Below are 47561 nucleotides of genomic sequence, written 5' to 3'. Positions count from 1 at the left end.
GGGGGGGGGGGTGGGGGGGGGCCGGCGCTGGGGCCCCGCCACCGGGTGTCAGCAGGTAGCGACGTGGCTCCACGGACCCCACGGGTCGGTGGTCGAGGGTGCCGTACCCGTGATGTAGTACCGAGCGGTGAACTCTGCGCCGTTGTAGCTGACGCGCTCGCCGCCGCGGTAGATGGTCGTGGCGTCCCAGGCAGGGGCCGCACAGGTTCCCGTGCCGGTGCCGTTTCCATCGCCGTTGCCGGTGCCATCGCCGTTGCCGGTGCTGACCTCGTCGACCACCGTCGCGCCGCGCAGGTGGTCGTACGTCGTGGAGTAGTCCACGCCATCGATCGTCACGATCACGTTGGAGAACTGCGCGACAGGCAGCGTCCACTTGAGGTTGTTGACGATCTCGCCGCCGTTCGCGGGGATGCCACCTGTGGGCACCGTGAACTGAGCGGTGTGGAAGTCTCCGTCGAGTCCGCCGATGTTGTCACCGGTGTGCCCCTTGGAGATGGTGGTGGTGCCGAACCCGCTCCAGTCGCTCATCTCACCGGTGTCAGTGGTGGCGTACTGGAAGGAGATCTTCGAGCCGGCGGGGATGTCCACCGTGCCGTTGTTGGTGAAGACCACCTTGGGTGCGATCGGGTAGTTGTTGTCGCCCAAGGCGAACTCGGTGTAGTCGATCGCGATGTCCAGCGCCTGCGTGGGCATCACGCGGTCGGCGTTGGCCTTGGTGGCGCCGTAAGGCGTGGCCGTCGAGAGGGTCTCGTGCATGATGCCCACGAGGGTGTCGCCCATCTCGTACTGGCCCTTCGACGTGTTGTAGTCGAAGTCGCCTGCGAACTCCCAGATCATCATTCCGCCGAGTCCGGTGTCGGCCACATAGTCGGCCTTGGCCTGGATGGCCTCGGTCGAGTCACCCGACAGGAACGTCCTGGTCTGGGCGTTCCACCACCACTCGTTCTTGGTGACGGTGTCGAAGTAGCGCACGTAGTCACCCTCGAGGGTGTCGGTCACGCCGTAGGAGGCGACGTAGTCACCGGTCACGCCGTTCTCCAGGTTCAGCGCGTGCCAGATGGGGTTCACGCCCGCCGGGATGGCAAGGCCGCTGGGGTCGGTGTCGTACCAGAGGTTGTCGAGGCCTTCAGCACCGTAGCCGCACTTGTTGTTGGTGCCTGCGGGGCAGTTGAAGCCGGCCGGGGCCTTGGCCGTACCGCCCATGCCGTTCTCACCGCCGTTGACGCTCTGGAATCCGCGAGTGTAGAACGGCACACCGAGGTTCACGCGTCCACCCTGCATGGCGCCACGCCAGTAGGCGGACGACCAGTCACCGTTGAGGTAGCCGATGCCCTTGTAGGCGCCGTACACGCCCGCAGCGGACAGCTCGGGGTCCTTGCCGTCGTCGAACAGTGCGCCGTTACCGCCGACGTACTCGTTCCACGCACCGTGGAGGTCGTAGGTCATCATGTTGACGTAGTCGAGGTACTGGGTGACCTGGTTGACTTCCATGCCACGCAGCAGCCAGCCGGACGAGGGCACCGCGGCGGTGAGCATGTAGTACTCGCCGTCCTCAGCGCCGGCCGCGTCGAGCTTCTCGCGCAGCGTCTTCATGAGGTCCACGTAGCCGTCGAACAGCTTGCCCCTGCGGGCGTCCGAGAACGAGAAGTCGTCCGGGTTGCCCGCCTGGCCGTTGGAGGTGGGGTATTCGTAGTCGATGTCGATGCCGTCGAACCCGTACTCGCGGACAAAGTCCACGACCGAGTCAGCGAAGGTGTCGATGCGCGCCTGCGAGTCAGTGAGCGTGTAGAAGCCACCGTTGGCCACGCGGTCACCGTTGGCGTCGAAGTAACCGCCGGTCTCTGCCCAGCCACCCACGGCAGGGATCACCTTGACGCCGGGGTTGGCCTTCTTGTACTTGGACAGCAGGTTGAAGTAGCCGTCGTAGGGCAGGGTCGGGTCCATCTCGGCTCCCGCGACGCCAGGCCACGTCATGTCAGTGGCGGCGTTTCCGGCGACATCAGCGTTGACGGAGACCTTCCAGTCGTCGTCGATGTGCGCGAACGCGTAGTTGATGTGCGAGATCTGGTCCCACGGGATGTCGTTGGCGAGGTAGGACGGCTGACCGTTCTTGCCGGTACGCCATGACGTGAAGTAGCCGATGATGCGGCGGTCGAGGTCGTTGGGCAGAATCTCGCGGCCGTCGGTGTCGTACACGTCGCAGTAGGGCGTGTTGACACCGGGGGTCTGCGCCATGCCGTCCGGACGACACACCTCGTCTGGGTTGGCGTCGGGGTCGGGTGTCGGCTCCGTGGTGGGCTCGGTCGTCGGCTCGGTGGTGGGCTCCGTGGTGGGCTCGGTCGTCGGCTCGGTCTTGGGCTCGGTCGTCGGGTCCGTGGTCGGCTCGGTCGTGGGCTCGGTCGTCGGTTCCGTGGTCGGTTCCGTCGTGGGCTCGGTCGTCGGCTCGGGGGTGGGGTCGATGGAACCGCACGCGCCCTGGGACTCCCAGGCGTTCCACGGTGAGGCGCCGGGGACATCCCAGCTACCAGGCCACCACTTGGACTTCCAGTTCTGGCCGTCGCGCGAAACGACACTTCCCGCGCGGTAGTCGCCAGTCGATTCCCAGGCGGGCGCGCAGTCGGCAGCGGCCGCCCCGGTGGCCGTCGCGGTGACCGCGACGGCTGCGAGCATGGTGCCCATCAAGGCGGTCGCCGCGCTCGCGGCTACCCCCTTGCGTGCACGAAGGTTGAGAGTTGCCATCAGGGGGTTTCCTCGCGTTCCGCCTACACAGCAATGTGCAGGCCATCAAGGGGGACAGTGACGTCCACTCACGCTACGGAGATGCCCGCCTGGGCGACATTGGGGTTCACCACATTGTTAACTTTCCTGACAAACCCCTACGTACGTAGATACCCGTACGTAGTGCGGCGGGCTAGGACCGATGCGCGAACATCACCAGTTCGACGCGTGAGCGCAGGCCCAACTTGCGGTAAACCCGGCCCAGGTGGACCTCGACAGTCCGGATCGACATGTAGAGCTCTCGGGCCACCTCGCGGTTGGACAGTCCCTGGACGACGAGGGATGCCACCTCCCGCTCGCGGGCGGTGAGAGGCTCGTCCCATCCAAGGGCCCTCAACTGCTCCGTGCTCAGGTCTGTCTCAGACAACACGGCGGAAAGCTGGGCAGAGTCTGCCTCATGCTCGGCGGGCACGCTCGTGGCATCCTCCCGGTCGTGAAGCGCACCGGACGCGGCTTGTCCAACCGAGGTGTTGACCGCGTCGGCCTCGGCACGTACCGCCGTCGTCCACGACGTCGCACCAGCCTGCTCAAAGAGGTCGACGGCCGCGAGGTAGTGGGTATCTGCTCGTTCGCGCTCACCGTGCCGCGCGAGCGCACGCGCAATACTCAGTTCGGTACGGGCTTGTTCGTAGGGGGACTCGTGGGCGAGGGCGGCCTCGTTGGCGGCCACCACGCGGTCCCACAACTCGTCAGCATTCGTGACGGCAAGCGCGGCGCGGGCGCGCGCGAGCACTCGCGCCGCGGGGGTCATCACGCCACCCCGTTCCTTGACCTTCTCAGCCGCGTTTGCAGCGTCGCGCTCGCGTCCGGCCATCGCCCAGGCTTCTGCGGCGTCGAGTCCCGGCACGCCGAGGGCCGCTGCCGTGTCGGTAGCCTCTCGCTCGGCGACCAGTTCGAGCACGGCGGCGGCGTGGACAAACTCGCCGGCGAGAGCGGCCGCGAGCGCGCGATCGACCAACTTGCCTTGGCGCACGGGCGCGAGGGAGCGACACACTGAGGTGGTCTCGAGCGCCTCGAACGTGGGAGAGACCTCGCCGTTGCACAGCAGGTCAAGCCTGCGTCCCAAGGTGATGCCGAGCCCCGCCAGCACGTAGCCCACTGGAAGCACCCCGCAGGCCAGATGCAAGGTCGCACGCGCCCGCACCAAATCCCCCGCGCGGAACTCCACGAGTGCCTGCACCACGCGAAGGTGGGCTTCCACGAGGGGGGTCGCTGCACGCTCCGGCCCGTCGAACCAGGACCGGGTCGACCTCATGGGTGCCAGGTCGGCGGCAGTCGACGCAAGCAGGCGCGCAGCCGTCGCACACTGGTCACGCGCCATCAGGTCCACGCCCCGCGCGATGGCGATCAGCGTCTCATCGTCGGCGTGGCTCGGGTGCATGGGCAACTCGTCACCGCTGCCCGTGCCTGAGGAGCACAGGGCGAGCCAGGTGCGGGCGAGCGCGGGTACGCCTTCACACCCCGCGCCCTGCGACACTCTCGCGGCAAGGTCTGCCATGCGACGCGCGTCGCTGGGTGCACCTCGCTCGATATGCAGGCACGCAGCAGCGGCGAGGCCGCGTGCGACATCACGACGCATGGCTCTGGAACCGCGAGGAGGAGCCGCCTCGTGGAGCGCGTCCGCGACCGTCCTCTCAATGAGCTCGTCCGGGATGCGGCCGTCGACCATGGTCTGCGTCATCGTCACGGCCAGCAACGTGCGCGCCCGTGCGGCGAGATCACCGCCTCTGGCGACGTGCGGAAGCCAGTGGGCAGCATCGTCCATGTGCCCGGCGAGCATCGCGGCGACGCCTGCAGCCTCGATTGCGGCGAGTCTCGCGGGACCGGATGCGTGTCCCACGGCTTCCCGGGCCACGGCATACGCCCACTCACAGTCGCCATGACGCAGGTGTCGAACCGACAGCGCCAGCAGCGGCTCGACCACGGTGGGGTCACCCTCGAGCGAGTGAAGCGCACGGTGCCACGTTGCGAGGTCATCGTCCCCGGCAGCCGCGTGTGCGCGTTGAATCGCCACGTGCGCGGCAGTGCGCTGCGTCAACGATGCCTCCGCGTGCACCAGGGTGCGCAGGCGCTGGTCGACAAAGCGGAATCGTCCAGCTGTCAAGACCAGATGGGCCGCGATCGGTTCGCTCGTGAGCCGGGCGATCCCGACCTCGCAGGCGTCAGCCAGAATCTCGACACGGTCGACCACCATCGCAGAAGCGATGAGCAGAATCCGAAGGTCCTCGCTGGTGAGGGCCGCGACGGCTGGCGCGAGCACCGCCGCAGTCGCGCTTCCGAGCGGCAGAGGATCCGGAAGTACGGCCCCACCCGAGAGGTGCTCAGCGGTGAGCAGGCGCGCCGTCTGGATCATGCAAGCGGGGTTGCCTGCCAGGCGGTCAACGAGGCGCTCGGCGACGTGCGGCGCGACGGGGCCGCACCCCGCCTTGGCGAGAACTACGAGCGCATCGTCCCGGCGCATCGGCTCCAATTCTCGGACGTCCACGCCGTACGGGAGCCGCAGGTCATCGAGAGCCCCCGATGCCGAGGCGATGAGGGCCACCCCTCCTTCCCCGGTGGCCAAGTCGAGCAGGAAGTCAGCCACGCCAGGCTCGAGCGCATCAATGTCGTCGGCCACCACGGCGAGCGTGCGTCCAGCGAGCGCCCCGATCAACTGCGCCTCGAGGTCGTCGTGGCCGCCGGTGGGCGCCTGGCGCGGTGCGGCTCCAAGAGACTCGAGGAGCGCCAAGACCAACGATGCGGGGGTGCGCTCATGGCCCGGGCGGGCCGGCGCGACCCTGACGAGCACCGACGTGCGGTCACGCCTGAGTCGCAACGACTCTGCGACCGCATCGAGCAGGCTGCTCGAGCCCATGCCCGGCTCTCCGTGCCACACGATCGCACCGTGGCCGGAGCGCACGCGGTGCAGGGCCCTAGCAATCTCTTCTTCGCGAGCACGATGACGGACCAGCGCGTCGACGTCGGGGACGCTGGCGGCACTCACTGACACGCGTGATTGCGCCGTCGCCGCCATCGGGACCCCTTCCATCCACCCTGCTAAACCCGCATGAGACCAAAGAGTAGCAATGCGGACATTGCTACCGATTCACGGTCGTTTGGGGCGCTGCCACGCCCCTCACGGGGGGCACGCTCAGGAGGGGGGGTCCGCTCCTTTGCGTACGTGCCGTGCACGCTACGCCCTCGGATCGATTCGATCCCAATCCCGAGAGAGAACCGTTGCCGACACGTGACTGCGGCGTGACCCTAGCCCTGTCCAGATGCCGTTGACAGGCGTTCGCCACCCGCGCACCCCAAGCGGTAAGGGCACGAAAACAGTCGCTCAGAATCCACATGAGACCGAAGAGCCCACATGACGAGGGCGACAGCAGCGATGCCGTCCCCCTCGTCATGTGCGTGTCTTGAAGTGTGCCGTCCACGCACGATGCGGCGGGAACCGATGCGCAAGGAGGGGGAGGCATCGGCTCACCGCCGCACAGCTGTGCCGCTCAGATGGGGACGGGAGCGGGAGGATCCGTGATGGCCGGCGGCTCCGCGATGGAGGCCGCGACGGTCTCGGCCGGCCGTTCGCCCAGTTTGACGACCACCACACCGGCGACGACGAGCAGTGCGCCGCCCACCTGGATGGGCAGCGGGACCTGGCCCAGCAGGATCCACGCGAAGATGGTCGCCGCGAGCACCTCGCTCAGGGCGACGAAGGAGCCCAGTCGGGCGCCAAGGCGGCGAGTCGCGGCGATACCGGCCACATAGGCCGTCGCAGCAGAGATGACACCCAGCACCAGGGCCACGGCCCACCAGGGCGCCGTGAACGACACGAAGTGAACGGTCGCGGCGGTCCAGGCGATCGGCAGCACACCGGTCAGGGCCGCACCACCCAGCACGACGAGCGCGACCAGGAGTCCGCCCGAGGCAAGCGCGATCGGGGGCAGCCCGTTCGACTCGTCACTGCCAATAACGAAATACACCGAGGCGCCCACCATGGCCGCGAGAGCCCAGGCCACACCCACGACGTTGATGCTGCCGCCACCGCCGAGCACATCGAGCAGCAAGGCCAGTCCAGCGGCAGCAATGAATGCGCCCGCCACGGTCAGCCGCGTGGGGCGGTTCCCGTGGCGTAGCCACATCCATAGAACGACGGCTACCGGGGCCAGGTACTCGATGAGCAGTGCGATGGACACATCGAGATACCCGACCGCGAAGAAGTAGCACAGTTGCGCACCTGCAACCGCGAAAACTCCGTAGGCAACCACGACTCCCCAGCCTTTGCGCAGCAGGTGCCATCGACCCCGCATCGCGAGGACTCCAGGCACCGTCAACACGAGCGCAGCAATCGCCACGCGCGCGAGAGTGGCGGCACCGGGAGTCCAGCCAGCATCGAGCAGCCCACGACCGAGCGAGCCCGACACTCCAAAGGAAGCCGCAGAGAGCGCAGCGAACGCCAAACCCGACGTCAGACGGCTCTCCGGGACACGACGCGTAACCCTCGCGTCATGAGTCAATACGGCCATGACTCATGACAGTAGAGGTCATTTGGTAATGTGTCAAAATGGTTTTCGCACATGACACGGTCGAGGCGCTTGAGGCCGCCGCGTTCCTGGCGAACTCGGAGCTGGACCCCGACACGCTCACCACTTTTGACGACCTGGTGAACTTCTTCGACACCTTTAGGTACTCGGGTCCACGCCCCCTCGCCCGGGACCTGCGCGAGGTGCGCGAGATTCGCAGCCGCCTCAGGGGCTTGTTCAAGGCCACCCGCAACGATGCGGTGCCACTGGTCAACGAGATCCTTGCCGAGAAGCAGGCACTTCCCCAGGTGGTCCGCCACGACGAGCGCGACTGGCACATCCACGCCGCAAGCGACGATCGCCCCTACGCCGAGCGCATCCTGGTCGAGACCGCCATGGCGATCATCGACGTGATCCGCGCCGACGAGTTCCAGCGATTCGGGCGCTGCGAGATGGAGGACTGCGCGGGCGTGGTGATCGACCTGTCCCGCAACCGCTCGCGCAAGTACTGCTCGGTCACGTGCACCAACCGCGCCTCTCAGGCGGCGTTCCGCGCGCGCCAGGCCGAGGCCGAGGAGCTTGAGACGGCGTGAGAGACGAGATCCTGCACCTTGCCTTCCGCGACCAGTGGGCCGATGCGCTCGCCGGCAAGCCGTACGACGTGTCCGGCCGCGGCATGACAGTCACGGACGAGGGCTTTGTCCACTGCTCCACCGCACCCCAACTCGCGGGCGTGCTCGCGCGCCACTACGAGGGAGTCGACCGCGCCGACCTCACCGTCCTCGTCCTGTCCGTGGCCCTGATCGAGGCCGACGGCGTCGAGGTGCGCTTCGAGAACACGTCGGGCGGCACCGAGCTGTTCCCCCACGTCTATGCCCCATTGCGGCCGGCCTGGGCGATCCGTACGGAAGACGCGCCGGGCGCGTAGAGCCGCTCGCGCATCGGCCCTGCAGAAAAACTCGCAACGAGCGGTGGGACTTTTGTCCTAGAGGCGCTATCCTGGTGTGGGACCTAGGTCCCACCCACGCAAGCGCGTGCGGCCGCCGGGGCTCATCACCCCGGATCATGCAACGGCGGCCGCACCGCAGGCCGGCCTCTCGCCCATGGCGATCGAGGCCACTCCTTCCCGCCGAGCGCGATACAGTGCCGCCGTGATCATCCTGCTGAGCAGCCTGCTCCTCGTGAATGCCGTGTACAACGCCGTGGTGTGGCCGCGGTTCCTCAAGCGCGTATCCGTCGACCCGCGCGCCACCGACGCTGACGGCAAGCGCACGCGCTTCTACACGGTGCACCTGGCGCTGGTCACCGTCGCGCTCGTGCTCGCCGGGGCCTCTGCCATCGCAGGCATCGCGGGCCTCGTCACCGGCTAAGCGCCGCTCACATCCACTTCTTGGCCTTGAAGATCACGTACAGGGCCACGGAGAAGGCGAGCATTGTCGCGTCCGCAAGCGGGTAGCCCCCGTCTGCACGGCCGATGCGTTTGCGGCCGGGTAGAGCACGAGCGCCATCCGCTCTGGCTCGTGTTGTCCGTCGCTTGCCCTGCGTGGGTTCGTGCTCGCCCGATGGCCACCGTGGCTCCTTGTCGATACTGGTCGTTGCCTGGGTACCGACGCATGCCGGGCGCCCGGCATGCCCGCGCGCTAGCGTGGGTGACGTCAACGACGAGGGGAGTGCCCATGTCCGGTAGCGGATGGTCCGAAGTCGAAAAGGCCGCGATGAAGGAGCGCGCGGAGGAGCTGCGTGCCGAGAAGGGCGGCAAGAAGAAGGCTGACGCACTCGCGGACTTGCTCAGCAAGATCGCTCAGATGCCCGACGAGGAGCGCGTGATAGCCGAGCGGCTGCATTCGCTCGTCATGGACGCCGCCCCCGAGCTGGAGCCCCGCACCTGGTACGGGATGCCCGCGTGGACGCTCGACGGGAAGGTCCTGTGCTTTTTCCAGGCGGGATCCAAGTACGAGTCTCGCTACTGCACTTTTGGATTCCAGGACGTCGCGGCGCTTGATGACGGGGCCATGTGGCCCGCCTCGTTTGCCCTCGTGTCGCTCGGACCGGAGCAGGAAAAGGTCGTCAGCGCGCTCGTCAGGCGTGCCGTGGGACGGGGCTAGCGGGAGGTCAGCGTGACGGGCCGTCGGCGTTCACGGCGGCCACAATCTGCTCGGCCGACGCGTCGAGAAACTGCGTTGCCTGCCGTCGCACCCGGCGCTTGCCCTGGGGCGGCTCCTCGACGAACTCGACAACGGCGGCCTGACCGGGCTTGACTGCCAGTTCACGCGCGGTGGTCCAGGCACGAGGGAACTCCGTCGCCTCACGCTGGATTCCCCTCACGCCCGGCAGCGGCATCGCAGGGAAAACCACCGCGCCCGGGGTAATGGTGACGGCGAGGTCCGGGGTGTCGGGCACAGTTCTGTAGCGCCGCACCCCCACGGCGACCAGACCGCCCGCGATGGCGACGGGCGCCGCCACCAGGAGCGCCACCTGCCACCCGGGCACCGCCGCCGACATGCCGGACTGCCTGCCAGCCACCCACATCACGAACGGCAGCGAGAACATTGCCCCCAACACCACGCCAAGAATGATGGTGAAACGGGCGCTCGTGCGCACCAACGCCGGAACTGTCGAGGAGAATCGCGTCTTTCCCTCGTCGGTAAACCGCACGACCAACGTGGGGGTCAGCATATTCTGGCCTTCACTTTGGTCCTGCTGTGATGACATTCTTAGGCGAGCCGCTCGAAGACCATGGTCGCCTGAATACGGTCGCCGCCACCAAATCCTTGGGAGCCCGACGATGAGGTCGTGATGGTGTGCAGGCGGTACCCGAGCGCGGCCTGACGATTGATCACGCCCTCGAGCTCGACAAGGTTGTTGGAGCCAGAGCCCCACATCTTTTCCTTGAGCACGACCTGGAGCACGACGTAGGCAGAGCCTGCCGCGCCGGGTCGCGGCTGCGCGCCAGCGTTGGCATCGGCCTGCGCCCGGCTCACCATGCCAGCGATCCCACCGCCCTCAGGCGCCTTGTCCCGAAAGGAGTCGGTCCAGGTCTGACCATCCCACCACCGCTCGCGGCCGGATCCGTCGTCGTACCAACCTGGCTCGGCGTTCGCCATAGTTCCCCCTCGCTCTGTGGCCGGAATGCCCGGCGCGCACATGCTATCGCTGCGCGGACGCGGAGGCCAGGAAGCGCCTCACCTCACCTCTGGTGCGGAGCCGATGGACCTGGAGGTGCGAGAAGCGCGGCTCTCGCATGGCTGTCTCATAGCACCCCGCCGCTCGAGGGCACGCGCCACCGTGGACTTGCCGGATCCGGCCAGGCCGCACATCAGGACGAGTCGAGGCATGGCGCCCACGCTAGAGGATGGGGCCGTGACGTCGTCGGTGCGTCGACACCTACCGAGGTCCGTACGATGCTGGACGTGCCCTCGATCCCAGCCCCCGCATCGGCCTGATGCCTCCCCGTTCGCCGCTGCCACAGCGACACGGCCTCGACGCCGCGTGGTTGCGCACGCCCCGCACCGATGCGCCCGGTGCCCGCGAATGGCCCACGATGCGCGACTTCCTCATGGAGCGTCTGCCCGCGCGGGCGCAGGTGGATCGGATGCTGGGGGCCGGGGAGTTTGTTGACGACCGCGGTCACCCGTGGCGGGGCGACGAGGCCTATCGTCCTCACGCCTTCGTGTGGTTTCACCGCCCGCTACTTCCCGAGCCCCCGGTCCCCTTTCCGCTCGAGGTGCTGGAGCATAGCGACCGTCTGGTCGTGGCCGACAAGCCGCACTTCATGGCGACCACCCCGCGCGGCGCACACGTGCAGGAGACGGCGCTGGTGAAGTTGCGCGTGTCCCTGGGGCTGCCGGAGCTGACCCCCGCGCATCGGCTCGACCGCTTGACCGCAGGCGTGCTCGTCTTCACTACCCGGCGCGAGCATCGGGGTGCGTACGCGCTCGTATTCCAGGACCGGGGAGCGAGCAAGGTCTACGAGGCGATCGCGCCGTTCGAGCCCAACATGGAGCTTCCTCGGCGAGTGGTGAACCGGATCGAGAAACACCGCGGGAGCCTTCAGGCGCAGATCGTTCCGGGCGAGCCGAATGCCGAAACGCTCGTGGAGGTCGCGGAGGTTCATGGCCCGTGGGCGCGCTACCGTCTCACCCCACTGACCGGCAAGACGCATCAGTTGCGGCTACACATGGCGTCGCTGGGCCTGCCTTTGGTGGGCGACCCGCTCTACCCGACAATGCTCGACGTCGCGCCGGACGACTTCAGTGCGCCGTTGCGGCTCGTCGCGAAGGAACTGCGCTTCACCGACCCTGTCGACGGGACTGCGCGGGAGTATGTCAGCGGCCGAGCGCTGGAGTGGCCTACGGCGCCGTCCGTGCGGCAGTAGCGTCGCCGGCCGGCGGCCTACGCCTTCTTGACGACCGACGACTTCAACTGCATCCGGCCAAATCCCGGAACCGTCGCGTCGATGTCGTGCCCATTGACCGGCTCGGCCAGGAGACGGATACCTTTGACCTTCGTGCCGGCCTTCAGCGACGAGCCGCCCCCGCCGGAGACTTTGAGGTCCTTGACGATCGTGACCGCGTCACCGTCTTCAAGCACGTTACCCACGGCGTCCCGCACGAGCGTGTCACCCACCGCAGTGGCTTCCTGGGCCTCAGCCGACCACTCGTGGCCACACATGGGGCACACGAAGAGTGCGCCCTGCACATAGGCGTACTCCTCCGCGCACTCGGGGCATGCAGGAACAGTCTCAGACATGGAAACAGACCTCTCCCACGTTCCGCGCCTAGGAACGTGTCATATCGCGCACTTGACCACCAAGGTCAATTGTCATCCACACGGAATCGCCGTGATCGGGATCGAGGTCCCGCCGGCCACTGTCGGTGAAGCCCAACTTCGACAACACCCGGAACGAAGGGGCGTTCCACTCCCGGACGGAGGCCCAGACGCGGGTCCGCCCAGCCTCCCGAGCAGCGCCAAGGACGGCCCTGGCCGACTCCGTCGCAAAGCCCTGCCCCTGCCAGACGCGACTGACCTCGAAGACGAGCTCAGGCTCATGTGAGTTCACAGCACTCGCCCTCAGACCGCAGTAGCCGATGAGGCCCGGCACGCCCCGGCGTTCGATCGCCCACTTCAACAAGCCCGTCCGGTCAGCCTCGGCCAACTCGGACGCGATCAAGTCGTTGAACTCCATGACGGTCGGGCGCCCGTCCGCGTCGATCCGACGCCATGCCGGAACTCGCGGGTCACGCTCCAGCCACAAGTCTCGCAGGGCCGCGCTATCCGCCAACCCCATGCGGCGTAGCCGCAGGCGGTCGGTGACCGCGCCCTGCGACATCGACCGATACACGCGCACCAGTATCGCGCGACACCTTCAGTTTGCAGTGGGGCGGTCTCGTCGCGTCGTGGGGTCACCTGCGGCGCCGGTCAAGCGCCCTCGCTAGACGTTGAGACGGAACTCCACCACGTTCCGTAGCGGAGTCACCTCTGCGGGCTCGATGCTCAGGCGACCTGCAGCGGGGTGATCGCCGCGACCTGATCGCGCAGAGCGCGACGCTCGAGGCGCAACTCGTAATGCGACTGCAAGTTCATCCAGAACTCCGCGCTGGTCCCAAAGTAAGCGCTCAGCCGCACCGCGGTGTCCGCAGTGATGCCACGCTTGCCGTGCACAATCTCGTTGATGCGCCGAGGCGGCACACCGATGGCGACAGCCAGCTTGTTCTGGGTGATCCCGAATCCCTCGATGAAGTCCTCCATGAGGACCTCGCCCGGATGGATGGGCGCGATCAGATCATCATCAGTGGTTGTCGACGAGTTCGACATCATCCGCACCTCCGTCCTTCCATCGAAAGCAGATTCTCCATTGGTCGTTGACGCGGATGCTGTGCAGACCCGCGCGATCGCCCTTGAGAAGTTCGAGATGGTTCCCTGGCGGGATCCGAAGGTCCTCCACCTCGGCTGCAGCATGAAGCGCCTCAAGCTTGCGGAGCGCGGCACGCTGGATCCGACGATCGACGCCCTTCACGAACTGCTCGGCCCAGATCCGCTCAGCGTTCTTGCTGCCGAACGACCTGATCACCACACCAGGGTATAACGCGGCACGTCAATAACGCTAGACGTTAAATCTAAACTCCACCACGTCACCGTCGTGCATGACGTAGTCCTTGCCCTCCATGCGGACCTTGCCAGCCGCCTTGGCATCGGCCATCGAGCCGAACTCCATGAGGTCAGCGAACGAGACGACCTCGGCCTTGATGAAGCCTCGCTCAAAGTCGGTGTGGATCACGCCCGCGGCTTGCGGTGCGGTCCACCCCTTGCGGATGGTCCACGCGCGAGCCTCCTTGGGCCCGGCCGTCAAGTAGGTCTGTAGCCCAAGGGTGTCGAAGCCGATCCGGGCGAGCTGGTCCAGGCCGGACTCGGTCTGGCCGGTGGACTCGAGCATCTCGCGGGCCTCGGCGTCGTCGAGCTCGATCAGCTCGGACTCGAACTTCGCGTCGAGGAAGATCGCCTTCGCGGGAGCGACCAGCGCGGACAGCTGCGCCTTGCGGTCCTCATCCATGAGCCCGGCGTCGTCCGTGTTGAACACGTAGATGAAGGGCTTGGTCGTCAGCAGGTTGAGCTCACGCAGCTGCTCCATGTCGATGCCAGCAGCAGCGGCGCCCGCGAACAGCGTCTGGCCGGCCTCGAGCACCTCCTTGGCCTGCGTGACGGCGGCGAGCTGCTCGGCCGAGCCCTTCTTAGCCCTGACCTCTTTCTCCAGCCGCGGCAGCACCTTGTCAAGGGTTTGCAGGTCAGCAAGGATCAGCTCGGTCGAGATGGTCTCGAGGTCGCCTGCCTCGTCCGTCGAGCCGTCTACACGGGTCACGTCGGCGTCCTCGAAGGCACGAGTGACCTGGCAGATCGCGTCGGCCTCACGGATGTTCGCAAGGAACGCGTTGCCCAGGCCCTCACCCTCGGAGGCACCCTTCACGATGCCCGCGATGTCGACGAACGACACGGTCGCGGGAACCTCGCGCTCCGACTTGAAGACCTGCGCAAGCTGGCCGAGCCGCGCGTCCGGGAGCGGGACCACTCCCACGTTGGGCTCGATCGTCGCGAACGGGTAGTTCGCGGCGAGCACCTCGGCGCGGGTGAGGGCGTTGAAGAGGGTGGACTTGCCCACGTTGGGCAGGCCGACGATTCCGATAGTAAGTGCCACGGGCGACAAGTCTAGTTGCCCCGGTACTCAGCCCGCGCATCGGCCGGTCCTAGGCCGCCCCACTGACACTTCCGAACATCTCCGCCGCGACACGCTGGCGTTCGGTGCCTCACAGCTCCACGTTCCGGGGAGTCGTCGCTGTGAATGTTCGAAACTGTCCGGGGGGGGGGGAGGGGGAGGGAGGCAGGGAGGCAAAGCGCCAGGGCCGATGCGCGAGAACCCTCGCGCGCTCGCGCCACCGCCCGTACGCTGGCGCCATGAGTGGACTCGAAGAGGCGTTCAACCCGGGCGCGCTGCAGGCGATCAGGCAGATGGCCGCAGAGAAGATCCTTCCCGCGCCCTCCCCCGTCGCGGGCGACAAGCCCCTCACCGACGCCGACGGCGCGGAGGTGTGGATCCCGCCGATCGAGTCGGGGCACGACCTGCCCGACCCGCCTCGCCGCGGCGCCTAGCCCCACATACGACAGCGGGCCGATGCGCGAACTGCTTCGCGCATCGGCCCGGCTACTCGATGAGTCGAGTTACTTGGCGTCGTGCTCGATGTGGAGGCCGTGCTCGACCTCACCCACCTGCTCGAGGAAGCGGTGGCGCGCCTCGCGGCGCTCACGCTGCTCGTCGGGGTGAGGCACCGGCGCCGCCATGAGCAGACGCTTGGTGTACTCCTCCTGCGGGTTCTGGAGCACCTGCTCCCGGTCACCCTGCTCGACAACGCGGCCGTCCTTGAGGACCACCACCCGGTCGGCGAGCATGTCGATGACCGCAAGGTCGTGCGACACGAACAGGCAGCCAAAGTCGTAGCGCTCCTGCAGGGCGGTGAACATCTCGAGCACCGAGGCCTGCACCGACACGTCGAGTGCCGAAGTGGGCTCGTCGGCCACCAAGAGCTCAGGGTCGAGCGTCAAGGCACGCGCGATCGACACGCGCTGACGCTGACCGCCGGACAGCTCGTGCGGGTAGCGGTTGGCCACCGATCGGGGCAGCTCCACGGCATCGAGAAGTTCGGCCATCTTGGCGCGACGTGAGGCCTTGTCACCGATCTTGTGCACCTCGAGAGGCTCGATGATGCAGTCACCGATGGGCCAGCGCGGGTTGAGCGAGCTGGCCGGGTCCTGGAACACCACACCAATGCGCTTACGCAGCGCCTTGAGCGGTGCACGACACATCTTGGTGATGTCCTCGCCAAGGATGGCGACCTCTCCTGATGCGGCCGGGATCAGGCCGAGCGCGGTGCGGGCGATGGTCGACTTGCCCGAACCGGACTCACCCACCAGACCCACGATCTCGCCCTTGGACACCGACAGCGACACCTTGTCCACGGCACGGAAGGGAACCTTGCCCGCCACCTTGAACTCGACGACCAGGTCCGTGACCTCAAGAGCCTTGGGGCCCTCGGTCTGGACCACGGGAGGCGTCGCGCCACGCGCACCCAGGTGAGGCACCGCCGCCAACAGGCGCTTGGTGTACTCGTGCTGGGGCTGCGTGAGGACCTCGTGTACCGAGCCGGCCTCGACCAGGTCGCCCTGGTACATGACCGCCACCCGGTCCGCCATGTCCGCCACCACACCCATGTTGTGAGTGATGAGCAGAATGCCGGTGTTGAGCTCGTCCTTGAGGGAGCGCAGCAGGTCCAGAATCTCCGCCTGCACCGTCACGTCGAGCGCGGTCGTGGGCTCGTCGGCGATGATGATCTTGGGGTCACAGGAGATCGCCATTGCGATGATGATGCGCTGGCGCTGGCCGCCGGAGAACTCGTGCGGGTACTGGTACAGGCGCCGCTCGGGGTCAGGGATGCCGACCATGCGCAACAGCTCGATCGCGCGCTTGTCCGCTTCCTTGCCGTACGCCTTGCCGTGAAGCTCGAGAGCCTCGACCATCTGCGTACGGATGGTCAGCACGGGGTTCAGCGCCGTCATGGGCTCCTGGAAGACCATGGCGACGTCGTCGCCACGCATCTTGCGCAGAGCCTTGAGCGAGAGCTCCTGCACCTTGTGGCCGGCGACGGTGATGTCTCCGGACACGGTGGCGTTTCCGGGAAGCAGACCCAACGCCGACGTCGAGGACACCGACTTGCCGGAACCGGACTCACCCACGAGGGCAAGAACCTCACCGGGGTTGACCTCGATCGAGATGCCCTTGACCGCGTGGACCGAGCCGAACTCCGTGGAGAACTTCACGTCCAGGTTGTCGAACGACAGGACAGGACCGCCCTGCGGCTGCGACGGCTCCGAGATGACTTCAGTGCTCGTCATGGTCAGCCCTCCTTACCCTGGCGCGGGTCGAACGCATCGCGCAGCCCGTCGCCGATGAAGTTGACGCTCAGCGCGATCGCCAGGATGAACAGACCCGGGAACCAGAAGAGCCACGGTCGCGAGGTGAACGCGGTCTGGTATTGGCTGATCAGCGATCCGAGCGACACATCCGGCGCCTGAACACCAAAGCCGAGGTAGCTCAGCGAGGTCTCCAGCAGGATGGCCGATGCGATGGCGAACGTGGTGGCCACGATGATCACGCCGACGGTGTTCGGCAGGATGTGGCGGAAGATGATCCGCCAGTTGCCCGTTCCGACAGCGCGCGAGGCCGACACGAACTCACGCTCGCGCAGCGACAGCACCTCTCCACGCACCAGACGTGCCAGCGAGGTCCACGTGACTAGGGCGAGCACCAGGGCGAGGACGAAGATGCCCGAGTCGCCAGCGATACTTCCCAGCACGGCCGCCATGACCAGCAGCGGGATGATGATGAACAGGTCCGTCATGCGCATCAGGACCGACTCGGCCCAGCCACGGAAGTAGCCGGCAACCGCGCCGATGATGGTGCCGATGATGGTCGAACCAATACCGACCACGAACGCGATGATCAGCGAGATCTGCGTGCCTCGCATCACGAGTGCGAAGTAGTCGCGGCCCGTCTGGTCCTGACCGAACGGGTGCTCTCCCAGGTGGAAGAAGCCGATGGTCGGGCGTCCGCCATCGATCACGGCACCCGTGGCGGTGAAGGACTTGTCCCACCAGCCGGGGAGGGGGCCGATGCCGATCGACGTGAATGCGAGCACCGCAATGCCCAGTAGGACGATGAAGCCTGCGATAGCGCCCTTGTGGCGGAAGAACCGGCGACGAACGAGCTGGCCCTGGCTGTACGACTTGTCGTACATGCTGGGGTCGTGAAGCTCGATGCCAGCGTGAGGCAGGGGCTCGGGTGCGCCTTGAACGGCGTCCGGACGGTTGTCACTCATCGCTCTACCTCCTGATCCGCGGGTCGAGGGACGCATACACAAGGTCTGCGATCAGGTTCATGATGACGGCGGCCGTTCCTGTGACCAGGAAGAACGCCATCACGGGGTTGGGATCCACGTGGTCGAGTCCAGACTTGAACATCGCGCCCATGCCCTTCCAACCGAACACGTTCTCCGTGATGACCGCACCGGAGATCAATGCGGCGAAGTCCAGAGCGACGATGGTCGTGATCGGAATCATGGCGTTGCGGAACGCGTGCTTGGTGATGACGGTGCGCTCCGACAGGCCCTTCGAGCGCGCAGTGCGCACGTAGTCCTGGTTGAGCGTCTCGAGCATCGACGAGCGCGTGTAACGCGAGTAGGTCGCAATCGAGATAAGAGTCAGCAGGATGCTGGGCAGCAGCAACTGCGAGCCCCAGTCCAGCGTGGTCTCCCAGAAGTCGCCGCCAAAGTTGGGCGTCGAGGCACCGATGGTGGAGATGGGGCGGGGCTTGATCTCGAGGAATCCGGCCCACGCGTACACAAGGCGGTCGACGAAGGTCAGTCCAGCCGTGAAGACCGCCGTGATCGCGGACAGTGCCATGGCCTGGCCACGCGAGTAGCCGCCCCAGAAGTAGCCGGACACGAGTCCGACGACGACGGCGGACAGCAGCAGGCCGAGCATCGCGAGCCAGTTGGGGTTCTCGAAGAAGCCCTGGATCACGAAGTAGACGACCGACCCGACACCCACGGTGGTGAGGGTTGAGTACAGCACCCGCTTGTTGCCGATTCCGGCAAAGATGGCGGTGAGGCCCACGGCGAAGGCGAGGGCCACGATGATCACGATGACCGGGCCAAGGGCGGGGCTGCGCCACCATCCGACGTAGGTGAAGTACAGCAGCGCGGAGACGACGAACACGGCGGTGATTCCACCGGTGAGCAGACGGCGCTTGACGTTGCCGCCGAGCACGCCCTGAAGCACGAAGCCCAGGACAAGGCCTATCACCACCGCCACTGTCACAGTGATGTGTGGATCGGCTATCCAGTCGTTGTAGCGGATGGCGCCGTACTCCTTGAGGAGCACTGCCGCCCAGAACACCGGAAGCGAGAAGAACAGGAACGACAGGAACGTCACCGCGTAGTCGAAGCCTGAGTACTGGCGGATCGCGGTGAGGATACCGATGAAGATACCGATCACGATCGCGGCGAACGTGGCGATCGTCACCAGGCGGAGCGTGGCGCCCGCGGCCTGGCCGAGAAGTGCGAGCACGTCGGTGCCGTCACGGTCTGTTCCCAGATCACACTGTCCGTAGAAACAGCCGGCGGCTCCCCTGAGCCACGTGAAGTAGCGCTGATACCACGGTAGGTCGAGGCCCATGGTCCGGGTGCGGGCCTGCATCAACTGATCGCGGTTGTTGGCGGTGGACTCACGAAGGTCCTCTAGCGGGTCGCCGGAGTTGATCGTGAGGACGTACATCAGGAACGAGCCGACGAGCAGAACCCCGAAGGATATCGCCAGTCTCCTGAAGATGTAGCGGGTCATAAATGGACTTCCTCTTGGACAGTGACGCAACAGTTTCTCACGTCGCTCCCCCTACGACGCATCGTCACTGTCACTACGCATGAAGCCGGTGGGGTGAGGCGTGCTGCCCCACCCCACCGGCGAGTGCTCACTTAAGGCTTAGCCTTAGCGAACCCACTTCTCAGCGTTCCACAGGATGGCACTCTGGGTCGGGTTCGGGGTGACGTTCTGAATCGTCGAGTCCCAAGCCGCGACACCGGGGTGTGCGAACAGCGGGATACCGAAGAGGTCCTCCCACAGCAGGCTCTCAATGATGATCGTCTGCTCGGTCTGCACGGCCGGGTCCAGGGTCGAGGTCAGGGTGTCCCAAGCAGCGTCAACCTCAGGGTTGTTGTACTTGGTGACGTTCTGAGCGCCGTCCGAGGCGTAGATGTTCTGGCCCGAGGTGATCTGGCCGGAGCCGGACCACGCGTAGAGCGCGACATCGAAGTTGCCCGAACCGAGGTCAGCGGTGAAGAACTCCGAGGAGCCCTGGTCCACGATCTCGAAGCCAGCCTGGTCGCACGAGTCCTTGATGAGGGCCACGATGTCGGAACGGCGCGGGTTGGGCGCGTTGTATCCGATGCGAACCTTGACGGGGGTGTCCACGCCAGCTTCAGCGATCTTTGCGGCAGAGGCCTCAACGTCGGCAACGTCGTAGCGGCCGTCGTAGGCAGCGGAGACGATGTCCTCGTAGTCAGACTCGAACGGGAAGACCTCACGGGCGTTCATGATGCCCGCGTCGGGGTTGATCGGGGCGATCAGGTTGTCAACGATCAGCTGACGGGGCACGCACAGCGCGAACGCCTCACGCAGCTCCTGGCTGTCGGCGAGCGAAGCACCCTCACCGAAGTTGATGTCCAGGTGCTCCCAGATCAGGGTGTCGTAGGTGCCAACGGTGACCGAGTCGCCAATGGCGTTCAGCTGGTCGAGGGTGTCGACCGTTGCCTGCGGCTCGATGACGTTGAGGTCACCGTTCTGCAGCGCCTGCACGTGCGTGTCAGCAGCGGCGAAGCGGAAGGTCAGGTTGGCGGTGGCGGGAGCCGGGCCCCAGTAGGCCTCGTTGGGGACGAGGGTCAGCGACTGACCGGCTTCCCACGAACCGTAGGTGTAGGGGCCAGACGACAGCGCGACCGTCGGGTCGGGCAGCTCGCCGGGGGTGGAGGACAGCCATCCGGTGTTCCAGAATTCGGCGACGGGGCGCAGGGCCTCGATGTCGCCGCCCTGGATGGCGGCGGTCAGCTCGTCAAGGGTGATGCCGGCCTGCTCCGCGGCGACGTGCGCGGGGAAGTCAAGAACCGTGGTCAGCATGTAGTCCGGGTAGGGAGCGGAGTACTCGACCGTGAAGGTCTTGCCGCCGGCCTCGCCCTGCGGGCCAGCCGCAACGCGCTCGCCGTAGTCGAGGCCACCCACGTGGTTGAACAGCGGGATGGGCAGGCCATCCGCGTCCTCACCGTCGGAGAAGTGCTGCGCGGCCCAGCTGAGCAGCGCGTCCTCGTAGGTGATGGGGGTGCCGTCAGACCAGACTGCGGCGTCGTTGATCGTGTACTGCACGACCATCGGGTCGTCCGAGATGAGCTCAACGTTTCCGAAGTTCTCATCGATCTGGATCGCACCGGTCGAGTCGAAGTACGTGAACGAGCTACGCACGCGGTCGTTGATGACCGAGTTGTAGGTCGAGTAGGTGTCGGGCGTCAGGTTGTTGTAGCCCGCCCACTCGTCCTCACCAACCGACACGAAGATGGTGTCGTCAGCGGAGCCGGTAGGGGTCGTGGTGGCCTCGTCCGTGGGGCTGGTCGTGGGGTCGTCACTTCCAGCGTCGGACGTGCAGGCAGCCAGGGCGAGGGTTGCTGCGGCGAAAAGCGCCACTCCCCTGCCCACGGTCCCAATCTTCATGGTTCTTTCCTCCTTGCGCCCGCGATAGCGGGCTCGCAATCGCACCAGCCCGGGGTTTCGGGCCGATAACGGGTGTGCCGGCAGGTGCGCCAGGCAACTCGCTCAGGATATGGGCGCTCATGTTTCGGCTGTGTAACCGAGCGAGGGGGTACGCAACGTTTGTGTCCGAATCGTGACCCTGCGCACCCTAAAAGTGACCTACGTCACATCTCCAACGTGAGATTTGTGCCTTTCGGGGCCTCCCGTGGACCATCTGGATCCGCCTGGCGAGCGTGCGTGTCAGAGGGACGCGACAGCATAGGGGCATGGTCGAAACTCTTGTCGCAGTGGCATGCGTGCTGGTGGGCCTCACCGTGGGCTATGTCCTCGGGTCGAGGTCCGGTGGTGGCGCTTCGCTCGCCCACGCCAATTCGCAGATTCTCTCGCTCGAGCAACGCCTCGCGCGAGAGGCGACCGCAGCGGCCGATGCGCAGGCTCACTTGCGTAGCGAACACCAGCGATACGTGGAGCAGGTCAGGGGGGATCAGGATCGCTTGCTCGCTCAGTTCAAGGCACTCAGTGCCGATGCACTGGCCGCCAACCAGGAGACGTTCCTACGGGTGGCCGGCGAGCGGCTTGCGCGTGCCCAGCAGTCAGGGCAGGAGGACCTCGCCCGGCGCGAGGAAGCCGTACGACTCATGGTGGAGCCTGTCGCCAAAGCACTGGAGCAGGTGCAGCGTCAGACCTCGGAGGCCGACCGCCTGCGCGCGGTGGGCCAGGCGCAGATGTCGGAGCAGGTGCGCCAGATGGTCGAGGCCTCGGGGCGCCTTGACCGCAAAACCACCGACTTCATCAACACCCTGCGGCGCTCAGACGTGCGCGGCAACTGGGGTGAGGTGCAACTGCGCAGGGTCGTCGAACTCGCAGGAATGGTGCAGCACGTCGACTTCGAGGAACAGGACAGCGTCACCGACAGCGAGGGGCGCAACCTGCGGCCCGACATGACCGTGCGGCTCGCCGGGGGCCGCACCATCGTCGTGGACTCGAAGGTCGCCCTGGCAGCACTCCTCGAGGCTTTCGAGACCGAGGACGAGGCGGTGCGCGCCGAACGTTTGAACGCACACGCGCGGCAGGTGAAGAAGCACGTCGACGACCTTGCGGGCAAGCGGTACTGGGAGCAGTTCGCCTCGGCGCCCGAGTTTGTCGTGATGTTCGTGCCGTCAGAGGCGTTCTACCAGTCCGCGCTCGAGCAGGACCCCGCGCTGCAGGAGTACGCCTTCGCCAAACGAGTGGTGATCGCCACCCCGACCACGCTGGTGGCAATGCTGCGCACGGTCGCGCATGCGTGGAAGGAAGACGCGCTCGCGAAGAACGCCCACGAGGTGCTGACCACGGGCAAGGAGCTGTACGACCGCCTGTCGACCATGGGCGAACACCTCGCCAAGGTCGGCAAGGCGATCGACAACGCAGGCAAGGCCTACAACCAGACCGTCGCGTCCCTCGAGTCGCGAGTGCTCGTCAGCGCGCGTCGGTTCGGCGCCATGCAGCACATTGAACGCGAGATCGACCCTTCACATCAGGTCGAGACGGACGTGCGCCGCATTGCTGCTCCCGAGCTAGAGCCCGCCGCGGACGCCAGTGCCTTCCAGGACGCGGACGCCAGCGACAACTGACACTGACGTCCTCACAGGACGCTCAGACAGGGGAAGGTCAGGCACGCAGGGCGCGCTCGGCCTCCTTGGCCTTCATGTCGGCCCTGATCTCACGCGGCAGCGAGAACATCAGGTCCTCGGTCGCCGTGCGCACCTCTTCTACCGTCGCAAATCCTCGCTCAGCGAGGTCGGCGAGCACGTCCTTGACGAGGATCTCCGGCACCGACGCGCCCGAGGTCAGTCCCACGGTCTGGACTCCCTCGAACCACTCGTCCTGAATTTCGCGGGCGCGGTCAATGCGGTACGAGGTCCGGGCGCCCGCCTGAAGCGCCACCTCCACCAGTCGCACCGAGTTCGAGGAGTTCGCGGAGCCCACGACGATCACCAGGTCGCACTCGGGGGCGAGCTTCTTGACGGCCACCTGACGGTTCTGGGTGGCGTAGCAAATGTCGTCGCTCGGCGGGTCCTGGAGGTTGGGGAACCGGTCACGCAAGCGGCGGACCGTCTCCATGGTCTCGTCCACGGACAGGGTGGTCTGCGACAGCCACACCACGTTGTCGGGGTCGCGCACGACCACGTGGTCAGCCTCCTCGGGCGAGTTCACCACGATGGTGTGCTCGGGAGCCTCTCCTGCCGTGCCCTCGACTTCCTCGTGACCGTCGTGGCCGATGAGCAAGATGGTCTGCTCTGCCTTAGCGAAGCGCACCGCTTCCTTGTGAACCTTGGTCACCAGCGGGCAGGTCGCGTCGATCGTGGTGAGGCTGCGCGCATCGGCGCTGGCGCGCACCGCGGGCGAGACGCCGTGTGCGGAGAACACCACGCGGGCGCCTTCGGGAACCTCATCGGTCTCGTTGACAAAGATCGCACCGCGCTCGGACAGGGTCTCGACCACATACTTGTTGTGGACGATCTCCTTGCGAACGTAAATGGGGGCGCCGTGCAGCTCAAGCGCCTTCTCGACGGCGATCACGGCGCGGTCAACACCGGCGCAGTAACCACGGGGCGCAGCGAGCAGCACACGCTTGGAGAGGGAGTCGGGCATGATGTCCATCCTACGTGGCACGCTAGGTGGCGTGACCGACGCCCCGTCCCCTTCCGCCGCCGGCGAACCGCTGCCCGACAAGGCCTCGGAGACCTCTGCTGAGCGGCCCTGGCCGGTCTCGCATCTGACCGCCAAGATCGGCGATTACGTGCACCGCATGGGTCCGGTGTGGGTCGAGGGACAGGTGATTAGGCCCTCGCGGTGGAAGAACCTCGTGTTCTTCGACCTGCGCGACGCCTCAGAGAACATGACCTTGGGGGTATCCACCCAGGCCAGCGTCCTGGACCGCGCGGGCGCAGGCCTCGACGACGGCTCACGCGTGGTGATCCACGCCAGGCCCCGGTGGTGGGCGCGCTCGGGTGCCCTCAAGCTCGATGCCTCTGACGTGCGCCTCGCGGGCGTCGGCGATCTGCTCGCCCGCATCGAGGCGCTCAAGGAGTCGCTCGCTGGCGAAGGGCTGTTCGACGTCGAGCGCAAGCGGCCGCTGCCGTTCATCCCCCGCACGGTCGGACTGGTGTGTGCCACCCAGGGTGATGCGGAGCACGATGTCGTCGTCAACGCCACCAAGCGTTGGCCTGCGGTGCGCTTCGAGATCCGCCGGGTCTCCGTCCAGGGCAAGCACGCGGTGCGCGAGGTCGTCGCCGCCATGCGCGAGCTCGACGAGGCGAGCCACGTCGACGTGATCGTCGTCGCACGCGGCGGCGGTTCCTTCGAGGACCTCATCGCCTTCTCCGACGAGACTTTGGTGCGCGCCGCCGCCGCGCTCTCGACGCCCCTCGTGAGCGCGATCGGGCATGAGAAGGACTGCCCCATCCTCGACCTGGTCGCCGACTACCGGGCGAGCACCCCGACGGATGCCGGCAAGCGCATCGTCCCCGATGCCCACGTGGAGCGTGAGGGACTCGCCCGTGCGAGAGCCGCGAGCGCATCGGCCCTCCGTCAGCGGCTCGAACGCGAGGCCAGGGGCCTCGCCCAGCTGCGCACGCGCCCCGTGCTGGCTCACCCTCAGCGCATGCTCGATCCGCACGCCGAGCGCCTTCACCTTCTGCACGAGCGCAACGGGCGCGCGCTGGTCGCGGCGCTGACGGCGGCCGACGCCCACACCCGGCAACTGGCGGCGAGCCTGCGCGCGCTCAGCCCACAGGGCACGCTCGAACGCGGCTACGCGATCATGCGCGACGGCGATGGGTCCGTCGTGCGTGACCCGAGCACGCTGGCGCCCCAGGACGCCGTGCACGTGCGAGTCGCCTCAGGCGAGGTCGACGCGAAGGTGACGGAAGTCAGGCCAGCGTCGCATTAGGCGACAGCCGTGGCGGTCAGTTGCCGGTCGCGATGCCCAGTCGGCCGAGCACCTTCGCTGCCCCACCCTTGGAAGCAAGACGGTTGCGCGCCGCACCCGCATACTCCTTGTGAACCTGACGGGCGAGCTTGGCGATGATCGAGTCAGGGACCTGAGGGTTCTCGATGAGCGCGTAGATGACCTCAGGAGCCTTGTCCGACGCGAGTTCACGACGCAGGTCCTCAGGGATGTCGGCGCGCGGGTTGCGAGCGACTCCTGCGCGCACGGCGGGGGAAGGGTCCTGCGAGAGCTTCAGCAGGGTCGTCAGCGGCATCGCGGGACGTTCGGCGGCGGCGGCGCGCACCTTCGCCTCGTCGGAACGGGCAAGAACCGCAAGCTCCCCGTCTGTCAGGTCGGCGCCGAGCGCCTTCTGCACACTCGCCAGGGCGGTCTGCCGAGAGTAGTTCTCGCTGAACATTGACATCACTCCGTTGTGATCGAAAAGTACCGGGTAAACCCTGATCCTGCCCTAGGTCCTGCACGCGGCGCGATACCGTGTGGCATATGTCTCAGACCGCCGATGTGAACGATCTCGACTACGAGCAGGCACGAGACGAGTTGGTCGCCATCGTGGCCAAGCTCGAAGCTGGCGCTGCCACCCTCGACGAGTCCCTCGGGCTGTGGGAGCGCGGCGAGGCTCTTGCTGCGCGATGCCAGACCCTGCTCGACGACGCGGGCGAACGCATCACGCAGGCCAGGGCCAGTGGTGCCGCCGGCGCGGACGGTGCGGCTGGTGCGGATGGCGCGGACGAGCCCGACGGTGAGGAAGAGGACGAGGAGAACGCACGATGACCGAGACTGCACTGGTGTTGGGCGAGGCCCTCGTCGACGTCGTCAACCGCACCGACGGCACGGTCGACGCGCACCCCGGCGGCTCGCCCGCGAACGTCGCGATTGGCCTGGGACGCCTGGGCCGCCGGGTCGAACTGCTCACCTGGCTGGGTGAGGACGAGCACGGCGCCCAGGTGCGCGCCCACCTCGCGGCTTCGCAGGTGGCCGTCGTGCCCGGCTCGTGGGACGCGCCAGCGACGTCGGTGGCCACCGCCACGCTGGACGCCACCGGGGCGGCCACCTACGACTTCGACCTCACGTGGGACCTGTCGGCCGCGGCCGCGCCCACTGCCGAACCCATCGTGGCGCACACGGGCTCCATCGCCGCAGTCGTGGAACCGGGCGCCAGCAAGGTCCTCGCGGCCCTCGACAGCGCACGGCCTCACGCGACCATCACCTTCGATCCCAACGCCCGCCCGGCCCTTATGGGTGCGGCCGCCGATGCGCGCAAGGCCATCGAGAAGGTCGTCCACCTGGCGGACGTGGTCAAGGTGTCCGACGAGGACTTGGAGTGGTTGTGCGGCTCCGTCGACGACGGCTCCGTCGACGCACTCGCGCGCGAATGGGCTCGCAGCGGCCCCGCGTTCGTCGTGGTGACCCGCGGCGGCTCCGGGGCGACCGCCTTCTCGGCGGCCGGCGCCGAAGTCTCGATCCAGGCTCCGCGGGTCACTGTCGCCGACACGGTCGGCGCGGGCGACTCGTTCATGGGAGGGCTCATTGACGGCTTGTGGACGGCAGGCCTCTTGGGCGCCCGCCGCCGCGACGCACTGCGAGCAATCGACGAGGACTCGCTGCGCCTGATTCTCGAGCGCTGCGCACGCATCGCGGCGATCACGGTCTCGCGTCCCGGCGCGAATCCACCCTCGCTCGAGGAACTCGCCGGGGCCTGATCCCGGCCCACCCCACACCTCCGCGGGACAGGGGTCCACAGCGGCAGCCATGCCTGCCACAATGAGCGCCATGAGCAACGACGCACACCCCGGATTCCGCATCGAGCACGACACTATGGGCGAGGTCCGCGTACCCGCGGATGCCCTGTACCGCGCGCAGACTCAGCGCGCCGTCGAGAACTTCCCCATCTCGGGCATCACGCTCGAGCGACGCCACATCGAGGCCCTCGCGCGCGTCAAGAAGGCCGCCGCGCGCGCCAACGCCGAGCTCGGCGTGCTTGACGCCTCCATTGCCGATGCGGTGGTCGCCGCCGCCGACGAGGTCGCCACTGGCGCGCACGACGCCCACTTCCCCATCGACGTGTTCCAGACCGGCTCCGGCACCAGCTCGAACATGAACACCAACGAGGTCATCGCGACGCTCGCGACCCGTGCCATGGGCGCCGACGTCCACCCCAACGACCACGTCAACTGCTCGCAGTCCTCCAACGACGTGTTCCCCACCTCGGTGCATGTTGCCGCGACCTCCACTCTGGTCAACGACCTGATCCCCGCGCTGGGCACGCTCGCCTCCTCGCTCGAGGCGAAGTCGGCCGAGTTCGCGCAGGTGTACAAGTCGGGGCGCACGCACCTCATGGATGCCACGCCGGTGACCTTGGGTCAGGAGTTCGGCGGCTATGCCGCGGCGATCCGCTACGGCATCGAGCGACTGGAGGCGGCGCTGCCGCGTGTGGCAGAAGTGCCCTTGGGCGGCACCGCGGTCGGCACCGGCATCAACACGCCCCCCGGCTTCCCCCAGCGCGTCATCGCGTTGCTCGCCGAGGACACGGGCCTGCCCATCACGGAGGCCCGCGACCACTTCGAGGCGCAGTCCGCCCGCGACGGGCTGGTCGAGGTCTCCGGCGCGCTGCGCACCATCGCGGTGTCGCTGACCAAGATCTGCAACGACCTGCGCTGGATGGGCTCTGGCCCGAACACGGGCCTGGGCGAGATCGCGCTTCCCGACCTCCAGCCCGGCTCCTCGATCATGCCCGGCAAGGTCAACCCCGTGGTGCCCGAGGCCGTGCTGATGGTGTGCGCGCGGGTGATCGGCAACGACGCCACCGTTGCCTGGGCCGGCGCATCGGGCGCCTTTGAACTGAACGTGCAGATCCCCGTCATGGCGCTCGGCGTGCTCGAGTCGATGCGCCTGCTGGGCAACGCCTCCCAGGTGCTCGCTTCCCGGACCATCGATGGCATCACCGCCAACGTTGACCGCGCCCGCCGCCTGGCGGAGGCCTCGCCGTCGATCGTCACCCCCCTGAACAGGGTGATCGGCTACGAGAACGCTGCCAAGATCGCCAAGTACTCCGTCAAGGAGAGCCTGACGGTGCGCGAGGCCACCATCGCCTTGGGCTTCGTCGAGCGCGGCGAGATCTCCGAGGCGCAACTCGACGAGTTGCTCGACGTCACCACGATGGTAGGCAACCACTAACCCCCAAAAAGCCAAATGGATCCATTTGGCTTGAGAAGGGCTTGAGAAGGACCTGAGAAGGACCTGAGAAGGGCCTGAGAAGGCACAGGGCCGATGCGTCCAGCGGCACCCCGCGAGCGCATCGGCCCTTGCTGTGCTCACCCAGGCGGCCGATGCGGAACGGGCCTGGCCTGCGCACCCCAGCCCCCGTAGACTGAACCCCTGCGGCCGCGTGTTGTCCCACCGCCTGGCCCGCGCATCGGCGCGTATCTCGATCCCCTTTCACTGACGGAACAGTGCGCTGCGGCATGCCGTTGCACTGTCCAGGAGGCATTTCCATGACCAGCACTCGCGTGCTCATTCTTGGCGGCGGCTACGTGGGCCTGTACACGGCCCTCACTCTCAAGAAGAAGGCCGGCAAACAGGTGGACATCACCATCGTCGACCGTCGCCCGTACATGACGTACCAGCCCTTCCTCCCCGAGGCGGCTGCAGGCTCGATCGAACCGCGCCACGTGGTGGTGCCGCTGCGGCGCGAACTGCCTGGTGTGCGGATCGTCCAGGGCAAGATCACCGAAATCGTGCACGCCGAGCGGCGTGTGCGGGTCGAGATGGACTTTGGCAACACCCAGGACATCGAGTACGACGAGGTCGTGGTCGCGCTGGGCGCCATCCCGCGCACCCTGCCCATCCCGGGTCTCGCGGAGATCGGCGTGGGCTTCAAGTGGGTCGAAGAGGCGATCAGCCTGCGCAACACGGTGCTGGGGCGCATCGCGCGCGCGGCCTCGACCGAGGACCCGCACGTGCGCAGGCGACTGCTGACCTTCGTGTTCGTCGGCGGTGGCTTCGCTGGGATCGAGGCCTTTGCCGAAACCGAGGACATGGCGCGCGCGGCGCTGCGCCACTACCCCGAGCTCGCCCCCGCGGACCTGCGGTTCGTCATGGTCGAGGCCGCCACGCGGATCCTGCCCGAGATGGGCGAAGAGATGGGCGGCTACACCCTCGAGGTGCTGCGCAAGCGCGGCATGGAGATCTACTTGGCCACTCGCCTCGAATCGTGCGAGAACGGGCGCATCAAGCTATCCGACGGCCAGGAGTTTGACGCGGACACCGTGGTGTGGACCGCTGGCGTCAAGCCCAACCCCGTCATCGCCGCCTCCGACCTTCCCGTGGGTCCTCGCGGGCACGTCAACACCCTTCCCACACTCCAAATCGCGAACGAGGACGGCACGGTGGTCGAGGGCGCGTGGGCGGCCGGCGACAACGCACAGGTGCCCGACCTCGCCACGGGCGAAGGCGCGTGGTGCGCACCGTCAGCGCAGCACGCTGTGCGTCAGGCCCGACTGTTGGGCGCCAACCTCGCCGCCCACCTGGGCGGCCGCGAGGTCAAGGAGTACCGCCACAAGCACCTGGGCGTCGTCGCGTCACTGGGCCTCAACAAGGGTGTCGCGCAGATCATGGGCGTGAAGCTGCGCGGCTGGCCCGCGTGGTTCATGCACCGGACCTATCACATGGCCCAGATCCCGTCCTTCAACCGCAAGGCCCGCGTGGTGGTCGACTGGACCACGGCGCTGTTCTTCCGCCGCGACCTGGTGTCGATGGGGCGCTTGCACGACCCGCGCCGCGCCTTCGAAGAGGCCGCCGAAAGCTAGCCGATCCCCTCGTCTTTCCCGTCACATGGATCCCTGTGGCGGGAAAGAGGGGGTGTCAGGCTGCCTGGCTCAGCGACGCCAGCAGGTGCTCGGTCTCGCACGTGGCGTAGGCACCGATGGCGGCCTCGTCGAGTTCCTCGGCGCTGAGGTCGGTGGACTCCATGCGCACCACCGATACCCCGAGCAGGGCGTCAAAGCGCACCTGGACGCTCACCCGGGCCTGGCCTTCGCGCGCCCGACGCAGGGCGGTGACGGCCCGCTGCGCCACAAGCGACGTTGAGAACCAGCGCACCGCGCCGGTGGCAAGCACCGATCCGCGAGCCTCGGCGCCGTCGAAATGGATCTCCTCGACGCACGGAGCGTGACCCGACTCGGAGGGCCAGTCCGCGATCACCTGGCGGAACGCGTGGGTGCACAGCGACGCCTCGGGAAAGTCGCCCACGATCACGGTCGAACCGGAGTCGGTGTCAAGCGACACCGTCAGGTGCGGGACCGCACCCGCGAGAGCCGCCACATGGGTAAGCGTCGACACGGGCATGGACATGGGCACCTCCTGGCGCGGGGATCGTCGCGGCGGTGACCGCTGTCGCTACGCTACCGAGCCAATCCTGATTACGCAACGGGCTTGTTGCATAAAAACTCAGGCGGGCAGCGAGCGACCGATCCCAGCGTCGATCGCATCGAGCAGCCCCGTCCGCCACCAGGCGTAGTCGTGGCCCCCGGCATACACCTGTGAGGTGACCTGGGATCCGGCCGCGAGCGCCGCGGCGACAAACTGTTCCCCCACGGAGCCCAGTTCCTGCTCCTCGCTTCCCCACTGCACCGCGAGCACCGCACCCGGCGGCATCCCTTGCTCACGCACGCGGAACACCACATCCCCTGCGACACGATCGTCGCGCGCCATGTCCTGGCCGTCCTTGTACTGAAACGACCCCGACTGCACCACGGCACGCAACGCGATGTCCGGCCTGGTCGCCACCACCCCAGCGGCGGCGAGCCCACCAAAACTCTGGCCCGCCACCACGGTGTGCTCGGGGTCGGGCAGGGCGCCCAGCACGTCTCGCACCACGGGCAGCACCCCCTCCGCGAGCATGCGGCCCACGGCGTCAGGACGCGGCAGCACCGCCGATCGTTGTTGCGGTCCAATCGAACTGACCATCACCACCGCGAGACCGGGATCGTGCGTCGCGAGCACGTCTGCGAGGCCCAATCCGTCGTGCCACCAGTCACCGTCAAACGCGATCAGTAGCCGCTCCGCCCGTCCGCCCTCGGATGGCCCGGCGATCCACATGGTCCTCTCCTGCCCGAGCACCGGGCATACGATGCGCCGTTCCTCCACGGGGGCGACGGTGCGCACGAACTCCGGCTCCCAGGCCTCGTGCAGGCGAGCCTGTGGTGCGATCAGCACCGAGGACTCCTCCCCCAGTGGATTGGGCAAGCGGTGGGGGTTGCGAGGGTCAACGGCACCCCGGCGATGGACCTCCAGCCACCCCGGCCGTGTGCTCCCCACGTCGTCGGGGAACGGCTCGCCGATCGCAAGGCGGTAGCTCGCCACCAGGTCCACAGGCAGCCACCAGGTCAGATGCCACAGGTCCGTGCCGTCCAGCCTGGCCATCACCGCAGGCGCGATGTTCTCGCGGTGGCGGTCCGTGACGGAATTGACGTGCACCAGCACCTGGTCCTCGTGCCGGGGATGCACGGCGAGGAACGTGGTCGCGACGCAGTCGACCCCGTCGACCAACCGTCGCTCCTCGAACACCGGCGTCGACGGCAACGTGGCCAGCAAGCCAGCCACCGCATCGGCCCTATGGCTGACCGGAACCTGCTCGAGGGAATCCATGAGGGCCGATGCGCCCGGCAGCGCCGCGTGATCGTCACCGACGGGGGTGGGTAGTCCCCGCCTCACGCGTGCTCCACGAGACCCAAAGGCACCACGAGCGGCGTGCCGGTCTCGGGGTGCGCGATCACACTCGCGCGCACGCCAAAGACCTCCGCCACCATCTTCTCCGTCACCACCTCGGCCGGAGCACCCTCGGCGACCACCTCCCCGTCGCGCATCGCGATCAGGTGGGTGCCATACCGCGCCGCCTGATTGAGGTCGTGCAGCACCGCAACGATGGTGCGCCCGCCCTGGGCGTGCAGGCTCTCGCACAGGTCGAGCACCTCGATCTGGTGCGCGATGTCGAGGAAGGTCGTGGGCTCGTCGAGGATCAGCACGTCGGTGTCCTGGGCGAGCACCATCGCGAGCCAAGCCCGCTGGCGCTGACCGCCGGAGAGCTCTCCCACCGCACGCTCCACCAGGTCAGTCGTGCCCGTCGCCGCCATCGCGCGATTGACCGCGACCTCGTCCTCAATGGACCACTGGCGCAAAAAGCGCTGATGCGGAAAGCGCCCCCGCGCGACCAAGTCGCCCACGGTGATGCCGTCAGGAGCCTGCGATGACTGCGGCAACAGGGCCAGCGCCCTGGCGAACTCCTTGTTGCCAAACTCGCGCACGTCGCGGCCCGTGAGCGTCACCGTGCCCTCACGCGGCGGCAACAGGCGAGCGAGGGCCTTGAGCAGGGTTGACTTTCCACACGCGTTGGGGCCAATCACGATGGTGAACTCGTGCTCAGGCACCTGCACCGACAGTTGCTGCGAGATCACCGTCGCGTCATACGCGAGGGTCGCATCGCACGTCTCGAGGGTCGCGGTCATCAGATCCTGCTCCTTCCGAGCAGCCAGGCGAGGTAGATGCCGCCCAGCATTCCTGTCATGAGGCCTACGGGAACGGCGTAGTCCCACGGAATCAACAACGTGAGCGCGTCGGCACTCGCGAGCAGCAGCGCGCCCATGAGCGCCGCCGATCCCAGCGACGGCGCCGGGTGACGTGTGAGCCGCTTGACCAGCGGCGCGGCCGCGAGGGCAACAAACGAGATGGGGCCGGCCGCGGCCACCGCCACTGCGGACAGCGCGACGGCCAACGCGAGGGTCGTGAGCCGCACCCGCTCGGCCGGGATGCCCAGCTGTCGCGAGGCCTCATCCCCCATCTCCATGAGCGACAGCCTGCGCTGGAACCACATGGTCGCCGGGGCGAGCGCGGCCACGCCGATCAGCACGGGCCCCACGTAGTCCCACGTGCGCACATTGAGACTGCCGGACAGCCACACCTGGGCGGAGATCGCGACGTCAATGTGAGCACGGGTGATCAGCAGGCTGTTGACGGCCTGCAACATGGCACCCACGCCGATGCCGACGAGGATGAGTCGATATCCCCCGGTAGCGCCGCCGCGGTACGACAGCACGTAGACCAGCAGCGCGCACACGACACCGCCGCCCACGGCCCACGCGCCCGTCATGAGCGCACCGCCGCCAAAGACGATGATCTGGACGATCGCGCCGGAGGCGGCACCGGTGGTGAAACCGATGACGTCGGGCGAACCCAAGGGGTTGCGGGAAATCGACTGGATGACGGCGCCCGACAGTCCCAGGCAGGCCCCCACCAGCGCGCCCGTGACGAACCGCGGCAGGCGCAGGTCACGCACCACCTTGATGTCCGTCGCGTCCCCTTGGCCGAACAGCGCCCGCACCACATCGGGGATGGCGACAGTGATGGTGCCAGTGGAGAGCACGAGCGCCCCCACGGCGAGCAGCGCGGCGACCAGGATCGCGCTGATGACGACCACGCGCGGGCTCCACCGCAGTGACACAGGGCCGATGCGGGTGTGGCGAATCGCTGCCACGCTCCGGGCGCTCACAGCTTGGCCAATCGTCGGCGCCTGGCGATGGCGATAAAGACCGGACCGCCGATGATGGCGGTCATGATGCCGCTTTGGAGTTCCGCGGGGGTGGCGATGAGGCGGCCGGCGACGTCCGCGCCCAGCAGGATCACGGCTCCCAACACCGCGGAGTAGGGCACGAGCCAGCGATAGTCGGGGCCGACGATGGCGCGCGCCGCGTGTGGGGCCGCGAGGCCCACGAACGCCAGCGGCCCGGCGGCGGCGGTCGCTCCACCTGCGAGCAGCATGACCGCGACCGCGGCCAGGACGATGGTGGTGCGGGGGTTGGCGCCGAGCGCCCTACCCACCTCATTGCCCAGCGCCATGACGTTGAGGCGCGGCGTGAGGGCCGCTGTGATGATCAGACCCACGAGGATCGCGGGCGCGACCGCGAACACGACGCTGAGATCCCGGCCCTGGATCGTGCCCACGTCCCAGAACCGAAAGACGTTGAACACATCCGGGAAGTTGATGAGCATCGCCGACGTGAACGAGGACAACACCACGGCGACCGCGGCACCAGCGAGGGTCAGCCGTACGACCGAACCGTTGTTGCCGAACACGCCGCCGATCGCGTAGACGACGACGGCCGCGATCCCAGCTCCGGCAAAGGCGAACCACATGTACGAGTGGATCGAGGTGGCTCCCGTGAGCGCGATCGCGATCGCCACGGCCGCGGCAGCGCCGGCGTTGACGCCCAGGATCCCGGGCTCGGCCAAGGGGTTGCGGGTCACGGCCTGCATGAGCGCACCGGCGGCGCCCAAGGCGGCGCCCGCGAGCACGCCAAGAAGGGTGCGCGGGACCCGCAGGGTGGTGACGATGAGCGCTTCATCGCCGGTGGGGTTGTCACTCGTGAGCGCGATCCAGACCGCGGAGGGGTCGATGGCGCGCGTGCCCCACATGAGGCTGGAAGTCATGGCGAGGGCGAGCACGACGACGGCGAGCCCGAGTCCCAGCGCAAGGCGCCGAGACCGGGCTCGCCGAGCCGTTGCCGCGCTCGTGGTGAGCGTGGCCGTCACGGGGAGGTCAGCCGCCGAAGTAGCCCTCGACCAAGTCCACGACGCCAAGCGCCGAGTAGTAGTCGATGCGGAAGGAGGTCTTGCCCAGCGGGTAGACCTGGTTGTTGACGACGGCCGGGATCTCCTGCAGCAGCTCGGAGCCGAGCAGAGCTTCCTTCTCAGTGTCCGTGCCGTTGACCAGGAACAGGGTGTCACCGGTGAAGGCCGCCGAGAGGTTCTCAGGAGCAACGAAGGCGAAGTCGTCGCGTGCAGTCTCCGAGGTGTCGAGCGAGGCGTCGGCCTCCACCACATCGAAGCCGAGCGAGCTCAGCAGCGTCGCGTGCGCGCCGGTCTGCTTGGCCACGGCGGAGTCCCACTCGAGGTTGTTGAAGACGACTGCCTGCGTGGTGCCCTCGGGGATGGTGATCGATTCGGCAACCTCGGCGACGCGCGCGTCGAACGAGGCGATGGCCTCTGCGGCCTCGGCCTCGAGGCCGGTCCACTCACCGGCGAGGGTGGCAACCTCCTGCCAGGTCTTGTCCGAGTAGTTCACCACGATGGTGGGAGCAATCTCCGACAGTTCGTCGTAGTAGTCAGCCGCCGCATCGGCGCCCGTGGTGGAGGCGATGATGAGGTCGGGGTCGGAGGCGATGACGGCCTCGATGTCGAACTCGAGGTTGGGGTAGAGCACATCAACGCCGGTCGCAGTCGCCTCGTCGGCCCACTGCGCGAAGAAGCCGTTGTCGTCGGTCAGGCCCGGGTCAGGGGTCGACGCCGCCGAAGCGACCACGGGGGCACCGATGGCGAGCAGGTTGCCGGTCACAGTCAGGGCGGTGACGGCGATGCGCTCGGGCTGCGTCTCAAGGACGGTCTCGCCGAGCTCGTGGGTGATGGTGCGAGGGAACGCAGCCTCTTCGACCTCGGGGGTGTCCGCGGGGTCGGTGGTAGTGGTGGTGGGGGCGACCTCGTCCTCGGGGGTCGCGTCGCTCGAGCAGCCGGCCATCGTGACCACGGCGGCAGCGGCCAAGGCGACGGTGGCGGACAGGTGGCGCAGAGCCATCGGGTACTCCTTCTGGGCGCGGTGGCGCCCGGCATTGGGGGTGGAGGTGGTCGCGGTGCGAGACCGCGGCGGTGAGGAACGCTGCACCGCGCTCCAATTACGGAACGCTAGTATTTCGTTTTGATGACGGATGCTTCTCAGCGCTCAAGCGGTATCGCGGAGCGTTCACAGGTGGCCGGGGACGGGATTTCACCCGATCCCGCGCTGTCGTGCGCACTGGTGCCCATTCACTCGTGGGGGCACGGAGAACACTGGCATCACTGCGGACAACTCCTTGCCGCCGTCGCGGGCGACGTCGTGGTGCGGCTCGCCTCGGGGGCCGAGCGGCACGTCACCCCAGACAACGCCCTCTGGATCCCCGCGCACGTGGTGCACGCCGTGCGCATGAGCGACGACGCCGTGCTGCTGCCCGTGATGACCGAGGACCCCTCCTTTGACGCACGCATGCCGCCCCACATCGCCGGAGTCACCATGACACCCGCGCTACGCAAAGCCGTCACACGCCAGGTGCGCAGCCAGCTCATCCACGCGAGGGAGTCATACCTGGGCGACATCCTCGCCGCCTCGGCCACGAGCCTCGAAGCCGGCGCATGCCCGGCGCTTCCACGCTCGCGGGCCGCCCGCGAAGTGGCTCAACGACTGTGCGAGGACCCCGCGTCGCACGTATCCCTCGCCGCATGGGCAGACCAGACGTTTGTCTCCGAGGCCACCCTCCGGCGCGCCTTCCTCGACGAGACGGGCATGCCGTTCTCCGAGTGGTTGCGCCGCATGCGCCTGGCAGCCAGCGGCCCTCTGCTCGACCAGGGCGTACCGGTCGCCAAGGTGGCGTCGCGCATCGGCTACGCGAGCGCATCGGCGTTTATCGCGTCGTACAAGCGTCAGTACGGCCGCACCCCCCGCGCCTCCTAACCCATCAAATGGATCCATTTGCTCGGTTTCGGGGGCGCTACCCCCCGTCAAATGGATCCATTTTCATCGTGACGGGGTTAGCGGTCGGTGAGGTCGACTCGTTCGGTGTGGCGCCAGGTGCGGTTGCGTTCCCTGGTGTCGAGGTAGTCCTCGATCTGGTCTGACGGGATCGTGTGGTTGTCGATGCCGTCAGCATCGGGGTCGGTCAGCGTGAACGTTGTCTTTGGCGCTGCCCTGCCTGAGCCGCAGCGGCCTTCCAGGTCGCAGTCCACCAGGCGGACCCTCGGGGCCAGAACGTGAATCTCCACTGGGGCCGATGCGGTGGTTGCCTCTCCCGGCGCCTCCCGCCAGGTGCTGCCACCATCGAGGCTGTAGTGGCCTTCCCAGGTGGTGGTCACGGAGATGGTGGCCCGGTGTTGGTTGCGAGCGAACTTCAGCGCGTTGTCTTCCGTGCCCTTGCCCGTGGCACCAATGGACAGTGCAGTGTCATCCGAGGTGGACCAGCTATACGCGGTGGGCGTGGCCCGCAGGATCACGTCAGTGCCCAACACCGTCACCGCTTCCGTCTGCGGATCCTCAACAATCTCGGGCACGATGCCAAACCCTGCAATCGCCCACCCATTGTCCGGATAGAACGCCACATGCGACGGGTCGATGACCATCTGCTCCCACGCAGCAAAAATCGCCGGAGGAAGCGGGTCAACGGGGCAGGTGTAGTCACCAGCGAGCCTCCAAGGACCCCACGAACCACCCGCCTGCTCGACCGAACGCCACCACGGAGCAAGTGGCTGCGCCCCGTCGGCGCACATAGCGTCCAGATACCCAGGCAACTCGTCACATGAGGGAATCTCAAACTCCCACGACAGACCACTGGCCGAGGCCTCAGGCGTACTGAACCACTCAACACAAACGTCATGCCGCTGATAGCGAGCGATCACAGGCGTTGAAGAGGTTGTCGCTGACCCTGGGCTGGTCTCCATTTCCCGCCGTATTTCGAACTCCTGTCCCTCGATTGCTGTCTCGAAGTCGTCGACGTAGTCAGACGAGAGTGCAAGCGACGCGAGCACACTGGGCATGAGCATCGTTGCAGAAGTCCAGGCGAAGGCCGCTTTCACGTGTCGGCCTCAGCGCCGACATCAATGACACGCCAAGTTCCGTCAACAAAGGCCATCACGATCACGGGCTCCGAGACCTGCGGTTCCGTCGAGTCCAAGACAGTGCCCTCGGCATTGACAAAGGTGCGCTCACTGATCTGCACTTCCATGCCGACCCGCCATGTGCCGTCAGGCTGAAGCCCTCCGACAGGCCGTTGCTCAGTTCGGCGAAGGTCACCTCCGGTTACTGACACGCCATCAGCGGCGACTTGCTCTACGACCGCCGCAATGTGGCTGCAGTACTGACACGACGGATCGGCCAAGGCCCACATATGACGGGCGTCACCTTCGACAAAAGCTCGCTGCGAGACCTGCAGGAAGTACTCCGCGAACGCCACCGACGATGGGTAGTCCTCATACCGGGCATCCTCCGGGATCGCCGCAAGGACTTCCTCTTCCGTTAGCACCGTCGCGCTCGGACTCGGGGTCGGGGTCGGGGAAGGCGACACCGTCGCCGCCACTTCAGTAGGCGTCACCGAAGGACTCGGCGTCACCACCGGCCCCGGATCAGCGCCACAAGCAGCCACCACCAGGCACACGAAAGCGCCAACGATTCCCACGCCCCACCCGCGTCGAGTCATGACGCGACCCTAGCGAGCCCACCCCCACCCCGCCAGAGCAAACCCCCACACTGTGGACAAACCCAGCACCCGCATCGGCCCTTCACAAGCCAAATGGATCCATTTGACGGAACCTACGGGCCCTCAAGACCAGCAAATGGATCCATTTGACGGGGAAAGGTGCCCCGCAAGCGATGAAAATGGATCCATTTGATGGGAAGCGGGGGTGGGGCAGCACTCAGTCGGGCATGCCCCAGTGACCCCGGAGGGTGTCGGACTCATACGACGATCGGACCAGCCCGCGCGCGGCCAGTGCGGGCACCACCTGCTCGGTGAACAGCCGCAGCGACTCCCACGAGCCGGACGGCAACGCAATGAAACCGTCGATCGCACCTGCCTGTGCCCGCGCCACCACGGCCTCCACCGCGTCGGCCGGGGTCCCGATGACCGTCCAGTGCAGGCTCGCGGCCCCCTCGGGCGACAGGGCAAGTTCCCGCGGACTCGCGCCACGCGCAATCAACGTGCCCAGGCCCGCCAGCACCGGATCGGGATCGTGCGCCTCCACGCTGACCGCATCGACCGGGATCGGCGCATTCACGTCGAACGCCCCCAGGTCAGTGCCAAGCAATCGCGACAGCCCCGCGAGCGACTTAGCCACCTCGGACTCGTCGATCCCCTCGCGGAAGAGCGCGAGCGCCTCCTCCCGGGTGGGCGCGAGGAACATCGCCAACCCCGGCAGGACCCGCACGTCGTCGGCCTCGCGCCCATGGTCCACCGCCCGGCGACGGAGGTCAGTGCGCTGCTCGAGCGCTGACGCAAGCGTCGGGGCGGCCGCGAACACCGCATCGGCCCTGGCAGCAGCAAAGTCACGGCCGGCGGGTGAGCCGCCGGCCTGCACAATCGGCGTGCGCCCACCGCCCCAGGCAGGAACGTTAAGCGGGCCTCGCGGGCGCCCCGCGCCGCGATCAGGAAGAGCGCTTACGAGGGCCGCGTCCGCGAACTGCCCGGTCGAGCGATCGGTGACGAGCGCATCGGCCGGGAAGGACCTCCCGAGCGCATGCAGGTCCTCGATCCACTCGTGAGCGGCAGCAAAGCGCTCGTGCGACGGCGGCATCGTCTCGACGCCAAAGTTCTCGTTGCCTGCCATCGACATGACCACATTGAGGCCCGCGCGCCCGCGGGAGATCCGGTCGAGGCTGGCGACCTGGCGTGCGGCGAGGTAGGGCGGCACGAACGTGGCCGAGGTGGTCGGAATCAGGCCGATGCGTTCGGTCACCTGGGCCACGGCCGTCATCATCACGAACGGGTCGAGAGTCGCGAACCCCATGCCCGTCGCCAGAGCTGTGGGATCGAGCGAGAGCACATCGGGCTTGAAGACAAAGTCCAAGTGCGCCGCCTCGGCCGCCAACGCGGCGTCCACATAGAACTGCGCGTCGAAGAGTTCTTCGGCCCGCGAATCGGGACGGCGCCACGCGCTGCCGCGCAGCCAGGTGGGCGACAGTGACAAGCCGATGCACAGGTGAGGTCTCACTCGCGGCACCTTAGTGGGTCGCTATGCGAGCGCGAGGAACACCTTTTCGAGCCGCTGGAGGTTCGCCGCGCGCACGTCCCCGTCGGCGTCGCTGAGACACTCGCGCACGCCGTTGGAGATCAGCACAAAGCCAGCGCGATCGAGCGCCTTCGACACGGCCGCGAGTTGAGTGACGGTGCTTTCGCAGTCTTCGCCCTCTTCGACCATGCGGATCACCGCGTCGAGTTGCCCCCGCGCGCGCTTGAGTCGATTGACGGCGGCACGAGCAGTGTCCTGATCTGCCATGACCTCTCCCTGTCCACGCGGGGCGGGTGACGCGCCCTCCGCGGGCGAGCCTACGCGCGCAACCATCGCATGATGCCACGCCGCTGTGACACGGCATCCGCGTCGCCCGTGCTCTTGCCGTCATGCCCGCCGCACCACTGGCCAGCCGGAACCTTCGCCTTGACGGAGTCGACGTGCTGCCCGCAGCCCGTCCAGGTGGTCTTGCCGCACTGGCGGCACGTGATCGGTGAACACATGAGGTGGCCCTTCTGCCTGGGAGGGCCGATGCGCGAGGCAAGTGACGTACGCCAGCTCGCCGCGCATCGGCAATGGATTTGGCACGACGATACCCCCGGGGGTATCGTCGTGCAAGTCCCCCCAAGAGCCGAGGAGCCCTCATGAAGACTGTGATCGTCGGTGCCGTTGCCGCCGGAATGTCTGCCGCGACCCGTCTGCGCAGGCTCGACGAAGGCCACGAGATCGTGGTGTTCGAGGCGGGCGAGCACGTGTCCTTCGCCAACTGCGGCCTGCCGTACTACCTGGGCGGAGTCATCGACGAGCGCGCCTCGCTCCTGCTTCAAACCCCGCAATCGCTCCGGGACCGCTTCAACCTCGACGTACGCGTGAACTCCCGCGTGGTGTCGATCGACCCGGACGCCTGCACCGTGACCGTCGTGAGCGCCACCCACGGCCAGTACGTCGAGTCATACGACCACCTGGTGCTGGCGCCGGGCGCGCGACCCATCGCCCCCCAGGTGCCCGGCGCCGAGCGGGCACTCGCGTTGCGCGACGTCGCCGACGTGGACCGGCTTGACGCCGCCGTGTCCAACGCGACCACTGCCGTCGTCATCGGCGCGGGCTTTGTGGGGCTCGAGGTCGCGGAGAACCTCCACCGGCGTGGCATGGACGTCACCATCGTGGAGTTGGCGCCCCAGGTCTTGAGCGCCCTGGACCCCGAGATGGCCGTGCGTGTCCACGACCGCCTCGAGGCCACCGGCGTGCGCGTGCTGGTGAACTCGCAGGTCACCGCCATCTCGGAGGCCGCCGTCACGGTCCGCGCAGGCGGGAGCACGTTCGAGGTACCCGCGCAGGTGGTGGTCGCCGCGATCGGCGTCACCCCCGATGCTGCACTCGCCACCACGGCGGGCATCGCGACCGGACCGCGCGGCGCCATCCTCGTCGACGACCACCTGCGCACCTCCGTCGACCGCATCTACGCCGTGGGTGACGTCGCCGCCAAGCGCGACGCCTTCAGCGACGAGCCCGCACTCATCCCGCTCGCCAACCTCGCCAATCGCCACGGGCGCCGGGTGGCCGATGCGATCGCCGGGCGCCGTACGCCCGTGCCCCCGAGCATCGGCACGGCGGTGGTGGGCGTCTTTGGGCTCACCGCGGCGGTCACCGGGCGCACCGAGCGACGCCTCGCGGCCGAGGGTCGCGCGCATCGGGTGATCCACGCCCACCCGCTCGACCACGCGGGCTACTACCCTGGCGCGTCCCAGATGGCCCTCAAACTCCTCGTGGACCCGCAGACCGATCAGATTCTTGGCGCGCAGGGCGTGGGCGAGGCCGGTGTCGACAAGCGTATTGATGTGATCGCGACGGCAATGGCGGGCGGACTGACCGCATCGTCCCTGGTGGACCTGGAGTTGGCGTACGCACCGGCGTACGGCTCAGCCAAGGACCCGGTCAACATGCTGGGCTACGTCGCAGACAACGGTGCCAGCGGCGACACCCCCACCCTGCAGTGGCACGAACTCGCGCGGGCCACCGACGCCCCCTTTGTCCTCGACGTGCGCTCGCATGCCGAGCACGCGCGCGGCACCGTCGAGGTGGAGTGGCAGGAGCCGTGCGTCATTCCGCTCGACGAGCTGCGCGCGCGCCACGGCGAATTGCCGCGGACCGGCCGCATCGTCGTGCACTGCCAGGTGGGTCAGCGCGGGCACTCTGCTACGCGCTTGCTGCGTCAGCTCGGCTACGACGCGGTCAACCTCGACGGCGGCTGGCTCACGTGGCGCGACGGCGCGCGCTCCTCACTCCTTCACGATGAAAATGGATCCATTTGACGGAGGGGAGCGCCCCACAACCCGGTCAAATGGATCCATTTGACGGGAGAGGGGTTAGCAGGAAGCGACCGTCGGCTTGGGATCGCGAGTGCGGCAGCAGTCCGTGGGGCACACGTCCTGCCACGGCCCCAACTCCGTGAGCGCCTGACGCTCTCGCGGCTGGTCGCCGGGCGCACGCACGTGACGCTCCTCGATGAGGTCCACGAGTCCGGACACGAAGACCGGGTCGACCCCCACGGTCGGCACGCGCACCATGGCAAGGCCACGCTCCGCGCAAGTGTCGCGCGCCTCGTTGTCGAGGTCCCACACCACTTCCATGTGGTCCGAGACAAACCCGATGGCAGAGATCGCCAGGCCGCTGGTGTCCTCCGGCAACTGCTCGATCGCGAGGTTCACATCTGGCTCGAGCCACGGCGTCGACGGATCGCCCGAGCGCGACTGGTACACCAGCGAGAACGGCACCTCGGGGAACTCGTCGGCGATGCGGTCCATGATGAGCGCTGCGACGGCCCGCTGCTGCTCCACGTACCAGCCGCCACCCTCGTACCAGGTCTCTCCCGCGCCGGTGGGCACAGGCTCGCCCGAGGGCAGCGCCTCGCGCGGGCCGGACGCATCGGCCGCTGCGGTGGGGATCGAGTGGGTCGCGAACATCACGTGCATCGCGTCGCCCTTGCCGTCCGCGACGAGCGACCGCAGTCCCTCGCGCACGGCCCTGACGTTGGGCTCGACAAAGCCGGGGTGATCGAAGTACTGGCGCACCTTGTCCAGGTGCAACTCACCAGCAAGACCGGTCTGCTCGAGCGCCGTCGCGAGGTCCTCGCGGTACGCCCGGCAACCCGAGTACGACGCGAACGCCGTCGTCACCACGACCAGCACGCGACGGTGACCGTCGGCGTGAAGCTCCGCCAGCGCATCGGCCAGGTAGGGCGCCCAAAAGCGGTTGCCCCAGTACACCGGAAGCCCCAGTCCGCGCGCCGCGATCTCGCCTTCGAGCGCCGCCTTGAGCTCACGGTTTTGCTCGTTGATGGGGCTGATGCCGCCAAAGTGGCGGTAGTGGTGCGAGACCTCTTCGAGGCGCTCGTCGGGGATGCCGCGCCCGCGGGTGACGTTGCGCAGGTAAGGGATGACGTCGTCTTGGCCCTCGGGCCCACCAAAGCCGGCTAGCAGAATGCAGTCGTACGTCGTCGCTGGGACGGTGCGGGACGATGCGGCCAGGGGCTTGAGGGGTTCAGCGTCAGTAGCGGGGCGACCGGTCACGGGGCGACCGGTCACGAGGCGAGCACCTCGACGGCCTCGGCAGTCTCGACGCGGCGGCCCGTGTAGAACGGCACCTCTTCGCGCACGTGGCGGCGGGCCTCGGTGTAACGCAGGTCGCGCATCATGTCGACCAGGTCGAGCACGTCGTCGGCCTCCATGGGCAGCAACCACTCGTAGTCGCCCAGCGCGAACGCGGCGACGGTGTTGGCGACCACGCCCTTGAACTTGGCGCCCTTGATGCCGTGCTCGCGCAGCATGGTGCCGCGCTCCTCGTCACTCAGCAGGTACCACTCGTGCGAGCGGATGAACGGGTACACGGTGAGCCAGTCGCGGGCGTGCTCGCCGCGCAGGAAGCCGGGCACGTGCGCGCGGTTGAACTCGGCGGCGCGGTGCACGCCTGCGGCCGACCACGTGAGGTTGGTGTCCGCGAGCATGTCCGTCGCACGCAGCTCGCGCAGCGCCAACTGCAGCATCGCGAGGTCGGGGCCGTGCAGCCAGAGCATCACCGTGCCGTCGGCGCGCAGCCCGGACACGTCATAGATGCCGCGCAGGGTCACGGTCTGATCGGCAAGCTCTAGGACGGCGGCGTCGAACTGCTCGACAATGTCCGCGAGCGCCTCGTCGGGGGCGTCGAGCAGGCCATCGAGGACCGCGAAGAGGGTGAAACCGTGGGGCTGGTCAGCGTCGTGTGCCTCAGTCATGGCTCCATTGTGTGTGTCCGCGCGCGCGAGAGCGAATCCCGCGGGCGTTCACGGGGCCTTCCAGCAGGGCCGATGCGCGGGTAGGGCGGGCAATGTGTCGCACCTCACGCACGCATCTAGGACTTTAGTCCCGGGCTAGTCGGCCAATGCTTGGGCCACGCGTGCCTGCAACTCCGGGACGGCCTGGTCCTCGAACCACGGGTTGCGGGCCTGCCACCGGAAGTTCAGTGGCGACGGGTGCACGAGCGGGAACACCTGGGGCAAATACTCGCCAAAGGCACGCACAGTCTCGGTGAGGGTGCGCTGACGAGCGTCGGGTAGGTAGTGACGCTGGGCGTACCGCCCGATGAGCAGGGTCAGGCGCACGTGGGGCATCAACTCCACGAGCGGCGGATGCCAGCGGGAGGCAAAGTCGGCTCGTGGAGGCAGATCGCCCGAGGCGCCCCGGCCGGGGTAGTAGAAGTCCATCGGCATCATCGCGAACACCGTGTCGTCGCGGAATTGCTGCGGGCTCACGCCGAGCCACCGCATGAGCGTGTCGCCGCTGGCATCGTTCCACGGCAGGCCGCTGTCCTGGGCTCGCACTCCTGGCGCTTGACCGATCACGACAATGCGCGCCAATGGGTGCGCCGTGAACAGCGGCAGGTGACCCGCGCTCTCCCACGGAGCGTTCGAGGGATGCGCGCGAATCTGAGCGCGAATCAGCTCGATGGCCGCGAGGCCATCGTTGACGGTGCCGTCAGGCCCCGAGCGTGGCACGGGCGTCGTCCGCCACGATCGACACGAGACCGGTCGCGCCGGCGGCGGACCCCACCAGGTGTAGTCCCGGCAGCGGCTCCCGGTCCTCGACCGCGGCGGGAGCCGAGTCATGCCACTGCACGCGCACCATCTCGCGCACCTGCGTCTCCCGCAGGTTCACCCCCAACAGGGCCGAGGCATCCGCGAGCGCATGCGATCGAGCATCCACCGCGTTGTCGATGCCGTAGGACAGCCGCACCACATGCTTGCCCTCGGCTGCCACGGCGAGCCAGCGCCACTTGGCGGTCGCGTGCGTCAGCGCCTTGGCGCCGCTCGAGAATCCGGTGGCGAGCACTCCCGTGCCGCGAGGCGCGCTATCGAGTTCGGGGGCGTCGAGCACGAGTGTCACGAGCGCGACCTGACGGTCCTGCGCCCACGCGACGTCGGGCAGCAACGCCGCGACCACGGGTTGGGGCACGGCAAGCACCACCTCGTCAGCGTGATGGCGCTCGCCGTCGACCCACACGCTCCATCCGTGACGCGATCGCTCGACCGAGCCCACCGAGGCGTCGGTGACGATACGCGCCCCGGCCGCTCGCGCATCGGCCGCAAGTGCCTGGCTGAGCGTGCCGATGCCCCCGACGAGGCCCTGCACCGCGGCCCCTGCGGGCGCGGCCGCGCGCCGCGCGGTGGCTGCCCGGATCAGCCCACCCTTGTCGCGAATCTGCTGGGCGAGGCCTGGGGCGATGTCTCCCAGCGCGATCTCGTCGAGAGGGCGCGAGTAGATGCCCTGCACGACGGGTGCGACAAGGCGGTCGGTTGCCGCAGCGCCGATCCGGTCGCGGGCAAGATCGCCCAGGCTCGTGGAGTCGTCGACGTCCCCGACCGGGAGCACTCGGTCGGCGGCGGCGCGCAGCGCGCCCGACCAGCCGATGGCACGGCGCACATCCCGGGCGAGCGAGACGGTGGGCACCCCAAGCCAGCCGGCCTTGGGCAGCGGGTACGCGTCCTGAGGCGTCACGATCCAGGCGGGAAGGGGCTCGGGCCCCACGATCTTGTCACCCAGACCCAGGTCGCGCGCGAGCGCGGCCACCTGGCCGCCGCGGCTTGCGAAGGACTCTGCCCCCGCATCGAGGCTCAGCCCGTCGACCTCGTGAAGGCTGACGCGGCCACCCACGTGGGGCGCCGACTCGAAGACAGTGACGTCATGACCCGCACGTGCAAGCCTGCGAGCGGCGAGCAGACCAGCCGGTCCCGCGCCGACGACAATCCAGGAGCGGGGATCAGCCACGCTCATGCACCAGGTCCACGATGCGCTTGACGACATCAGGGTTGGCGTGGGGCGGCATGCCGTGGCCGAGGTTGACCACGTGGCCGCGAGCCTCGGAGCCGCGATCCAGCACGTCCTGGACGTGGCGCGTGAGCGCGTCGATGGGAGCGGCGAGCATCGCGGGATCGATGTTGCCTTGGAGTGCGTACGCGCCACCTGTCAGGCGGGCGGCCTCGTCCAACGGCGTGCGGTAGTCGACGCCGAGCGCCGTGGCCCCCGCAGCGCCAAGGTCGTTGAGCAGGTGCCCGGCGTTGGCCGCAAAGTGAATTCGCGGGATGTCCATGTCCGCCACGGCGGTCAGTGCCGCTCGCGAGCCGCCAGCACAGTGACGCACGTAGTCGGCCTGCGACAGCGAACCCGCCCACGAGTCGAACAACTGCACCGCCGACGCGCCTGCGACGACCTGTGCGCGCAGGAACAGGCCCGCCGCGCGGGCGGTCCAACTCACGAGTGCCTGCCACACCTCCGGCGAGGTGTGCATGAGTTCGCGCGCTCCCAGGTGGTCTCGCGAGGGCCTCCCGTCCACCATGTAGGCCGCGAGGGTGAAGGGCGCACCGGCGAAGCCGATGAGCGGCGTGGGGCCCAGCTCGTCGACGGTCAGTCGCACGGCGGCACGCACAGCGTCGAGACCGGCATCGAAGACTCCGCGGTCGCCGGCCACGCCCAGGTCGGGCAGCGCCTCGATGTCGGCCATGGTGCGGATGGGCCGCCCAAAGACCGGGCCCACGCCTGCTTTGATGTCGACGTCGACACCCGCGATTTTCATGGGCACCACGATGTCGGAGAAGAAGATCGCGGCATCCACGCCGTAGCGGCGCACCGGCTGCAGGGTGATTTCGGAGGCCAACCCCGGCGTCAGGCACGCCTCGAGCATGCCCGTTCCCGCACGCGCCTCCATGTACTCGGGCAGCGACCGTCCAGCCTGGCGCATGAACCAGATGGGCCGATGCGCGGGCTTGCCTCCTCGGAGCGCAGTCACCAACGGGGAGGCGGCGGTGCGCCCGTCGACAAGAGGATGAGAGGAGGGCAGCACTGCGGAGGTCATTGCTCGATTCTGCCTTGTTTCTGGTCCGTGTCAGAATGGGCGGGTGGTGCTCATGTCTCTGGTGGCCACGCACCGCAACCGCGATCTCACTGTTCTTGAGCAGTTGAGCGTGGGATCCGACGCCCTCGGATCCGCGGTTGCGGATGGCGGGTCAATACGCGGTGCAGTGGTTCTTCCCACCTGCAACCGCTTCGAGGTGTACCTCGAGGCGGACG

The 47561-nt window shown here is 67.7% G+C and carries 48 protein-coding genes (1 of these 48 running past the window's edge); 16 read left to right on the top strand and 32 right to left on the bottom strand.

Annotation, left to right across the window (positions count from 1 at the left end):
* Positions 1–48: 48 nt before the first annotated feature.
* Positions 49–2235 carry a glycosyl hydrolase family 18 protein gene (locus ACK5NO_RS07330; RefSeq protein ID WP_416812004.1) on the bottom strand — a complete coding sequence of 729 codons (2187 nt, stop codon included), beginning with the start codon at positions 2233–2235 and terminating at the stop codon, positions 49–51.
* Between ACK5NO_RS07330 and ACK5NO_RS07325 the strand changes: the two genes are divergently transcribed.
* The gene (locus tag ACK5NO_RS07325; RefSeq protein WP_416812003.1) at positions 2234–2587 is read left to right on the top strand and encodes a glycine zipper domain-containing protein; all 354 of its coding nucleotides are present in this window, start codon (positions 2234–2236) and stop codon (positions 2585–2587) included. The genes ACK5NO_RS07330 and ACK5NO_RS07325 overlap by 2 nt on opposite strands.
* A 324-nt stretch (positions 2588–2911) precedes the next feature.
* On the opposite strand, the gene ACK5NO_RS07320 is transcribed toward ACK5NO_RS07325, so the two are convergent.
* A complete protein-coding gene (locus tag ACK5NO_RS07320) occupies positions 2912–5761 on the bottom strand; it encodes a LuxR C-terminal-related transcriptional regulator (RefSeq protein ID WP_416812002.1) in 2850 nt (949 codons plus the stop codon).
* 502 nt (positions 5762–6263) lie between these two features.
* Complete coding sequence (locus ACK5NO_RS07315) at positions 6264–7283, bottom strand: EamA family transporter (RefSeq protein WP_416812001.1); 1020 nt, start codon at positions 7281–7283, stop codon at positions 6264–6266.
* 38 nt (positions 7284–7321) lie between these two features.
* On the opposite strand from ACK5NO_RS07315, the gene ACK5NO_RS07310 reads away from it, so the two are divergent.
* The 4 genes from ACK5NO_RS07310 (at position 7322) to ACK5NO_RS07295 (ending at position 9385) form a co-directional block, all read left to right on the top strand.
* Complete coding sequence (locus ACK5NO_RS07310) at positions 7322–7873, top strand: CGNR zinc finger domain-containing protein (RefSeq protein ID WP_416812000.1); 552 nt, start codon at positions 7322–7324, stop codon at positions 7871–7873.
* Complete coding sequence (locus tag ACK5NO_RS07305) at positions 7870–8208, top strand: DUF952 domain-containing protein (RefSeq protein WP_416811999.1); 339 nt, start codon at positions 7870–7872, stop codon at positions 8206–8208. Before ACK5NO_RS07310 ends, ACK5NO_RS07305 begins: the two co-directional genes overlap by 4 nt.
* A 223-nt stretch (positions 8209–8431) precedes the next feature.
* On the top strand, positions 8432–8650 hold the full coding sequence (locus tag ACK5NO_RS07300) for an SCO4848 family membrane protein (protein WP_416811998.1): 219 nt from the start codon (positions 8432–8434) through the stop codon (positions 8648–8650).
* 306 nt (positions 8651–8956) lie between these two features.
* The gene (locus ACK5NO_RS07295; RefSeq protein ID WP_416811997.1) at positions 8957–9385 is read left to right on the top strand and encodes an iron chaperone; all 429 of its coding nucleotides are present in this window, start codon (positions 8957–8959) and stop codon (positions 9383–9385) included.
* Between the two features lie 7 nt (positions 9386–9392).
* On the opposite strand, the gene ACK5NO_RS07290 is transcribed toward ACK5NO_RS07295, so the two are convergent.
* Positions 9393–9956, bottom strand: coding sequence for a hypothetical protein (locus ACK5NO_RS07290; protein WP_416811996.1), 564 nt, complete (start codon positions 9954–9956; stop codon positions 9393–9395).
* Between the two features lie 38 nt (positions 9957–9994).
* Positions 9995–10384, bottom strand: coding sequence for a DUF2510 domain-containing protein (locus tag ACK5NO_RS07285; RefSeq protein WP_416811995.1), 390 nt, complete (start codon positions 10382–10384; stop codon positions 9995–9997).
* Between the two features lie 338 nt (positions 10385–10722).
* Between ACK5NO_RS07285 and ACK5NO_RS07280 the strand changes: the two genes are divergently transcribed.
* A complete protein-coding gene (locus tag ACK5NO_RS07280; protein WP_416811994.1) occupies positions 10723–11655 on the top strand; it encodes a pseudouridine synthase in 933 nt (310 codons plus the stop codon).
* 17 nt (positions 11656–11672) lie between these two features.
* On the opposite strand, the gene ACK5NO_RS07275 is transcribed toward ACK5NO_RS07280, so the two are convergent.
* The 5 genes from ACK5NO_RS07275 to ychF form a co-directional block, all read right to left on the bottom strand.
* The gene (locus tag ACK5NO_RS07275) at positions 11673–12029 is read right to left on the bottom strand and encodes a zinc ribbon domain-containing protein YjdM (protein WP_416811993.1); all 357 of its coding nucleotides are present in this window, start codon (positions 12027–12029) and stop codon (positions 11673–11675) included.
* 28 nt (positions 12030–12057) lie between these two features.
* Entirely contained in the window at positions 12058–12621 is a 564-nt protein-coding gene (locus ACK5NO_RS07270) for a GNAT family N-acetyltransferase (RefSeq protein ID WP_416811992.1), read from the bottom strand.
* 152 nt (positions 12622–12773) lie between these two features.
* On the bottom strand, positions 12774–13094 hold the full coding sequence (locus ACK5NO_RS07265) for a HigA family addiction module antitoxin (RefSeq protein ID WP_416811991.1): 321 nt from the start codon (positions 13092–13094) through the stop codon (positions 12774–12776).
* On the bottom strand, positions 13069–13350 hold the full coding sequence (locus ACK5NO_RS07260; RefSeq protein WP_416811990.1) for a type II toxin-antitoxin system RelE/ParE family toxin: 282 nt from the start codon (positions 13348–13350) through the stop codon (positions 13069–13071). Before ACK5NO_RS07260 ends, ACK5NO_RS07265 begins: the two co-directional genes overlap by 26 nt.
* Before the next feature lie 33 nt (positions 13351–13383).
* Positions 13384–14469 carry a redox-regulated ATPase YchF gene (gene ychF / locus ACK5NO_RS07255; protein WP_416811989.1) on the bottom strand — a complete coding sequence of 362 codons (1086 nt, stop codon included), beginning with the start codon at positions 14467–14469 and terminating at the stop codon, positions 13384–13386.
* 257 nt (positions 14470–14726) lie between these two features.
* Between ychF and ACK5NO_RS07250 the strand changes: the two genes are divergently transcribed.
* Positions 14727–14921 (top strand): hypothetical protein, encoded by a 195-nt coding sequence (locus ACK5NO_RS07250; protein ID WP_416811988.1) that lies wholly within the window; start codon positions 14727–14729, stop codon positions 14919–14921.
* Positions 14922–14990: 69 nt separating this feature from the next.
* Here ACK5NO_RS07250 and ACK5NO_RS07245 read toward each other — a convergent pair whose 3' ends face one another.
* The 4 genes from ACK5NO_RS07245 to ACK5NO_RS07230 form a co-directional block, all read right to left on the bottom strand.
* Positions 14991–16718 (bottom strand): ABC transporter ATP-binding protein, encoded by a 1728-nt coding sequence (locus tag ACK5NO_RS07245; RefSeq protein ID WP_416811987.1) that lies wholly within the window; start codon positions 16716–16718, stop codon positions 14991–14993.
* Between the two features lie 2 nt (positions 16719–16720).
* The gene (locus ACK5NO_RS07240) at positions 16721–17701 is read right to left on the bottom strand and encodes an ABC transporter permease (RefSeq protein WP_416811986.1); all 981 of its coding nucleotides are present in this window, start codon (positions 17699–17701) and stop codon (positions 16721–16723) included.
* Between the two features lie 4 nt (positions 17702–17705).
* Complete coding sequence (locus ACK5NO_RS07235) at positions 17706–19223, bottom strand: ABC transporter permease subunit (protein ID WP_416811985.1); 1518 nt, start codon at positions 19221–19223, stop codon at positions 17706–17708.
* A gap of 144 nt (positions 19224–19367) precedes the next feature.
* Positions 19368–21137, bottom strand: coding sequence for an ABC transporter substrate-binding protein (locus ACK5NO_RS07230; RefSeq protein ID WP_416811984.1), 1770 nt, complete (start codon positions 21135–21137; stop codon positions 19368–19370).
* Between the two features lie 305 nt (positions 21138–21442).
* On the opposite strand from ACK5NO_RS07230, the gene ACK5NO_RS07225 reads away from it, so the two are divergent.
* Positions 21443–22789: a DNA recombination protein RmuC gene (locus ACK5NO_RS07225; RefSeq protein WP_416811983.1), complete on the top strand. Its 1347-nt coding sequence runs from the start codon at positions 21443–21445 to the stop codon at positions 22787–22789.
* A 37-nt stretch (positions 22790–22826) separates the two neighbouring features.
* On the opposite strand, the gene ACK5NO_RS07220 is transcribed toward ACK5NO_RS07225, so the two are convergent.
* Positions 22827–23810 (bottom strand): 4-hydroxy-3-methylbut-2-enyl diphosphate reductase, encoded by a 984-nt coding sequence (locus ACK5NO_RS07220; RefSeq protein ID WP_416811982.1) that lies wholly within the window; start codon positions 23808–23810, stop codon positions 22827–22829.
* 31 nt (positions 23811–23841) lie between these two features.
* Here ACK5NO_RS07220 and xseA point away from each other — a divergent pair, with 31 nt between their 5' ends.
* Positions 23842–25110, top strand: a complete 1269-nt coding sequence (gene xseA, locus ACK5NO_RS07215; RefSeq protein ID WP_416811981.1) for an exodeoxyribonuclease VII large subunit — start codon at positions 23842–23844, stop codon at positions 25108–25110.
* Between the two features lie 16 nt (positions 25111–25126).
* On the opposite strand, the gene ACK5NO_RS07210 is transcribed toward xseA, so the two are convergent.
* Positions 25127–25573, bottom strand: coding sequence for a hypothetical protein (locus ACK5NO_RS07210; RefSeq protein ID WP_416811980.1), 447 nt, complete (start codon positions 25571–25573; stop codon positions 25127–25129).
* An 80-nt stretch (positions 25574–25653) separates the two neighbouring features.
* Here ACK5NO_RS07210 and ACK5NO_RS07205 point away from each other — a divergent pair, with 80 nt between their 5' ends.
* The 4 genes from ACK5NO_RS07205 (at position 25654) to ACK5NO_RS07190 (ending at position 29975) form a co-directional block, all read left to right on the top strand.
* On the top strand, positions 25654–25941 hold the full coding sequence (locus ACK5NO_RS07205; RefSeq protein WP_416811979.1) for an exodeoxyribonuclease VII small subunit: 288 nt from the start codon (positions 25654–25656) through the stop codon (positions 25939–25941).
* Positions 25938–26870, top strand: coding sequence for a carbohydrate kinase family protein (locus tag ACK5NO_RS07200; protein ID WP_416811978.1), 933 nt, complete (start codon positions 25938–25940; stop codon positions 26868–26870). The genes ACK5NO_RS07205 and ACK5NO_RS07200 overlap by 4 nt, the downstream gene beginning before the upstream one ends.
* A 70-nt stretch (positions 26871–26940) precedes the next feature.
* Positions 26941–28344, top strand: a complete 1404-nt coding sequence (locus ACK5NO_RS07195; protein ID WP_416811977.1) for a class II fumarate hydratase — start codon at positions 26941–26943, stop codon at positions 28342–28344.
* A gap of 317 nt (positions 28345–28661) precedes the next feature.
* Positions 28662–29975, top strand: coding sequence for an NAD(P)/FAD-dependent oxidoreductase (locus ACK5NO_RS07190; RefSeq protein WP_416811976.1), 1314 nt, complete (start codon positions 28662–28664; stop codon positions 29973–29975).
* Positions 29976–30030: 55 nt separating this feature from the next.
* On the opposite strand, the gene ACK5NO_RS07185 is transcribed toward ACK5NO_RS07190, so the two are convergent.
* The 6 genes from ACK5NO_RS07185 to fepB all read right to left on the bottom strand — a co-directional run bounded on the left by ACK5NO_RS07185 (position 30031) and on the right by fepB (position 35791).
* Positions 30031–30519 (bottom strand): hypothetical protein, encoded by a 489-nt coding sequence (locus ACK5NO_RS07185; RefSeq protein ID WP_416811975.1) that lies wholly within the window; start codon positions 30517–30519, stop codon positions 30031–30033.
* Between the two features lie 96 nt (positions 30520–30615).
* Positions 30616–31881, bottom strand: a complete 1266-nt coding sequence (locus ACK5NO_RS07180) for an enterochelin esterase domain-containing protein (protein ID WP_416811974.1) — start codon at positions 31879–31881, stop codon at positions 30616–30618.
* Positions 31878–32672 (bottom strand): ABC transporter ATP-binding protein, encoded by a 795-nt coding sequence (locus tag ACK5NO_RS07175; RefSeq protein WP_416811973.1) that lies wholly within the window; start codon positions 32670–32672, stop codon positions 31878–31880. Before ACK5NO_RS07175 ends, ACK5NO_RS07180 begins: the two co-directional genes overlap by 4 nt.
* Entirely contained in the window at positions 32672–33640 is a 969-nt protein-coding gene (locus ACK5NO_RS07170) for a FecCD family ABC transporter permease (protein ID WP_416811972.1), read from the bottom strand. The genes ACK5NO_RS07175 and ACK5NO_RS07170 overlap by 1 nt, the downstream gene beginning before the upstream one ends.
* A gap of 68 nt (positions 33641–33708) precedes the next feature.
* A complete protein-coding gene (locus ACK5NO_RS07165; RefSeq protein WP_416811971.1) occupies positions 33709–34752 on the bottom strand; it encodes a FecCD family ABC transporter permease in 1044 nt (347 codons plus the stop codon).
* Positions 34753–34759: 7 nt separating this feature from the next.
* On the bottom strand, positions 34760–35791 hold the full coding sequence (gene fepB, locus ACK5NO_RS07160; protein ID WP_416811970.1) for a Fe2+-enterobactin ABC transporter substrate-binding protein: 1032 nt from the start codon (positions 35789–35791) through the stop codon (positions 34760–34762).
* A 123-nt stretch (positions 35792–35914) separates the two neighbouring features.
* Between fepB and ACK5NO_RS07155 the strand changes: the two genes are divergently transcribed.
* Positions 35915–36700, top strand: a complete 786-nt coding sequence (locus ACK5NO_RS07155) for an AraC family transcriptional regulator (RefSeq protein ID WP_416811969.1) — start codon at positions 35915–35917, stop codon at positions 36698–36700.
* A gap of 77 nt (positions 36701–36777) precedes the next feature.
* Here ACK5NO_RS07155 and ACK5NO_RS07150 read toward each other — a convergent pair whose 3' ends face one another.
* From ACK5NO_RS07150 to ACK5NO_RS07130, 5 genes are all read right to left on the bottom strand, one after another.
* On the bottom strand, positions 36778–37776 hold the full coding sequence (locus tag ACK5NO_RS07150) for a hypothetical protein (RefSeq protein ID WP_416811968.1): 999 nt from the start codon (positions 37774–37776) through the stop codon (positions 36778–36780).
* A 35-nt stretch (positions 37777–37811) separates the two neighbouring features.
* A complete protein-coding gene (locus ACK5NO_RS07145) occupies positions 37812–38435 on the bottom strand; it encodes a DUF6318 family protein (protein WP_416811967.1) in 624 nt (207 codons plus the stop codon).
* 217 nt (positions 38436–38652) lie between these two features.
* Positions 38653–39945, bottom strand: coding sequence for an NtaA/DmoA family FMN-dependent monooxygenase (locus tag ACK5NO_RS07140; protein ID WP_416811966.1), 1293 nt, complete (start codon positions 39943–39945; stop codon positions 38653–38655).
* Positions 39946–39966: 21 nt separating this feature from the next.
* The gene (locus tag ACK5NO_RS07135) at positions 39967–40230 is read right to left on the bottom strand and encodes a metal-sensitive transcriptional regulator (RefSeq protein ID WP_416811965.1); all 264 of its coding nucleotides are present in this window, start codon (positions 40228–40230) and stop codon (positions 39967–39969) included.
* A gap of 50 nt (positions 40231–40280) precedes the next feature.
* Positions 40281–40466 (bottom strand): hypothetical protein, encoded by a 186-nt coding sequence (locus tag ACK5NO_RS07130; protein ID WP_416811964.1) that lies wholly within the window; start codon positions 40464–40466, stop codon positions 40281–40283.
* A 141-nt stretch (positions 40467–40607) separates the two neighbouring features.
* On the opposite strand from ACK5NO_RS07130, the gene ACK5NO_RS07125 reads away from it, so the two are divergent.
* Positions 40608–42275 (top strand): FAD-dependent oxidoreductase, encoded by a 1668-nt coding sequence (locus tag ACK5NO_RS07125; protein ID WP_416811963.1) that lies wholly within the window; start codon positions 40608–40610, stop codon positions 42273–42275.
* A gap of 54 nt (positions 42276–42329) precedes the next feature.
* Here the strand turns inward: ACK5NO_RS07125 and ACK5NO_RS07120 are convergent, their stop codons facing one another.
* The 5 genes from ACK5NO_RS07120 to hemE form a co-directional block, all read right to left on the bottom strand.
* On the bottom strand, positions 42330–43547 hold the full coding sequence (locus ACK5NO_RS07120) for a ferrochelatase (protein WP_416811962.1): 1218 nt from the start codon (positions 43545–43547) through the stop codon (positions 42330–42332).
* Positions 43544–44233, bottom strand: coding sequence for a hydrogen peroxide-dependent heme synthase (gene hemQ, locus ACK5NO_RS07115; RefSeq protein WP_416811961.1), 690 nt, complete (start codon positions 44231–44233; stop codon positions 43544–43546). Before hemQ ends, ACK5NO_RS07120 begins: the two co-directional genes overlap by 4 nt.
* 135 nt (positions 44234–44368) lie before the next feature.
* The gene (locus ACK5NO_RS07110) at positions 44369–44992 is read right to left on the bottom strand and encodes a uracil-DNA glycosylase family protein (protein WP_416811960.1); all 624 of its coding nucleotides are present in this window, start codon (positions 44990–44992) and stop codon (positions 44369–44371) included.
* A complete protein-coding gene (locus ACK5NO_RS07105) occupies positions 44973–46262 on the bottom strand; it encodes a protoporphyrinogen/coproporphyrinogen oxidase (RefSeq protein ID WP_416811959.1) in 1290 nt (429 codons plus the stop codon). Before ACK5NO_RS07105 ends, ACK5NO_RS07110 begins: the two co-directional genes overlap by 20 nt.
* Positions 46255–47346, bottom strand: coding sequence for a uroporphyrinogen decarboxylase (hemE, locus tag ACK5NO_RS07100; protein ID WP_416811958.1), 1092 nt, complete (start codon positions 47344–47346; stop codon positions 46255–46257). The genes ACK5NO_RS07105 and hemE overlap by 8 nt, the downstream gene beginning before the upstream one ends.
* A gap of 52 nt (positions 47347–47398) precedes the next feature.
* Here hemE and ACK5NO_RS07095 point away from each other — a divergent pair, with 52 nt between their 5' ends.
* A protein-coding gene (locus ACK5NO_RS07095) for a glutamyl-tRNA reductase (protein ID WP_416812011.1) crosses the window boundary here: on the top strand, positions 47399–47561 show its 5' end (the start). The gene runs 1163 nt beyond the window's last position; 163 of the gene's 1326 nt are visible here — the first part of the coding sequence; the start codon lies at positions 47399–47401; its stop codon lies off the right edge, out of view.

This window comes from Demequina sp. (genome assembly GCF_047975725.1).
Taxonomy (GTDB): Bacteria; Actinomycetota; Actinomycetes; order Actinomycetales; family Demequinaceae; genus Demequina.
The sequence above is the reverse complement of the archived record's forward strand: the minus strand, read 5'-3'. Positions and strand labels throughout refer to the sequence as shown.

Bases quoted from the DNA above. Each gene is read 5' to 3' on its own strand.
- ACK5NO_RS07295 (WP_416811997.1), top strand. From the start codon at position 8,957: ATGTCCGGTAGCGGATGGTCCGAAGTCGAAAAGGCCGCGATGAAGGAG.
- ACK5NO_RS07175 (WP_416811973.1), bottom strand. From the start codon at position 32,672: ATGACCGCGACCCTCGAGACGTGCGATGCGACCCTCGCGTATGACGCG.
- ACK5NO_RS07185 (WP_416811975.1), bottom strand. From the start codon at position 30,519: ATGTCCATGCCCGTGTCGACGCTTACCCATGTGGCGGCTCTCGCGGGT.
- ACK5NO_RS07230 (WP_416811984.1), bottom strand. From the start codon at position 21,137: ATGAAGATTGGGACCGTGGGCAGGGGAGTGGCGCTTTTCGCCGCAGCA.
- ACK5NO_RS07330 (WP_416812004.1), bottom strand. From the start codon at position 2,235: ATGGCGCAGACCCCCGGTGTCAACACGCCCTACTGCGACGTGTACGAC.
- ACK5NO_RS07220 (WP_416811982.1), bottom strand. From the start codon at position 23,810: ATGCCCGACTCCCTCTCCAAGCGTGTGCTGCTCGCTGCGCCCCGTGGT.
- ACK5NO_RS07310 (WP_416812000.1), top strand. From the start codon at position 7,322: ATGGTTTTCGCACATGACACGGTCGAGGCGCTTGAGGCCGCCGCGTTC.
- ACK5NO_RS07205 (WP_416811979.1), top strand. From the start codon at position 25,654: ATGTCTCAGACCGCCGATGTGAACGATCTCGACTACGAGCAGGCACGA.
- ACK5NO_RS07145 (WP_416811967.1), bottom strand. From the start codon at position 38,435: ATGACTCGACGCGGGTGGGGCGTGGGAATCGTTGGCGCTTTCGTGTGC.
- ACK5NO_RS07325 (WP_416812003.1), top strand. From the start codon at position 2,234: ATGCCGTCCGGACGACACACCTCGTCTGGGTTGGCGTCGGGGTCGGGT.
- ACK5NO_RS07190 (WP_416811976.1), top strand. From the start codon at position 28,662: ATGACCAGCACTCGCGTGCTCATTCTTGGCGGCGGCTACGTGGGCCTG.
- ACK5NO_RS07315 (WP_416812001.1), bottom strand. From the start codon at position 7,283: ATGGCCGTATTGACTCATGACGCGAGGGTTACGCGTCGTGTCCCGGAG.
- ACK5NO_RS07130 (WP_416811964.1), bottom strand. From the start codon at position 40,466: ATGTGTTCACCGATCACGTGCCGCCAGTGCGGCAAGACCACCTGGACG.
- ACK5NO_RS07200 (WP_416811978.1), top strand. From the start codon at position 25,938: ATGACCGAGACTGCACTGGTGTTGGGCGAGGCCCTCGTCGACGTCGTC.
- ACK5NO_RS07125 (WP_416811963.1), top strand. From the start codon at position 40,608: ATGAAGACTGTGATCGTCGGTGCCGTTGCCGCCGGAATGTCTGCCGCG.
- ACK5NO_RS07290 (WP_416811996.1), bottom strand. From the start codon at position 9,956: ATGCTGACCCCCACGTTGGTCGTGCGGTTTACCGACGAGGGAAAGACG.
- ACK5NO_RS07250 (WP_416811988.1), top strand. From the start codon at position 14,727: ATGAGTGGACTCGAAGAGGCGTTCAACCCGGGCGCGCTGCAGGCGATC.
- ACK5NO_RS07240 (WP_416811986.1), bottom strand. From the start codon at position 17,701: ATGAGTGACAACCGTCCGGACGCCGTTCAAGGCGCACCCGAGCCCCTG.
- ACK5NO_RS07155 (WP_416811969.1), top strand. From the start codon at position 35,915: ATGACGGATGCTTCTCAGCGCTCAAGCGGTATCGCGGAGCGTTCACAG.
- ACK5NO_RS07245 (WP_416811987.1), bottom strand. From the start codon at position 16,718: ATGACGAGCACTGAAGTCATCTCGGAGCCGTCGCAGCCGCAGGGCGGT.
- ACK5NO_RS07265 (WP_416811991.1), bottom strand. From the start codon at position 13,094: ATGTCGAACTCGTCGACAACCACTGATGATGATCTGATCGCGCCCATC.
- ACK5NO_RS07285 (WP_416811995.1), bottom strand. From the start codon at position 10,384: ATGGCGAACGCCGAGCCAGGTTGGTACGACGACGGATCCGGCCGCGAG.
- ACK5NO_RS07210 (WP_416811980.1), bottom strand. From the start codon at position 25,573: ATGTCAATGTTCAGCGAGAACTACTCTCGGCAGACCGCCCTGGCGAGT.
- ACK5NO_RS07225 (WP_416811983.1), top strand. From the start codon at position 21,443: ATGGTCGAAACTCTTGTCGCAGTGGCATGCGTGCTGGTGGGCCTCACC.
- ACK5NO_RS07135 (WP_416811965.1), bottom strand. From the start codon at position 40,230: ATGGCAGATCAGGACACTGCTCGTGCCGCCGTCAATCGACTCAAGCGC.
- ACK5NO_RS07195 (WP_416811977.1), top strand. From the start codon at position 26,941: ATGAGCAACGACGCACACCCCGGATTCCGCATCGAGCACGACACTATG.
- fepB (WP_416811970.1), bottom strand. From the start codon at position 35,791: ATGGCTCTGCGCCACCTGTCCGCCACCGTCGCCTTGGCCGCTGCCGCC.
- ACK5NO_RS07150 (WP_416811968.1), bottom strand. From the start codon at position 37,776: ATGCCCAGTGTGCTCGCGTCGCTTGCACTCTCGTCTGACTACGTCGAC.
- ACK5NO_RS07235 (WP_416811985.1), bottom strand. From the start codon at position 19,223: ATGACCCGCTACATCTTCAGGAGACTGGCGATATCCTTCGGGGTTCTG.
- hemQ (WP_416811961.1), bottom strand. From the start codon at position 44,233: ATGACTGAGGCACACGACGCTGACCAGCCCCACGGTTTCACCCTCTTC.
- ACK5NO_RS07275 (WP_416811993.1), bottom strand. From the start codon at position 12,029: ATGTCTGAGACTGTTCCTGCATGCCCCGAGTGCGCGGAGGAGTACGCC.
- hemE (WP_416811958.1), bottom strand. From the start codon at position 47,346: ATGACCTCCGCAGTGCTGCCCTCCTCTCATCCTCTTGTCGACGGGCGC.
- ACK5NO_RS07280 (WP_416811994.1), top strand. From the start codon at position 10,723: ATGCCTCCCCGTTCGCCGCTGCCACAGCGACACGGCCTCGACGCCGCG.